Below are 57,449 nucleotides of genomic sequence, written 5' to 3' on the forward strand. Positions count from 1 at the left end.
GTCTTTTCGATTGTATTCAAGTATCTCACTTAGACTAAAAATGTGGTTTTCTCCTCCATATAATGGATGATCAAAGAGACTACAACCATTACATAATTTAAATAAGGCTAAATAGTCAATGGGAAGCGGACCTATTTTTTCGATAAGTTCATTCCATTCTTCGTCTACCGCAGGCAATTTAAACGAACAACCATATTTATCCAATTGACCGTTTTCTAGTTGAATCTCAATGAATCCTCCATTGTTTGTTAATCTTTGTTTTAATGCTGAAACACTTTTGAAGATCAATGAATTGTCTTCCATATAAAATCCCTTCCAAACTATTTTTTAAGTAAATTATAGCGCAGAAGGAAACAAAAATCCTACTGCGCTATATGAATCATATTAATAACCGGAAAACCAAGGAGTAACTATGGTTTGATGGAAGCTTTTAGGCAGTGAAATGAGGTTACTAAAGTCATTTGTTCCTCCTAAATTCCTGGGTCTTATATGATGAATCTCAGTTACAGTAGTAATCGTTATTTCCGCGCTACAGTTTGAGGCGGGAGAAATGAGAATATTTTCGAATTATTATACCCAAGAAATTTTTTATTTAAATCTTCTACCTTTCTTATTGCACTAATCAATATTCCCATTTTATTCCGTATCGATAATCGAAAGTTGGTGGTTGACATAACTTGATTTCCAATAAAAATCTTAAGCAGTGAAACTTCGGGTGATCTTCGTATTAACGGCACCAGTTTTTAAATCCTATCTTGCATATACGATATATTCTTATGTCTGTATTAATTCCGAACGGATAGCCAATTTGACTTGAGGTATTTACAATCAATTCATTTTCCCCAACTGATATTGGAAAATCCTGCGAGAAATATCAGAACTATCGCGATCATTACAAATTATTTTTTTTCATGCCAAGACCTCACGTAAATAGAAATAGCAGTCAATGGATCTCCTTGACGGCTGTTTCTACAACTGAAAATCTCTTAAACGGAAGGGTTTTAAACTAATTCAAAACAGTACACACCCAGTAGAGCGAAGAGCCTAATTTAATGAATCTAATCGATCAACTCATTAACCGTTAATTCTGCTTTACCGTCTGCTGTAGAGATAAATGAAAATAACTGTCCGTTACTATACCCGATAAATTTGTTGTATAAATCCTCTGTTGTTATTGCTATTTCATTTATCACCTTTCCGTTTTTATCTAACAAGGTTTGCGTGTTACGTTCCGTATCTATGATCGAAAGTTGATTATTCACATAATCGGTTCTCCAATTAAAATCAGAGGCTGTAAAACTTCGGGTGATCTTCATATTAGCGGCGCCGGTTTTTAAATCGTATTTTGTATATACACCATATTCCACTTTTGGATTGATTCCAAATGGAAGGCCCACTTTACTTGAGGTAAAAATGACTATTTCATTCCCTTCAAGAGTAAAGTTGGAATTTATGTTCCATTCAACTGGTATCGTCATCATTTTCTTGTTCGACAAGTCAACAATTCTATAAAAATCCTGAGATTGAGGGGAATTGTCGCCATTAAGTTTTATAACAAAATAAGGCCATTGTAATTTCGTTTGTTTAATAGTTACAACTTCGTATTTTATCTCTTTAGGCAAGATGTCTTGAACTGTAGAACTTGGTTTTTTCCACGGATACTGATATAAAGAAATGTTGTTATTCCCCACAACAACTATTTTCTCTTTCTCTATAGTTGTAGGTGGAGACCAACTAAACTTCTGATTATCTTCAATTTTTATATAAGAAAATAGTTGTTGTGACAGTATATTTCCATCTGCAGATAGAGTTATCTTCTTAAGGTTGTTCTTTTCTGAAGTTAATACTACAATTTTTAATGGATTTTCTAAAATAACACATTCAAACAGAGCTGTAAATTTCTTATTCCAAATCGGCTGCTGTGTGCTGATATCTAAAACTTGAAGCTGGTTGTTGATTTTGTCTACAATTAGCGTGCTAGTGTTGGTCAACGCGTACACATCGGTGCTTTTATCAAGGAAACTTTCAGGATAAACAGCTTCTTTAGCGTTGGCAACTGATGTAATAGATAAAACAATTAGCATAATGAATACAAACCTTATTTTTTTCATGATAATACGACCTCCTATTAATTAAAGGGCAGGATGACAATCATCCAGCCCTAATTTAAGAATTATTAATAGATTTTGATGGATTCGGTATTTCCGGACTTTATATAATCTAAGGTACCTCCATGATTCCATGTTTCTGTCTTTAAACCGTTTACTTCGCTAGGGTATTTTGTTTGAGTACCATTGTTATATAAAAACCTCATATTGTTCCATACTGCATATGTTTCAAAAGGAACTCGAAATTTTTTATCTTTATCAGTAACATTATTCATAGCGATTGTTGTAAGTCTCTTAATGGATAATTTTTGGGGTGAGGTAGTAGTAAAATTAACCTGATAAATTAGCGATGTTCCAAGTAAATACCTTACACTCAAATAAGATTCATCATACTTGTAATATACTTTAAAGGAATTGATAACAGCACCACCATCATATCGACGTTTAGAATCGTAGTAATAATTTTTTTTACCATTCTGGCCGTTATCATCGCCATTTTCTATTTTATGTGATGGTTTAGCATTTATGAAAGGATACCACCCTGCAGCCATATTAAGTCCATTCTGTCTCGTAGTTGTCATGCCGACCTCAGCAATGCTTGGATCAATTCCTGTATATAAATATGCCGCTTCAGTAGGTGAAGTATCCAATGCTTTAGCAACGTCGTACTTTGGCAATGTTATGGAATCAGCAACTACACCTGTATACGAATTTGTTAACGAAGTGCTTGCTGGAGTCTGGATCCGATGGAATGCGCCACTCTCTGCACCATGTGGAGGTGTACTTGGATTTGGGATTACGGCTTGAGTACCAATAAACCCTTCATTAGGAATACGAGTATCATCATTGAACTCTATGGTTTCTAAAACAAAACGATCCGAAACATCACCAACCTCGGAGCTTTCCGCAGAGAGAAGTAACCCATCCTCTCCAAAATTGAGTTCAACAATTTCCGCTTTTTCCAATTGTTTAATTCGATCATATAGGTTAACTTGAGATTCTGTAGAAACATTCAGATTATTATTAGCATACTCGATTTCGTCCTGAATAATATTATTTCTGTACTTTTGAAATTTGTCAATATTAGGGCTGGATGCATGAATAGGTGTTAACGTTGCTGCTGAAAGAACAGTTATTAAAGCAGCTAAAACTACCGGCATCTTTAGTTTAAATCTCAAATTTTTCACCCTCTATTTATTTTATGGGAAATCGGCCGAATCTCCACCTCCATCATACCCCATTTTCCCATCCCCGTGTCCACAAACCTCTATGTGGAACTCCACATATTTTCTGATGTGGAACCACGCAAAAAATTGCGGTAAACCGCAACCAATCTTGCGGCACCGCAATTCACGTGTGCACCATCCGCCTCCCCTCAACTCACCGTTCGCGGGCGTTCGAGCCGGTCGACGCCGGGCCAGTGGATCGTTGCCCATTCGGGGCGATGCTTCTCGATCTTTGCGACGACGACCGTCATATCGTCGCGGATTTCGCCCTGTGAGGAGCGCACGACGGTCTCCAGGAGACAATCCGCGATCTCCTGCGGATCGTCGGACGCCATCTCTTGGATGATGCGCTTCATGTACAAGTCCTTGTTGACCGCGTATCCCGGCGCGTCGAAGATGCCGTCCGTCATCATAATGAGCGTATCGCCCGGCTGCAATTGAACGCTCACCAAGTCGACCTCGATCTCCTGCAGGATGCCGATCGGCAAGTTGCTTGCCGTAATCGGAATGACCTCCCGTCCCCGCTTAATATAGCTCGGCGTCGAGCCGATTTTCATAAACGTCGTCTTCGCCGTATGCATATCGATCAACGCCATGTCGACGGTGGCGAACACCTCGTCGGCCGATCGCAGCATGAGCACCGAATTGACCGATTTGATCGCCAGACGCTCGTCCATGCCGGATTGCAGCAGCTGCTCCAATATGGTCAAGGCCGTGCTGCTCTCGAGCTGCGCCCGTTCGCCGTTGCCCATGCCGTCGCTGATCGCCACGGCGAACTTGCCGTTGCCGAGCTCCACCGTGCTGAAGCTGTCGCCCGACAGCAGGTCGCCTCCTTTGGCGGCAAAGGCGACGCCGGTCTCGATCTCGTACGTCTTGGCCGACCGGAACGTCACCGCGGCGGTCCCCTCCCGTCCGCCGGGCGCGTATTGCTCGCCGGATACGACGATATGCTCCCCGATAATATCGGATAGAAGCGGCGCGATAATTTTGCGGCATTCGTCGAACCCTTTCGTGTATGTATGCATCACCTCGATTTCTACATGCCCGGGATCCAAACTGACTACATCGATGCTTTGAATCGACAGGCCAAGCTGATCCAGCGTTCGCCGAATGCGCTCCTCCTGCTGCGTTAGCTCCTGACCCTCCCTCTGAATTTCTTTGGCCAAATCCTCCATCACTTGCGATACGCCGGATAATTGCTCCGCGACGAGATGACGGCTGTCCTGAATCTGTTTTTTCCACTGTTGGTCATGCTTGTACAGCTCATATTGCTGTTTCATTACACCAAGGACTTGTTCGGGCTTCGCGCAAAGCTTGTTCCATTCTTTCGGAAAATGCTTCTTGCCGAAGTCGGGCCGCTCTTCGATCTGCGTCATCATATCGGTCATAAATTGATAAGTTTGATAAAACCTCCCGTCCCAACATAAATTGCGGCGGTAACATGTCGCGCAAGAACGCTCCGCAACCGCATTCATAAAGTGATCGAATTCCTCCTCCCGTTTGACGATTTCCCCGCTGCTGGCGATTTGCCGGAAGCTGCGCGCCAATTGGCGGAACACTTCGGAGAATTGGTTGACCCGCTCCGCCGTGACGTCGCGGATGCGCCGGGCGTAGTCATGCTGCGTCTTGGCATGCTCCTGCGTGCCGGGCACATACCTGGCAATCGATTGAACCAGCGCCTTGGGCGTAAGCAGGAACAACGCGATGGCGACGACCGATTCCAATGTGGAGACGACAACCTCCGATTGCGATCCTAAATATATCGATAAGATAGAAGAGCCGAGCAGCATCCCGAAGCCGACCGCCCATTTGCGTCCTTCCCGCAGCATGCCTGCCAGCATCCCGGAAAAAGCCAGCAAGCTCATTTGGAAGATGGCGCGCATATCCGCCAAGCTTAAGATCAGTCCCGTGACAACGCCGACCGAAGCTCCGAGCGGCGCGCCTCCCGCCAGGGCAAACAATAGAATCAAATACCGGGATACGATATGAGTGATCGACAGCGACTGAATTGTCCAGCCGGCCATGCCCGTCATGACGGAGGCGAGCAGAATGATCAGACATACGATCTCCTCGTTTTTGAGCGTATAATTTTTTTTGAGGAAGAGAAAGACCGGAACCGCTTGCGTAAAAATGAGGGTAAGCACAAAGCCGAATACGGCGTCCACGCCGGACATCATCAACCCGTACCAGGAGAAGTCCTGTCCGATCAACGCCCGGAACATATTGACGCTAAAGGAAGAGATCATCACGATAAGCGGGGCGTGGGAAATTTCCGACCGTTCGAACGCTTGAAGCCCTCGCTGTACCAATACGAATACTAGCAATTGCCCCACGATCACCCATGTCATCGCATGCGGCGTAAAGATGCTGCCCGTTATAAGCGCGGTTGCCACCCATCCTGCATATTCGCGCCTCATGAAATAAATGACCGCAAAATAGGCTGCGGCAAACGGCGTGAGCTCGTCCAAAATCATCGCCCGTCCCAGCAGAAAGCCCATGCCGGCAATGAGCAAGCCCGCTTTCCTTGTCGCATACGCCTGCTCCGCTCTCCTGATCCAATTTGGAAACTTCATCGAAAGCACCACCTTATCTCGTGTATCTCGTTTTTATCGGGTGCTCCCCATTATAGAGGCAATCTATTATGAAGTGTGTCAGAATGCGTTGGTTGCGAGAAAAAAAATTTCCGACAAAAACAAACCTCCCTGCCGAACGCGCAAACCGTTGCCTCGCAACCGTTGCAACAGTAGGGCGCATATTCCCCTCGAGAACGATGTCTGATTTTTGAGGTAGATTCGCGCTTTCTTGCGCTCGGATGAGGGTGTTTTCAACCGGACTTTCAAGGAATGGCGTAAGAACATGTCGGTAAATTTTTTTCGTCACGCCGCGCCCCACCCTTTTTGTCAAAAACGCAATCGCCAAGAATGGAACAAAATTCTCTCTTCCGCGTCGAACGTCACCGATTCGATGGAACAGCCACCAATGCCCGCTTTTCCGCCTTACGCAGAAATAAATTGTTGCAAACAAGCGCGAATACGACCATGGCTGTGCCGTATAATTCATACATGCTAATGTGATAGCCCTGAAAGGCCATGATCAATAATGTCGTAATCGGGACGAAATTAATGAATAAAATGCCGTTCACCGGCGACAAAATTTGAATGCCTGCATTCCAACTCAGCAGCGCCGCCAATCCCGGCAGGAGGATCATGAACGCCATCTCGTACCGGACGGTGAAGACGGTATGCCAATCGGGCGCCGGTACAAGCCCCATTGCGGTGGCTAGCCCTACGACGATGCAAGATACGAGCGTGCCCAATATGCATGTCAAGGTAGAATAGCGCAAAATCGACCACCCGGCGAATTTCTCGCCGCCTCCCGTATAAATGACCCATCCCAGCACCGCGATCAATAGAAGGAACAACGGGAAGATCTGTTGCCCAAGCTGCATAAAAAAGCTCCACTCGCCGTTCGTTACGACCAATATAGCCCCCGCTAATGAAATCATCGTGCTGGCGATGGTGTATGTAGGCGGCTTGCGCGATTGCGTCGCCCATACGAACATGACGGATATCATCGGCATGAGCGCCTCCGTCAGCGATGCGATGATCGTGCCCGACGCCCCCAATTGCTTCTGGCCCCAGAACATGCATATATTGTATACGGTGAAGGCCATAATCCCATAGAATAGCAAATGCTTTCCTTTTCCCTCGAGGCGAAAAGACGCTTTGCCCTCCTTCGCAAACAATAGAATCGCTAATAGTACGGATACGGAAGCATATCGGATACAAGTAAAATAAAAGGGATCAATCCGTTTCAAAGCGCTCTCGGCCACGGGAAACATCGCCCCCCAAGACATACTGGCGAGCAGGCACAGCGCCGCCCCGATCCAAACCCGATTTTTCATCGATACATACCTCTTTCTGTTAATCTTCGTTGACGAACACATATCGTATTGTAAAACAGCGAAATAATAGTGTAAAATGAATGAAAATTGAGTTTACTATCATTTATAGTGATACCTGAAGAAGGGGGTCCCATGGAACTGAACGATTTGCGCATTTTTCAGCGTGTTGCCCTGCACGGCAGTATCAGCAAGGCCGCCGCGGAGCTTAACTATGTCCAATCCAATGTCACGGCAAGAATCAAGCAAATTGAGAAGGAATTGCAAACGCCGTTATTTTATCGGCATCAACGGGGCATGATCCTGACCGCCGAAGGGAGGAAGTTCCGGGAATATGCCGACAAAGTGCTTCTTCATTTCGACGATATGATGAAGGCGTTCCAGGACTCGGCTTCCGCACCGGGTTCCCTGGAAATCGGCATGGTCGAAACGATCATCTCGCTCCCGGCAATACTGTCTTCTTTCTATCGGAAATACCCGCAGGTGGATTTGTCTTTAAAAGCCGGGGTTACCGAACAACTGGTGCAGGACGTGCTTCAATTCAAGGTGGACGGAGCCTTCGTTACGGGGCCGATCAACCATCCTCTAATTGAACAGTATGAGGTGTTTCAGGAAGAGTTGGTATTGGTCTCCGCCGAGCAAACGTTCGGGCTCGAAGCGTTGCTGGAGAAACCGCTGCTTGTGTTTAACCACGGCTGCGGCTATCGGCAGCGATTGGAGAATTGGCTTCGGGACGAAGGGATCGTTCATCGAAAAATGATGGAGTTCGGTACGTTCGAGACGATTATCGGAAGCGTGGCGGCCGGACTCGGGGTTACGGTGGTCCCCAGATCGGCCGTCGCCGGCGCGCAAGCGAAAGGGATGGTTCGTTGTTATGAAATCCCTGAGGAACATCGGGTGATCAAGACGGTGTTCATCCGCCGCAAAGACGCTTACATGACGAATACGCTGAACAATTTTATTCGCGGGATGCTGCCCGTGCCGCTGCGTCCGGAAGAGCATGCATGAGCGTACAATGGCTCGCGTTTGTCCTTTCCTGCCATTTCCTTATATTTGCAGGGCATTCTTCATGCGAGGTTCGTTCTCTTCTCTTAACCTCGCAGTATCTCCTCATTCCGCCTTTTGCCGAAATCCCGCTCACTCAGGACAGAGATCCCCGTCGTTCGAACCTAGCGTCTGCCAAATCAACGAGTGATTGCTATAGATCTCCGTTCATACATGAACTCCTCCTTCGATATGAAGATAATCCGGACGACTTCCGATGTCCCCCATATCGATATCTGCAGGCTCCCGTCAAGAAAAACTTCCTCTCAGAAAACGAAAACCGGCTTATCGATTGAAGGTGCGACGCTTCTGAACGAGAGGGATATCGACAAAGGAGGCAGAGAGCAATCATACGAGGAGTCATATATGGGGGAAGATAGCTTCGAAAACCCGCAATTGGAGTCTGCTTCACCATTCGCCACCGTTGATGGTACTGGCTTTATTGCGCATATAGAAGGGGATGCCTCCCTCCATTTCGAAGGCGATCGCGCGGACCTGCGCTCCTTGTTTGGCGCTAACGAAACTGGCAATTCTTATTAGGCTCAAAATGAAGACGTCCCCATTCTAGCGAAAGTACGCATCGTTATTAATTGGAAATCGGCGGTTTTACCGTCTTTTCCCCCTCATTAGCGTGTTTGAGTTTCGTTAGACATTGCAACATGGTGATTTACAGGTTATTAGCGTGTATAAGTTTCGTTAGCCCGCTCGGGCGAATCGTCAGCCGCCAGCGGTATGATGAATTATCCAGTTATTTCCTGACGAATGGTCGAAAAATCGGCAAAGTAGGCACGAATAAGTGGATTTTTTCAGTTACTACGCTCAAAAAATTGATTTTTCCACCGAATTAATGGATTTTTGCAGTTGCTGCCGTTGCGAGCGGAAATTAAAAAAACCGCAATCAGCATAAGCTGTTGCGGTTTGCCTATATCGGATCTATCACATACGTTTGGCGCCGCGTCCTCCGCGTTTGCCTTCCGTGTTTTTCTTCAATGATGAAATGCGTTCTTCGCTGTCCTTGAGAAAGCGGGACATTTTATCCTCAAATGAAGTTTTGTTGGTTTGCGGTCTAAACGAACGCCCTCCTCGCTCACGTTGAAATCCTCCCGGACGGTCCCCGTCTCCGTAACTTGGACGGTCCGATCGTGGCGCTCTCGGCGGCCGGCTGCTTTCCACCGGTTTGTCGATCGCCTGCTTGATGGAGAGACCGATTTTGCCGTCTTTGTCAACATTGATAACTTTGACCGTTACGACATCATCAATCTTCAGATGATCATTGACGTCTTTCACATAGTTGTCGGCGATTTCCGAGATGTGAACGAGACCCGTGACACCTCCTGACAGATCTACAAACGCTCCGAAATGTGTAATACCTGTCACCTTGCCCTCTAACTTGGTGCCCACTTCAATTGACATAGAATAAAATGATCCTCCCTTAAAAATATGCAAAGCCTTCGTAGCAAAAAGCTTTAGCTACGCTGATTATAACCGAATCGAGAGGCTTTGGTCAACTGACAGATGTCCCAAGAAACGCCCTATTCTCCCAATTTAGGGCTCATTGACTTTAATAGGGGTTTCGCCTGGCAAATAAAGGCCCTGTTTCTTGCGGGCGACTTGCCCGATATATTCCGGATCGTTCAGCCGAACGATCTCTTGTTTCAATTCGTCCCGGGCTTGCGTCGTCTCGTTAAGCGACTTCGCCACACCGACCAGCTGCTCCCGGTTGGAATTCAGCTGCACGCTCTGCGTGAAAAAAGTGTAGACGCACCAACCGAAGAAAACGACCATGAACATCATCCAAAGCCGTAGACGCCTGCGCGCTCCCACATATTTAGCTGACGGTTTCCCTGCTGAAGATGATGCCATAATCTACCCTCCTATAAGTTTTGCGAAGCAAAACTAACTTCGTAAGCATTCGCTTGGTTTGTGAGGTCTACTTCATTGCAAAAGCTTCGTATAAACTATCTTCGTAAGCATCCGCTTATACTCTATCAGTCAAACAGCCGTTTCCATAGCTTTGCGATCCAATCCCCGATGCGTCTAAGCCATTCCGGCATCCGCAATCTCCGTACGAGAGGCTTGGCCATCCATGCGAGCAGCTTCCAAAACGGAAGCAAGATATGCAGCAGCATTTTGCCGATAAAGATGGAAATCGCAAGCAAAAAACCGGCGAGAATTCGCAATAATCGATATAGTAAAATAATGGGCCGTACCACAGTTACATCAAAGAAACGCACAAGGAACCAAATGAACTGCTTGACCGCCTTAATTAAGATTACCACAATTTTTACCGTTATTGAACTAATGAACAAAAAATAGAACCAAACTCCTAGAAAAAGGCCGAGGAAAACATAAAACCGCACTTCTCCCTGATTATTGACATATAACACGCGGAATACGAATCCTGTCGCGAGCAGCCAATACACGATATCGAGAACCGGCTTCGTCCATTTGGGGAAATAGAGCTGGCCCGAAACGACGCGGTAGCTGTCGAACACGATGCCCATGCATACCCCGCTAGCCAGCATCGCGAGCACGGTCATCAATTGAATATGCAAGCTCACTTAAACAACTTCCCTAACAGGCCTTTTGATTTGCCTTGCGAGTTTGGATCCAAGTAGGTTAGGGAGTTGACCAATCCTTCGATCGCGACAAGACCTTGCTCCAGGCTTAAATTTTTAATGTGCAAATTTTGCCCGCGAATGGCGATAAATCCGCATTCCGTATCCAAGAGAAACTCCTCGTTATCGAAACTTTCCACATTGCTCACCCCGGAAATTTCGAGAAGCTTGCGATTGAGCATTTTTACCTCTTGCCGCTTCGTTTTTCCTTGATCGACCATGGCATGTACCCCTCCTTCTAAGACTAGCTTATGGAGGAGGCATTCGCTTTAGAACTGAAAAAAGAGACAACGTCTCATGACATTGTCTCTTGTGACTATACTTTTGAAGTTACCACTGGAAGTCGTTGTTTTTCGCAATCGGTTCTTCCTTGATCAAGGTATATAAGTGCGCCGCTTCCTCTTTCCGGGTCGTTTCCGCCGTACGTTCCACTCGGACGGTGACGAGCTTCTGACCGAATTGAATCGTAATTTCGTCGCCGACTTTCACGGAGCTGCTCGGTTTCGCGTCTTTGCCGTTAATCCATACCCGGCCTTGATCCGACACGTCCTTGGCAACGGTGCGCCGCTTAATCAGCCTCGATACTTTCAGGAATTTATCGACACGCATTATTATTTTACAGCTTCTTTAAGTTTGTTGCCCGCTTTAAACGCAGGGACGTTCGATTCCGGAATTTGGATCGTTTTGCCCGTTTGCGGGTTGCGGCCCGTGCGGCCGGAGCGTTTGCGGGTTTCGAACGTGCCGAAACCGATCAATTGCACTTTGTCGCCGCTAGCAAGCGCATCCGTTACTTCGCCCAAAAAGCTGTTCAAAACGGACTCAACGTCCTTTTTTGTCAAACCGCTTTTTGTTGCAATGTTGTTTACCAAATCAGTTTTGTTCATTATTATAAGCCTCCCAAAATAAAGATTAATCGATTATGTATTCTTGGTTTGTTAGGAAATTCCTTCTTTTAGAAACTTCTTTTTTCGAAATTTGAGCAATTTAATAGAATTTTGGCGAAAACGGTTCGATCCGCGCGTTAATCTAGCGTTTTGGCCTCCTGCCACCATTGCTCCATCTCTAGTAAATCAGTTTGGTCAAAAGATTTGCCTCTTATACGCAGTTGCTCTTCAATATGGCGAAATCTTCGAATAAATTTTCGATTGGTCATCGCAAGCGCCTCTTCCGGATCCGCCTTGACGAACCGCGCCGCGTTCACAACCGCAAACAACAAGTCGCCAAGCTCGGACATTTGGCGTTCATGCGGCTCTTCGCCGGCAACCGCTTGTTTCAATTCGGCCAGCTCTTCCTCCACTTTGGCAAGCACGTCTTCGAGCTTGTCCCAATCGAAGCCGACTTTCGCCGCCTTCTTCTGAAGCTTGTACGCTTTCATCAGCGCCGGCAAATCGCGCGGAACGCCGTCCAGCGCCGACCGCTCATCCGGGTTGATCCCCTTGCGCCGTTTCTCTTCCGCCTTCATCTGGTCCCAGTTGCGGAGCGCTTCGTCCGCATTCCCGGCAGCCTGATCGCCGAATACGTGCGGATGGCGGAACAGCAGCTTTTCGTTCAATCCGTTAATAACGTCGTAAACGGTAAATGTTCCCGTTTCCTCTTCCATCTGCGAGTGAAGCATAATTTGCAGCAGCAAATCTCCCAGCTCCTCCTGCATCGCCAACGGATCGTCGTCGTCAATCGTCTCAAGCACTTCATACGTTTCTTCAATCAAATTTTTGCGGATCGATTGATGCGTTTGCTCGCGATCCCACGGGCAGCCTTCCGGACTGCGCAAAATGCCGACGATTTCATGCAAGCGGGCAAACGTCCGATTGCGGACGCTGTCGGCTTCCGTTTGCGGCAACCATATGAGCGACAGATTGCCGTATCCCTCCAACCGGTCCAATTCATACAGCGGCACCCGAACGATCCGCTCCTCGCCCGAAACGCCGAGCGCATGGCCTACGACAACCTCGTAATCGTCGGGATAAACCTCCATCAGGCTCAGCTTGACGTCCGAAGCGGTAAACGTATCGTATACTTGGCCGATGACCGTATGCAGCTTCGGCTGCAGCAGCGAAGACGGCAAATCGTGGGCGTCCAGCAGTTGGAAGCCTTCGATCGGATCGAAGCCGAACCGCAGAAACGTCTGATCCAGGAAGCTCTCGCCCCCCATGATCGCAAGCTCGACACCCGCGTCCGGGCAACGTTCCCGCAGCAGGCGAACCGTCGCTTCCGCCACCATCGGGTGACCCGGCACGGCATAGACGATGTCGCCCGCTTCCGCGGCCCATGCCACCAATTTCGTTGCAATCGCATCGTATACGTCCGGGAACGATTCATGCGACTCGTAGACGGAGTCGAACGACGTATAAGCGATGCCGTGATCCCGAAGCATCGCCATCATCGGATGGCGCTCCGTCCGCACGAACAGGCGCTTTGCGGATTGAAGCGTCTTCCAAACGCCAAGGGTAAGCTGATCGGCGTCGCCGGTTCCAAGCCCGACGACGGTAATGGCTGCACACATATGATATCCCTCCTATAAGTTAGCGGAAATCCACGGAACGTTTCGCCCGGGGAACCAGCTTCCGCAGCAGCGGAACGGCTAGCAGTTCGCGCTCGGTCATCATTCGCGTTGCGATAACGACAAAACCGACGGCAGCGACGCCGACGGCGACGCCGGTCAGCGCGACGGCCGCTGCGGCCGTCCTCGTCCCCGCAACGCCGATGGCGGCAAGCAGCGACGCCGTCCCCAGCTTCGCGGCCCAGACCGCGACGGCCATAACGGCGAGCGCAAGCGCCGGTTTGCCGAGATCGGCCGCGAAGTCGGGGCGGATGCCCGCCGCCCGCAGCAGCGCGCCCGTATTGAGCAGCGCCGCGAAGACATAGGCGACGACGCCGGCCAGCGCGGCCCCGTTAATTCCCCACAACGGGACGAGCCATACGTTCAGGCCGATCTTGACCGCCGTCCCCAGCAGCAGATGAACGACCGGCGTCTTCGCGCGGCCGATCGCTTGCAGCAGCGCCGACGAGACGATCGTAAGCGCGCTGGCGGCGGCCGTGAACGAGACGATCGTCATGGCGTCCGTGCCTGCGTCGTTCGTATACAACATGACGTTAATCGGCTCCGAGAGCAGTGCGAGGCCGATCGAGGCGGCGCACCCCGTCAAACCGAACCAGCGCAGCGTCCGGTGAATTTGCGCCGTGTAGGCGGCTTGTACGCCCCGCTGCGCCGCTTGCGCCATCGCCGGGACGAAAGTGACCGACAACGAGCTGACGACCATCCCGACAAGTTGGACGAGCGGCAAGCCGCGGTTGTAGACGCCGTATTCGGCCAGCGCTTGCAGTCCGGCCATTCCGCTATGCTGCAGCAGGCGCGGAACGGTGAACGTATCGACGATCCCGATAACCGGAACGGCGATGGCGCCCAAGCAAACGGGGATCGCGTACCGGACAAGCCGGCGCACGGTCGTCCAGAGCGGCTCCTTCCGTGCCGCTTCGGCGGCGGCGTTGGCTCCGGCGATGCTTATCCCGCCGCGGGCGTCCCTGATCCGGTACCAGATCATGACCGCAAGTCCGCCCGCCGCACCGGCCGCCGATCCGAAGGTCGCCCCGGCCGCGATCCAATCGGCGGAAGCGCCGATGTTCGTGAAATGGATCAATAAGGCCACCATCGTCGCCACTCGTACCGTTTGCTCGGCCAATTGCGAGACCGCGGTCGGCAGCATATTCTGCTTCCCTTGGAAATATCCGCGCAGCGCCGCCATGACCGGAGCGAGCAGCAGGGCGAAGGATGCGCTTTGTATCGCTCTCGCCGTCTGGCGCTGTCCGATCCAGGACGCGACATGCTCCGCTCCCAAGTATAAGGCGGCGAAGAAGACGATTCCTAACGCCGCAAGCAGCGCCGCCGATATGCGCAATATTGTGCGCGCCCCCGCTTCATCGCCGACAGCCGTCCGTTCGGCCACGAACTTGGACACGGCCACCGGAAAGCCTGCCGTCGCGAGAAAGAGCAGCAGCACGTAAAACGGATATACGGCGTTATAAATACCGAACACTGCATCCCCGGCTATATTTTGAAGCGGTATTTTCTGCAACGTGCCAATCAGCTTCGATACGGCAGCCGCCATACCGAGCATGAGCGCGCCTTGCCACAGCTTGCCCGCGGCCGCGCTTCCCTTCTCTCCCATAAGCGCCCCTCGACTCGATTGTTGTACTTCATATGCAAAAAACTTCTATAACCCACCCGTGACGGTCGTTATAGAAGTTTGCGAACGGAAATGGCCCATTAATGCCTCTACTGCTCCATCTGCTTCCCTAAGAAGGCGGCGGCGGTTTCCGCCATTTTGGTTTCCAATTGCGACATCTTCACGCCTTCGTCTTTATTCAACAAGACGACCGTTCCGATCGGATCGCCTCCGGCAATGATCGGCGCCGCAACGAACGAGCTGTACGTATCCTGATTGTCCCTGCTAATTTCGTAAGTACCCGGAGTCGCCTCCAGAAGCGTCTTGCGGTTGTCCATGCAATGTTCGAGCAAAGACCCGATTTGCTTATCCATATATTCTTTCTTGGAGCCTCCCGCAACCGCAATAATCGTGTCGCGATCGGTTATGAGGGTAATATGCCCCGTGCTTTCATACAACGATTCCGCATATTCTTTCGCGAAGTCGCCCAATTCCCCGATCGGCGAATATTTTTTCAAAATCACTTCTCCGTCGCGATCCACGAAAATTTCCAAAGGGTCCCCCTCGCGAATTCTTAGCGTGCGGCGAATTTCTTTAGGAATAACGACACGACCTAAATCATCAATACGACGAACAATACCAGTAGCTTTCATCTTTCTTGTTGCCTCGCTTTCTTCAATGGTTTGCAACTACTGTTTTTTATTGGGAAGAGGGGAGATGTAGATTTTTGGTGAAATCATGACCATAGTATTCATCTGCTCCCAGATTCTTATACATGATGGTTGTACGCGCATTATTCCTAAATAGTTTCGCAAAAAAGCAAAAAATAGCAATTTTTCGACAGCTATTTTTCGCTTGTTCAACAATTTTTCAATTAATTTGCTGATCGACCCAATGGAGGTATTATTTGCCTTCCTTGTTTTGACCCTGATTCGATTCTTCCTTTTTCGGTTCTTCTTTCTTCGGCTCTTCCTTCTTCGGCAAGTTCGACTTAATATTCAGCTTCGGCAATTCCTTCTGCATGAACTCGTTGATTTGCTCGCCGGCCGCCATGCTTTTGACGTTTTTCTTCTGATCGTCGGTTAATTCATCGAACGTCTTCTCCGTTCGGGACTCGACTCTCAACACATGATAACCGTAGCTGGTTTCGATCGGCTCGCTGATTTGGTTGAGCGGAAGCTCAATCGCGGCCTTTTTGAATTCAGGCACCCATAAGCTTACTTCCTTGTTCTCGTACAAACCCCCGTTGTCCTTCGATCCCGGGTCGTCGGAGTATTCTTTCGCCAGTTTGGCGAAATCTTCGCCCGCTTTTAATTTGGCTTCGATATCCTTGGCGATTTTCAGCGCTTCTTCTTTCGTCCGTTCCTTATTGTCGGACGTCGTTAGTCCGATGAGAATATGGCGTACGGAAGCGACGGTGAAGTCGTCTTCGATTTTATCAAACTGCGCTTTGGTTTGCTCGTCCGACACTTTGCTGCGGAAATCGGCGTCGATCGAGAACATTTTGGCCATATAGTTTTTAACGTCTTGCTCGGTCAGCTTATGCTTGTCCAGATCGGCTTTGAACTCATCGCCGGCTTGATCGTGCATCGCCTTGATTTGTTCTTCGGCCATCTTCTCCCCTTCCGCCTTCGCATCGCTGCCGGCCCGTTCGCTTAACACTTTATACGCGACTTGCTGCTCCAGCAAGAACTCCTTAAATTCGTCCATCGCGACGATTTGCTCATATTGCGGATACAGGAATACCATCAAATCCAATTCTTTATTGAATTCGCTCTCTGTAATCTGGCCCCCGTTATAAGTCGCAACGACTTTTTCTTTCGCCGCGCCGCCCGTTTTATTTTTCTGGCCGCAGCCTGCGCCGACGGACAGGACAAGGATTGCCGCTAAGGCTAGAATCGCCGTTGTCCATGCGCGCTTCGATTTATTTGACAGCATCTTGCAGTTCTCCTTTCGATTTAAAAGCTTCTCCGGCATTGCGCAAAAACGATTCCACCAGCGCCATCGATTGTTGTTCATTCAGCCCTTTGCAGCGCAAATAAATGTTCGTGTTGGAACCCGGTTCAAAACCGACGCGTTTGTCGAATTGCGAACTGATCTCCGCCAGCTTGGTGCGCTTGACGGTATCCGCTTTTCCGGCATTGATTTTGATAACAATATCATCCCCTTTTTGCGAGATCGAGTCAAGAGCGTACAGTCTCCCGTACACTTTCAGTCTCGCAACCGCAAGCAAGTTCACGACAGCCGGCGGCAAATCGCCGAACCGGTCCTCCAGTTCCTCGTGCAAATCTTGCGTCTCCTCCAACGAACGAACTGCAGCGACTTTTTTGTATATCTCAATCTTTTGAATACTATCATAAATGTAGTCTGAGGGTAAATAGGCGTCGATATTCAGGTCGATCACCGTCGACCATTCTTTGGCCGTCTCCTCGGTCTCTCCGTACATTTCGGCTTTCCGCTTGGCGATCTCATCGCCTAACATTTGGGAATAGAGATCGAAGCCGACCGAAGCGATAAATCCGTGCTGCTCCGCGCCGAGCAAATTGCCCGCGCCGCGAATCGCCAAATCCCTCATCGCAATTTTGAAGCCGGAACCGAGCTCGGTAAATTCTTTGATCGACTGCAGCCTTTTCTCGGCGACCTCTGTCAAAACCTTGTCCTTCTGATATGTGAAATAGGCGTAAGCAATCCGGTTGGAGCGCCCGACACGGCCGCGCAGCTGATACAATTGCGACAATCCCATCTTGTCCGCATCGTGGACGATCAGCGTATTGACGTTAGGAATGTCGACCCCTGTCTCGATAATGCTCGTGCTAACCAGCACATCGAACTCGCCGTCGAGAAAATCGAGGATTGTCCGCTCCAGCTCTTGCTCCGACATTTGCCCATGTCCGACCGCGACGCGCGCGTTCGGGACGAGCATGGAAATATGCTCGGCCATTTGATGTATGCCTTGAACGCGGTTGAACAAATAGTATACTTGCCCTCCGCGCGCAATCTCGCGTTCGATCGCTTCGCGGACGAGCGTATTGCTATGTTCGACGACGTACGTTTGCACCGGAAAACGATTTTCCGGCGGCGTTTCGATGACGGACAAGTCGCGTACGCCGAGCATGGACATATGAAGCGTCCGCGGAATCGGCGTCGCGGTGAGCGTAAGCACGTCCACATTCGTCTTCAGCTTTTTCAGCTTTTCTTTATGAGACACGCCAAAACGCTGCTCCTCGTCGACGATCAGCAGTCCCAATTCTTTAAAGACGACATCTTGCGAAAGCAAACGATGAGTCCCGATCACAATATCGACCGTCCCCCGTTTAATGCCCTTCATCGTTTCCGATTGTTCCTTCTTCGAGCGGAAACGGCTCAGTACTTGAATATTCATCGGATAAGCGGCGAACCGCTCGCGGAACGTCTCGTAATGCTGCTGCGCCAATATCGTCGTCGGCACCAGCACGGCCACCTGCTTGCCTTCGATCGCCGCTTTGAACGCCGCCCGCACGGCTACTTCCGTTTTGCCGTAACCGACGTCGCCGCAGAGCAAGCGATCCATCGGGCGGGGTTGCTCCATATCCCTCTTAATCTCTTCGATCGCCCGCAATTGATCCCGCGTTTCCTCGTATGGAAACATCGCTTCGAACTCGTGCTGATCCGGCGTATCTTTGTCGAAAGCGAATCCGGGAGCCGCTTGGCGCGCGGCGTACAGCTTGATCAAATCGTCGGCGATATCGCGAACGGAAGAGCGTACCTTGCTTTTCACCCTCGCCCACTCGGTGCCGCCTAATTTATAAACCTTCGGTTCCTTGTCCTCGGAGCCGACATATTTCTGAATCATATCGATTTGCTCGATCGGAACCGACAGCTTATCGCCGCCGGCATAAAGAATATGCAAGTAATCTTTATGGATGCCGTTGATTTCGAGCGTGCCGATGCCTAAATATTTGCCGATCCCATGGTTTTGGTGAACGACGTAGTCTCCTACTTTCAGTTCGGTATAGCTTTTGATCCGTTCGGCGTTATCGATTTTTTTATCGAATTTGGAACGAACTTTCCGCTGCTTCTGCGAGAACATCTCCCCTTCGGTAATGACCACCAGATGAATCGAGGGAAGCTCGAAGCCGGTTTGGAGGTTGCCCTGCAATAGAATAGGTTCCTCGATTTGATAGTCTTGCAGCACGCGCCGCATCCGGTCCATCCGCTCTTGGCCGCTCGCCAGCATCATGACTTTGGCGCCGAGCTTCCTCCACCGTTCCATCTCCGCCTTCAGCACGTTCATCTGGCCGTGGAAATCTTGCATCGCGCGGCACATGAAGTTAATGATGTTCTGCGGCTGCGTATGGGGAACTTGTCTAAGAAATAGGGACAAGAACAGCGTTTGAAACGGCCGGCGGTACATGATTTGATCCGACGGATGCCCCAGGACGAATCCGGGCAGAGACTTGCCGTTCTGCAGCAAATGCAAGTTCCATTCCGCTTCGTCGCGCTCCAGCTGCTTCGCCGTATCGAGCAGACGCGAAGGCTCGTCGACAATCAAGATCGTATCCTCCGGCATATAGTCGAACAAAGTTTCCCGTTCCGGATACAGCAGCGCTATATATTTATAGATTTCCGAGAAATACGTTTGCTCCCGCAATTGCTCGATTTCATGCCCAATTTCTTCGCGCAGTTTCTCCTTCGCCTGGCGGTCGCTCATTTTCTCGAGCTGCTTCTCCAACAGATCGTAAGCGAATTCGGCCGCGCGCGCGAATCGCTGCTCATCGGCGATCATTTCTTTGCACGTCGGAATGGCGACGGACGTCATCTTGTCGATCGACCGCTGATCGCCCGGGTCGAACGTGCGGATCGAGTCGATTTCATCGCCGAACCATTCGATCCGACAGGCAACCGGCGCCGTCAGCGGATAGAAATCGACGATACCGCCGCGTACGCTCATCTCTCCCTTCGACTCTACCTGTTCCACCCGTTCGTATCCGAGCTCCACCATCCGGCGGATGAACGCCTCCGGCGATAGCGTTTGTCCGACCTGCACGTCCAAATGCGCTTCGGCCATCACCTGCCGGCTCGTCAGAAATCGGCGCACGCCGGAATAGGGCGCGACAACGATGCCCCTGAATCCGCGGGAGCATTTCATCATTACATCGATTCGCTGTGCAAGCGTTTCCGGGCTTGAAATCGCCGCTTCCGCCGCGACAAGTTCATTGGCGGGGTAAAGCAATACTTTCTCAGGCGACAAACATTCTTGCAAATCTTCCGCTATTTTCTGAGCGGCAAACATATTATGCGTCACGATCAATATCGGGCGCTTCAATTCCTCAGCCAGCGAGGCGATCATAATCTGGCGGGAAGATCCGGTCAGTCCCGAAATGAGCTGCTCCTTCATTCCCGAACGAATGCCCGACGAGATCGATTGGAAATCCCGATCTTCTGAAAATGCTTCTATAAGTGCCTGTAACAACAAAACCGCACCTCTCTTTAGAGAAAACTGATCTATGAACTAAAAAGAAGCCTCGGCGAACTTGCCAAGGCCGTATAAACGTTGAATGCGCATGAATCATTTGCTTATATTCACGTCATTGCCATTACTACAATATGCCAATCTGCTACAAATTGACAAATAGTCGTCACTGCGATAATGCCAATTTGCAATTCAGATTGCAAATTTTCATCCTTCAACAAATGAAACATTTGCCGTTTATTGACAAATTGGCATGGATCACAATATGCCAATTTGCAATTCAGATTGCAAATTTTCAGCTTTCAACAACTGAAACATTTGCAATTCATTGCAACGGATTCGGCGCCAACACCAGCTCGGGGTGATTGTCCAGCGCTTCCTTGCAATAATCGCAAGTCATCTTGACCGTTACGTCTCCATTCGGACTATACGATATTATATCGCTGCGCTCCTCGGGGGTCAAGAAATGGAACCCGAGCTGCGCCTCGCTCACGTTCGCGTCGTCGATGCGGCCGATGGGCGTATGGCAATGCCTGCAAATATAGTTTATTGACATCTATATGCCTCCCGAACATTGGATATACATTGAGGTTTGTTTTGCGAACGGCGCTTAACGCCCTTCGAACAAATCTTGTCAATATGTCACTTAGTATACCCAATATGGGGCAAAATTAGCCCGAACCCGATTAACCGTTGAATTTGGCCATCGTTTGTTCAAACGGATGCTTCATCGCGAATTCCAATGCGTCGCAAGTCGATTCGATCATTTGCCGCAGCTTGTCGCCTTCCGCTTTTGCGAATTTGGACAACACGTAATCGGCGATATCGTAGCCCGGTTCGGGACGGGATATTCCCATGCGAACGCGATGGAAGCTTTGGGTCCCCGTATGCTGGATGATCGATTTGATGCCGTTATGTCCGCCGGCGCTGCCTTGATATCGCAGCCGGATTTTGCCAAACTCGGTATCCAAATCGTCATACACGACAATCATGTCCTGCAGGTCCGCTTTATAGTAATCCATAAACGCCCGCACCGATTCGCCGGAAAGATTCATATATGTCATCGGCTTGATCAGCACCGCCTTCGTCCCGTCAATGATCCCTTCGCCGATTAACGCTTTGCATTTGCTCTGATTGACGGTAATTCCCCATCGTTTCGCAAGCTCGTCAACAGCCATGAACCCTACGTTATGACGGGTTGCCTGATAGGAGGAACCCGGGTTGCCCAAACCGACGATCCATTTCAAAGCCATGTTAACCCTCACTTTTTTATGTTAAAATATGTTTTACCGATAATGATACACGAAATCATTCACAATACGAGAAACCAATTCGAATCGGGCGGTGAGTTTATTGTATGTCTTATGCCAACGGGCAGAAGCTCACGAAAGACAAGCACTTTCAAGATCATATCGACGCGCAGGTCCCCATTCAAGTCTACGATAAACAAATTCACCAAGATATCGGGAAGGTCGAATCGTTCTGCAAACAATTCGTGCAAGTCAACCAGGTTCTATACAACCGCCGCCGCTTCCAATTCATATCCCGACCCGGTTATTAACGGGACCGAGCCGTTTGTAGGCGGTATCATTGGAAAATGTACAATCAAAATTGCAAAATTGTTGATCCGAAACGGTCTCTATTGGAAAACTTACAATGGATTTGCGCCTTGGGTCGCCGTTTAGCCATGTTTTTGGAACATTCCGTTGGATGAATTCCAATGAAAGACCCTATTTCCGGGTCGGAATGGGTAAAACATTGCATAAAATCCAATGGATCGCATGAGAGCAACGAACCATAAGCGTGATTCGGATCGACAGTTTCCCAAGCGCCATCGCAGGCGGTATCATATGCGACACAATAAGAGTTACTTCCCCCGCAGCGTGGGAAAGTAACCCTCTTCTTCTTGCTAGTTCTCAAACAACGTGCTGATGGATACTTCCTCATGCACTCGAATAATCGCCTCGCCCAATAAAGGGGCTACCGACAAACGTCTAATCTTGTCCGACGGATTCGGGTGCGTTATCGGTATGGTATCCGTTACGACCACTTCTTTGATCGGAGACTGGCTGAGCCGCTCCATCGCCGGACCGGACAGCACCGGATGCGTACAACAAGCGTACACTTCCTTCACGCCTGCGTCTTTGAGCGCGTTCGCGCCGAGCACGATCGTGCCGGCCGTATCGATAATATCGTCGATAATAATCGCCGTCTTCCCTTCGACCTTCCCGATGATGTTCATCACTTCGCTCACATTCGGTTCCGGCCGCCTCTTATCGATAATGGCTAGCGGAGCTTTCAAATAATCGGCTAATCTGCGGGCGCGTACGACACCGCCGTGGTCAGGCGATACGACGACGACGTCCTCGATTTTTTTCTCGAGAAAATAATGGCCTAGAATCGGAACGCCAACGAGATGATCGACGGGAATGTCGAAGAACCCCTGAATTTGCGTCGCGTGCAAATCCAATGCAATTACGCGATGCGCCCCGGCTTTCTCGATCAGATTGGCGACGAGCTTCGCCGTGATCGGATCGCGGGCCCGCGCCTTGCGGTCTTGTCTCGCATAACCGTAATAAGGGATGACGACATTAATCGTTTTGGCCGAAGCCCGCTTCAATGCGTCAACCATGACGAGCAATTGCATCAAATTGTCGTTTACCGGAGCACAGGTGGATTGCACGACATAAACATCGCAACCGCGTACGCTTTCGGATAATTTGATATGAATTTCCCCGTCGCTGAAGCTTAACGTCTCCGAATTGCCGAGCGGCACGCCGACATGGTCGGCAATCAGCTGCGCCAGCATCGGATTGGAGTTGCAGGTAAAGATTTTCAGTTTCGAATCGCAATAAGCCATAAACCCATTACCCTCCGTGGCGGTTCGTTGTTTGAATAACGCTGGTGGTTCCAATTCTATAATATTCATCTTATGAGTGCTCCGCATTACGTTTTTTTATTTGTGCCCGAGCCCGTATTTTCTCGGCATACCCAGGCTTGTTTACTTGTCTTTCCCGCGCGATCGCCAGGTCGTTGTCATCCACATTGTGGGTGATCGTAGAACCGGCAACGACATAGGCGCCTTTTCCGACTTTGACCGGCGCTATTAAATTGACATTGCTTCCGACGAAGGCATCGTCTTCGATTTCCGTAACGGATTTATTATACCCGTCATAGTTGACCGTTATCGCACCGCAGCCAATATTGACGTTTTTGCCTACTCTAGCATCGCCGACATAGCTTAAATGCGATACTTTCGACCCGTCGCCGAGCGAAGCGTTTTTAATTTCGACGAAGTCGCCGACTTTCACGTCTTCGCCTAACCGCGCTCCAGGTCGCAAATAGGCGAAGGGCCCTACGCTGCTGTGACGGCCTACGGCCGCGCCCGTCAGGACGGAATGCTTCACCGTTACGCCTTCCCCGAGCTGCGACTCATGGATCTCGCTATTCGGTCCGATGACGCAGTCTTCCCCGACCGTCGTCCGTCCGCCCAGCACCGTTCCCGGGTAAATGACGGTATCGGCTCCGATCGTTACATCCGGCCCAATATACGTCGACGCCGGATCGATGATCGTCACGCCGTTCAGCATATGGAGGCGATTGATGCGTTCGCGCATCAACTGTTCCGCCGCCGCCAATTGCAGCCGGTCGTTCACGCCGACCGCTTCCGCCTGGTCCTTCGTGCAATAGGCCTGTACCGTTTCGCCCTGTTCGCGCAAAATCGATATCACGTCGGTCAAATAATACTCTTGCTGCGAATTTTCGTTGCGAACTTGCTCCAATGCGGCAAACAGCTTCAAATTGTCAAAACAATACGTTCCCGTATTGATTTCGCGTTGTTTATGTTCCTCGGCCGTACAGTCCTTCTGCTCGACGATTTTGCGCACCGAACCGTCTTCGCCGCGAATGACCCGTCCGTATCCTTGCGGATCGTCCAATTCGGCGGTTAGGATCGTTGCAGCCGCTTTCGCTTCCTCGTGGAGCGCCATCAGCTTCTGAAGCGAAGCTTCCGTAATGAGCGGCGTGTCTCCGCACACGACCAGCGTCATGCCCGGCTCCGCTTCGAGCAGCGGTTTCGCCTGCTTGACGGCATGGCCCGTGCCGAGCTGCTCTTCCTGCAGCACATATTCGGCGCGTTCGCCCAAATACGATTTGACGGCATCGGCGCCGTGGCCGACGACGACGACTGTACGTTCGCATTGTACATTTTCCATCACGGTAAGCACATGGTCGACGAGCGGCTTCCCGCAAACCGGATGCAGTACTTTGTAAAGCTTGGATTTCATACGTTTCCCTTGCCCTGCGGCAAGCACGATTGCCATCCTCTTCAAGGACTACCCCTCCCCCATGATGTTGTAACCAATCCTATTTATCTATTGTAATAGAATATAAAATCATTCTCCATGGTGCAATTTACATAAAAATCGGTTTATTGGAAATGGGCTTTGTTCGCTCATATTGATGATATCTTATTCTTCGCAAAAAGAAAAGAGAGCCTGTTCAGACTCTCCTTCTTCAAACCTTTCGAACCCCAATTAATTAAAACTTGATTAAGCTCCCTCTTCAATCACTTCTTCTTCCGTAGCGGCGCGCTCGTATTCAGCCAATACTGCGGCTTGAATCTTCTCGCGAGTCGTCGAAGAGATCGGATGAGCGATATCGCGGAATTCTCCGTCCGGAGTCCGCTTGCTCGGCATTGCAACGAACATGCCGTTGTTTCCGTCGATGACGCGAATGTCATGCACGACGAACTCGTTGTCAATGGTAATGGAAGCGATTGCTTTCATTCGCCCCTCGGAATTGACGCGGCGAAGTCTTACATCCGTAATTTGCATTGTGTGTTCACCACCTTTTTCCATCAAAAGACTTGGTGTATAATTCCACACATGAGAGCAAAATCCTTCTTTTTTTAAGGAAACGTTTTAATTTTTTTTGAACAAAGCCAAGCGGGGATTAGGTTTTCGACAAAACCTGTGTTATATCGACGCGATCAATTCGATTTCGACAAGAACATCCTTCGGCAGACGAGCGACTTCGACCGTGGATCGAGCCGGCTTATGATCGCCGAAATAAGAGGCGTAAATTTGATTGACGGCTGCGAATTGGTCCATATTTTTAATGAAAACCGTCGCCTTCAACACTTGGCTGAAAGACGATCCCGCTTCCGTCAAAACTGCCTGCAAATTGCGGAACACTTGATGCGTCTGCTCCTCGATCCCGCCTTCCACGACATTTCCGTCCAATCCTAGAGGAATTTGCCCGGACGTAAAAACGACATTGCCAAGTTTGACCGCTTGCGAATAAGGTCCGATTGCCGCAGGCGCCTGATTCGTATTTACCGTTTCAATGTTCATTTCTCATTCCCTCTCTTCAAAATAATTCCCCGGAACGACCGAGATTTGTTTTGTTTTGTAATCTACTTTGGACAGCTTGGCGAGCGATATGTAGTCGTGAAGCAGCCGCTCCTCGGAGCCGATATCGCCCGATTCGACGAACACGCCTACGCCGGCTACGGTGGCATCGAATTCTTTCAACAGATCGATCATTCCTTGCACCGTTCCCCCGGCTTTCATAAAATCGTCCACGATCAATACGCGGGATTGTTCTTTCAGCGCTCTGCGCGCCAAAATCATCGTATGCAGGCTTTTGTTGGAGCCGGACACGTAATTGATGCTTACGGCCGATCCTTCCGTCGCCTTCTGGTCGCGGCGGACGAGCACGACCGGCAAATTCAATTGCGCCCCGGTAGCGTATGCCAGCGGGATGCCTTTCGTTTCCACGGTCATGACGACATCGATCTGGCGATCGGCGAAAGCGGTGGCGAACATTTTGCCGATTTCGTTCATGAAAGCAGGCTGGCCGATCAAATCCGTCATATACAAGTAACCGCCGGGCAGAATCCGCTCCGGCTGCTCCAAGCTTACGCACACGTCGCGTATGACGGCAAGTGCGGTCTCCTTGGGCATCTTCGGGATGAACTTGACGCCGCCTGCCGCGCCCGCCAACGTGAGCAGCTCGCCCATTCCCTCTTCTTCGAACACTTCTTTAATGATGACCAAGTCTTCGCTAATGGACGACTTGGCAGCGCTGTACCGTTCCGCAAATTTCGTTAAAGGAACTAAGGTGTGCGGACGTGCCAGCAAAAACTGCGTCATGTCCACCAGACGCGCGCTTCTTTTTAATTTTTTCACGAGAACTCCTCTCCCCGTTGCATCCGTATAATATATATATTACACCTTACGTCAACATCCGAACGGCGTAAACTTCTTTGCAAAATCCGCGCAATCCGTTGTATATCCGCGCGACCTTCGACTCCTTGGATACGAGGCCGAATACGGTCGGCCCGCTCCCTGACATGAGCGCCCCGTCGGCCCCCAATCTAAGCATCGTCTCCTTCAATTGCAGCACCTGAGGATAAGCGGCCAACGTAACGTCTTCCAGCACATTGCCCAACTGGGCGCAAATGCGATGAAACTGCTGCGACGCGATCGCCTCGGTCATTTGGCGCAGCGAAGGGTGCTTCCTAATCTTGTCGGCCCGCAGTCGGCCGTATACATCGGCGGTCGATACGTTGATCGGCGGCTTGGCGAGAATGACCCAACATTGCGGCGGATTCGCAATGCGTTCCAATCGTTCTCCCCGCCCCCTGGCGATCGCCGTGCCTCCCGCAACGCAGAACGGAACGTCCGAGCCCAGTTCCGCTCCTAAACGCTGCAGTTCCTCTTCCGGTATGCCCAGCTTCCACAGCCGGTTCAACCCCCGCAACGCCGCCGCGGCATCGCTGCTGCCTCCGGCCAATCCCGCCGCGACCGGTATCTTCTTGTCGAGGTGAATATAAACTCCTTGCTTCACTTCATATCGTTCCTTGATGAGCTTGGCCGCCTTGAAGGCTAAATTTTTCTCGTCGAGAGGAATATAGCCCGCCTGGCTTGAAATGATGATCGTATCCCGCCCCAAAGGCTCCATTTCCAGACGATCGGCCAAATCGACCATCGTCATCACCATCTCCACTTCATGAAATCCGTCTTCCCGTTTATGTAACACATCCAGCATTAAATTGATTTTCGCCGGCGCCTTTTCATATACTTTCATTACGTTCACCCACTTCTAAAGCTCATCGCTATGGCTCTAAGGTGTCTAACTTAGGACAACTTACCATATTATATCAGAATCCCGTTAGAAACGCATTTCGATCGCTCCGGCAAGGCGCCTGCAATAATAACTGCAAAGAAGAAAAGCGAAGTTCCCGGGCCAACCCCGGATACAACCTCGCCCGTTGCCAAATTACGACTTTTTCGCTGCGGCTTGTTCCGCCAATTGAATCGCCCGTTTCACCATATTCCCCGCGTCTTTCGCCCGAATATTCCCCCAACCTTCGCGCTGTACCGTGTCATAAAAACCTAAATCCTTCGCAAGCTCGTATTTCAACTCCTCGGACATGACGCTGCGTCTTCTGCCCATCGAAATTCCTCCTTTGCGCAATCGGAACATTATTGCCTGCGTTCCGTACTGACAGTGTTAGTATGGCTCGGGCATTTGCAGTTCATGCAATCCGGGCGATTGCGACTTTTTCGCTGGAGAAGAAACGAAACCCAGTGCCGCCTCGCGTCACTGGGTTTGTTAATTATAAAATAATTGCGCCCTCTACAGGGCTTATTGTTGGATATAGGTGATGCGGACTTGCCCGTCGTCGTCACATACGGTAACTTCGACCGATTCCGTCAGTATATCCGCGTAACTATAAGAAACTCGCTTAAAAGCATGCTGCTCTTGATCGAGCTTAACGATAAAAACAGAAGGGTAGATTTCTTCCAGGACTCCGGTCCTTTCAATGGTCTTTCGGCGACCACCGTTTGCCCGTAACATAATTTTACGCCCGACGTGGGCTTCCAAGCTACGTTTAATTTCCAACAGCGCATTTTTAGCCATTGTCAACTACCACCTCTTTCCTTGTCCATTATACCCAATTCAAGAGGTAATGTCAAATGAAACAAATTATTATATCAGCCATCAATTCGTGTTGTCAACGGCATTTTAAGTGATTTTTTAAATTTTTCGGTTTTACCATCTTAATAAAGTTCACAAAATGTTCACAAATCAAAAGAAGGAAGCGTTAGTCCCATTTGAAACCGGACGTTTATGTCGCCGAAGGAGTAACATTCAGGGTCGATAAATCCTTGATTCTCGGGATTCCGATACGGTAGCTCCCCCTTGTTTCGATCCCGCCCAAGCCGTCCGTTCCGCTAATCGTATGCTGGATGACATCCACCACGTCGATCGTATCCTTGATCGGGGTAAACGAAGACTTCACCGCGATATAAACCGGATCCAGCGCGTGGATCAAGATGCGTCCCGGAGAACTCGCAAAATTGGCTCCCGCTTGCAGCAGCGCTTCAAAATGGGATTGGCAAGCGCCGGCGATAATATTCAACGCATCAAAATTCCGCTCGTATTGGCGCGCGATTCTGACGGCTTTCACAAAATTTTCCGAGTTTTTGTAACTGTTCAAGCTATATAAATCGCGATTTTTGAGATGCTTGAGCACGCCGTCGTGGCCGGTGATGACGACGATGTCCGGTCGAACGCGCGGCAGCAAATGGTACAGCATATCCCCCATGTTCGCTTCGTTTACGTAATGCCCTTCTGCCGGTACTCGGAGCTGTCCGTACAGTTCCATGCTTTTTTTTAAATAATTGACGTCTCCGTCCAGATGAAGCACTTTTCCCGGCACCTCGAAAAAAGGCTGATGGTTCATCAACTTTCGGTTCAATTCGGCTTGGCTTCTTTCCGTTTGCCCTTTGCGGTACTGTTCCATTAAACGCGTCGATTCCATCGATTTAATGCGAGCCTGTTTCTCTTTGCTGTGGATCGATATCGTATTGGTCACCTTGACGAGATCTTGGAGCGGAGAATCGGCTAGCAAACGAAAATCCGTTCCTTTAATAATCGCTTGATCCGCGCGCATCGCTGCAATGCGGAACATGACATCTCCGCCGTAAGACTTCCGTACGACCAGGTCTCCTAGCTTCATATGCAAAATCACCTCTTCGTCTATCGTATGGGCATGAAGAGGGATTGGTGTCTATTTTTGCGATGAGAACCCGGTCATCTCGCGCCATAAACGTACAATTCGTCGCTTAGGCGGGCGAATTCCTCGAGACTTAGCGTTTCGCCGCGGCGCGCCGGATCGATGCCCGCACGCTGCAGGATCGGCATAAGTTCCTCCCGATTCTCTTTATCGAAAAAACGCGCTTTCAAGTTGTTGGCGATCGTTTTCCTGCGCTGTGCGAACGATGCCTGCACGACCTCGAAGAAGAGCGGTTCGCTCTTCGTTTGGACCGGCGGCTCTTCCCGCACCTTCAGGCGAATGACCGCCGATTCCACATTAGGCTGCGGAATAAATACGGTATGAGGCACCGTACAAACAAGCTCAGGCTCGCAATAATACTGTACGGCGACGCTAAGGCTGCCGTATTCCTTACCGCCCGGCTCCGCCGCCATCCGCTCGGCGACTTCCTTCTGAATCATGACGACGATATGCTCGAGCGGCAGGCGCTCTTCCAGCAGCTTCATAATAATCGGCGTCGTCACGTAGTAAGGCAGGTTGGCGACGACGCTCACTTTACCGATACCGGCGAAGCGTTCCGCGAACAATGCGCGCAAATCGACCTTCAGCACATCGCCGTGCACCACTTCCGTATTCGGATACGGCGCCAGCACTTCCCGCAAGATGGGGATCAGGCGGGAATCGATCTCCACGGCCGTCACCTTGCCCGCCGTTTGCGCCAGTTTCTCCGTCAAGGCGCCGATGCCGGGACCGATCTCCAATGCGCCCTTCGTTTGATCCAGGCAAGCAGCCTGCACAATTTTATCCAAAATGTTGCGGTCGACCAGAAAATTTTGCCCTAAGCTTTTCTTGAACGAGAAGCCATGCCGCTGAATAATGTCTTTCGTTCGATTCGGCGTGGCGATGTCCATATTCGTTTCTCTGTTTCTACTATCGTGATCGGCGCGTCCCGCCGCATTCGGTCGATTCATCCTCGTTACAGCCCTTCATTCTCGATTTGCCGCAGCGCCGCCGCAAACTCCTCGCGGCTAATTTGAAACGCGGCGCAGCGCTTGTAAAATTGCTTGCCGTTGCAATAACCGATGCCCAGCAGTTCCCCCATCGCTTTCCTGCGCTTTGCGGACTGCGGATGGATGATGAGGCCCGCTTCCATTAAGTCTTCCCAATCGATCTGACTTCCAGCCGCCTCAACCTCGCTGCGCACGCTGTCCAGCGCCGCGCGAATCGCCTCAGGCGAAGCGTTCTCGACGCCGATATCCCCTTCCCGGGTCGCATCGGACAGCTTCAAGAAGGCGTGCTTGCAGCCCGGTATGCGGGCGGATATGATTTTGCGGATCCGTTCTCCGGCGTGATCCGGATCGGTAAATACGATCACGCCCCGGCGCTCTTGCGCGAGCGCGATCCGCCGCAAAACGGCTTCATCAATCGCCGATCCGCCCGTCTCGATCGTATCTGCGTCCACCGCCCGCTTAATCGCGGCCGTATCGTCTTTGCCTTCGACGACAATGATTTCTTTTATCATAAACCAGGGTAACATCCTTTCGTGCATTAAAAAAGAAGAGGTGAATCCCTCTTCTTAGCATTACAACATATTTATCGAATAAATGCCAGTGCTCCGCGCGATTAGCTCGCTTCCGGCTTATTGGGCCCGATGACGTATACGGTATGGCCTTTCTTGCGGCCGAAACGCTTCGCTTCTTTCAAGCTATCGATATACACGTCGATCTTATTGCCTTTGATGGCGCCTCCCTTGTCTTCCGCCCGGCGGAAGCCGATGCCTTCGATGTATACCCACCATCCCATCGGAATGACTTTCGTATCGACCGCGATCGTACGCCCTTCGGTTACGCGAGTCCCCGACGCCGTCTTGGTGCCGATGCCGTCTTCTTCCGCGGAATAGGCCGTTAAGCTAACGTTTTTCAAAACCTTCTTGTAGGAGAACGTAACATCGTTTTTGGTTGTTGTCGCCATATCAGGCGATTTCGCCGACAACACGGTTACTTGCGGCGTTTCTTTCTTCGTGCCGACCGCTACGATTTTGTCCTTCGTTTCGTTCTGAACCGTTTTGTCGACCATGACGGAAGAAACCAGCTTTCCATCTTGAAATATATTTTCAATTTTTTGAATCACGACGCCTTCCTGGCCTTTCTGCACCAGCTTTTCTTTACCGGCCGCCAAGGTAGGGTCTTCTTTTGTGACAATTTGGAACGGAACGGTCAACTGCCGTTCTTCCAGTTTTTTCTCCACCCGCACGATTTTAATATCCATGTCGCCGTTGATCGCGGTGTCCGGAGAAGGGAAAACTTTGTCATGCTCGGATATAGTAATTTGATTTGCCTTGATTACGTCCTGAACGGTAGATGCGGTCGTATACACCGTCTTCGTCTGCCCATCGGCGGTCACATGCACGGGTACCGCATGATCGATTCGAATCATGTCGCCGTCCTTTATCTCCGATAAAGGGGACGCCGAGATGTAATCGTGCGCGCCGACCAAGATAGCTTGTTCATCCAGCAGGTGCTGCAAAGTTCTGTGTGTTGTTTCGACCTGTCGGTGTTGTCCATTCACGACTAAAGCGATTTCTTTCTTAGCCGTTACGTTCAAGAGCACCATCAACATGAAAGATAAAGCAAGAGAAACGATAGCGAGTAGTATGACCAATTGCAAGTTTTCATGCATCCATCGCCACGCGAAAGACATGCTGGATGATCGTCTTCCATGGGTCTCCTCTAGTTGGAAATTGCCCACTTCTTCGGTCCTCCTTCATAGTCCCGCCGCCTAAGTGTTTCGCATGATTCATTGAGACGCGACTATAACAGATTTTTCACAGGATCCGCATTGAAAACATCGCTTGCCATGAACTCTAGGTGCTGCGTTTCCTGTGTCCTCACCAGTGTGCCAGGTAAGTCCTCACCTCCCGTTTTCTATGCCTATGACGTCTTGGACGTCTTTATTCGAAAACGAAAAAGAAAGCCAACGTAAGAGGGACCTCTTTCGTGGCTTCCGGTATCGACATGTAAATTAGGCATTGGACGCACGAGGTTACCTCTCTCTGCACGCTTACGAGGTTAGCTGTCGGATTCGGACGTGAGAGTCGCCCTATTCGAGCCTATTCCGCTCATGGCGAAATGGCGCAAAATTCACCCCTAGACCCTTGGAAGAAATCAATGATGCGATCGCAATCGTTCGCGTCATTCGGTTCCCCCGTTCTCCGTTCGGAGACTCAGCGAGACTGGTTTGAAGAAATATGATATCAAACTCTGATTTGAATCATACTCTGTAACCGCGATGATTGTAAAGCCGACTTTTACCACGTATTTCTGAAAAATAGATTAAAAAATTGTAATAAACGGCCCTTTTCTTTAACAAATCCTTTAATTTTGCTTTATAAATCGCTTTTTCATGCCTTTTTCACCGTTTTTCAGTCAAATCGAAAACAATTTAACGCATTTTGGAACGTAATTTTGGATAATTCTTCTAATTCCAACCCCTTTAACGCAGCTGCCGCCTCCGCCACCAGACGTACATAACCGGTCTCATTTCGTATTCCACGAAATGGATGAGGTGTAAGATAAGGGGAGTCTGTTTCGATCAATAATCGGTCGAGCGGAACTTGCGAAAGCACCTCTTTTGGCTGCTTGGCATTTTTGTAAGTAATTGGTCCGCCAAACGAAATATAGAAACCGAGATCGAGACATTGTTTAGCAATTTCCCAGCTTCCGGAAAAACAATGCATGACGCCGCCGACTTCTTCGGCATGTTCTTCCCGCAAAATGCGAACCACATCCGCATGGGCGTCTCGATTATGGATCACGATCGGCATCTGTAAATTGCGAGCGAGGCCGATCTGTTGTCGAAACACGCTCTGCTGAACGTCTTGCGGAGACGTATCCCAGTAATAATCCAGGCCGATTTCGCCGATCGCCACCACTTTGTCGTGGCGGCACAGCTCCGCGATCCAGTCCAAATCTTCCGGCCGCATCGTAACGGCGTCTTGCGGATGCCAGCCTACGGCCGCATAAATAAAATCGTATTTCTCCGCAAGCTCCATCGTCGTCGGAATCGTTTCCCGGTTAAATCCGATATTAATCATCCGGCTAACGCCTTGCTCCAAAGCGCGCGCGATCACTTCTTCGCGATCTTCGTCAAATTGCGCCGCATCCAAATGAGTATGTGTGTCGAATAGCATCTCTTTGTCCTCCTGTACATTTGTCGAATTCGATACTCGTTGTCGTTTCTCTTCCTATATATCATATCATTCGTTCAACTCAAACAGCTTGGCGATGTCGGGACGAAAACGATGCATCGCCGCTTTCAGTTTATGGTCCGGATAATACAGGCGGTATTTTCCTTTATGTATGCCTCCGATCGAACGAATAATATCGGACACTTCGGCAATATCCTTGACGTGGCCGTGCCGGTCAAGCAGCCATATACGGGCCGTCATCGCCTCGTCCGTCGGATAATCGACCTCCAAATCGTAATCGGGATGCAAACCCGCCTGCCGGAACTGGTCGCGAAGCTCCTCCTCCAGCATCCGGTCTAACGCCGGAATCACGCTATATTTGTACAATTTGCGCTCTATGAAGCGGCGGCATAAATCCGACAAAATTTCGTCTTCGTCTTGGATCCATTGCATAAATACGGTTTGAACCAACGCCTCATCCAATTGTACATATTGTTTCATCGATATTTCGCCTTTAAACAAAGCCGGCAGCGGTTCGATCATGAACCGAAACCGGTGTCCGCTGTCGAACAGTTCCTTCGCTCTGCGAAAAATTTGTCTAAGAATGATCTCGGAGCTTCTCGTCACCGGGTGAAAATAGACCTGCCAATACATTTGGTATCTCGACATAAAATAATCCTCCACCGCATGCATGCCGCTTTCTTTCACCACGATTCGTCCCTGATGCGGGCGAAGCAGACGCAAAATGCGATCCATGTCGAACGTTCCGTAGTTTACGCCCGTAAAATGGGCGTCGCGCAGCAAATAATCCATCCGGTCGGCATCGAGCGGGCTGGATACGAGATTCACGACGATCGGCTTCTCGTACGTCTTGCGAATGACGGCGGCGACCCGCTCGGGAAAGTCGGGCGCAATGCGGCTGAGCACGGCGTTGATTTCAGAATCTTCCATTATAATGCGGCATGTCCAATCTTCGTGATGCATGCGGAACGCTTCTTCGATCGAATGGGAAAAGGGCCCATGACCGAGGTCATGCAGCAAGGCGGCGCATAGCGCAAGCATCCTCTCCTCTTGCGGCCAATCGGCGTCGTCCCTGCGTTCGAATTGGGAGATGATGCGGCGCGTAATTTCGTACACCCCGAGCGAATGGGAGAACCTGCTATGCTCGGCTCCATGAAATGTCAAATAAGACGTTCCAAGCTGGCGAATGCGGCGCAAACGTTGAAATTCGCGCGTATTGATCAAATCCCAAATCGTCTGGTCTTGCACGTGAATATATTGATGAACCGGGTCCTTGAATACTTTTTCCTCTGCAAGCGCCTGATGCATAATAACCACCTCTCATTTCTTATTTTTCGTTTTCATGTCTATGTCGAAACGTTCATGTCGAATCTACAAACTAAAAAACAAAGATCTTTGTCGAATTATATCATCGCTAGTTTTCCAATTTACAAGCGGTTTTTCCTGCTTGGAAATTTTAAAATTCTATGAATTATCATATAGAAACCATAAATTAGTACGCTTGCCGCTAATTTTACAGGTTGACTTATTTGGGAAAGCTTGGTACTATTATTATCATAAAAAAAGCTAGAAAGATGTCGAAATATGTCGAAGCATCACATTTTTGAGAGGAGAAAGGATTTACTATGATGAAATCCACAGGAATCGTAAGAAAAGTCGACGAATTAGGTCGGGTCGTTATTCCGATCGAACTTCGCCGCACGCTTGGCATTGGCGAGAAGGACGCCTTGGAAATATACGTAGACGGCGAGCGCATAATGCTCAAGAAATACGAGCCTGCTTGCATCTTTTGCGGCAACGCGGAAAACGTTACATACTTTAAAGGAAAAATTGTTTGTCACGAATGTATTTCTGAAATACCAACACCTGTGACAAACTAAGTAAAATAGTATATAATAGATTTATACACATGTTAATTCTAACCTTTTTATATCTCCTTGGTACCTTTCTCGGCTTTGAACCCGGCCGCGAGGGGTATTTTTTTTCCTAACCTGTGGATAAACCATCCGTGGATCCCATCCCGCCCGACTCTTTACTACCTTACTCCTGACGGAGCAAAGCGTTATACACATCCCGCTTCGAGACATTCCGGTCGGACGCCGCCTGTTTCATCGCTTCTTTCCGGTTGCCTCCGTTTCGCGCCTCGTAATGCCCGACATGCTCTTCGATCGAGAGCGCTTGCCACCATATGGCATCCCGCTCCTCTTCCTCCGACGTCCCCGCCTCCACGACAAGGCAGTACTCGCCTTGCGGAGGATGCTCCTCCAACCACGCCAGACATTGCTCGATCGTTCCCCGCGCCCATTCCTCGAATTTCTTCGTTAATTCGCGCGCGAGCACGATTCGGCGGTTGCCCAAAATGTCCAGCATATGCTTCAACGTTTTGGCCGTACGATGAGGGGATTCGTAGAAAATGAGCGTTCCCTCGGCCGAGCGCAGCGAACGCAGCGCATTCTCGATGCCCTTGTTGTCGCGCGGCAAAAACCCGATAAACGTAAACCGGTCGGTGGCAAGCCCCGAGGCGATTAGCGCCGACAGCGCCGCGTTCGCGCCGGGTACCGGGACGACGGGAATGCGTTCGGCGAGGGCCAGTTGCACCAGGTCGGCGCCGGGGTCGGAAATCGCCGGCAGACCGGCGTCGCTGACGAGCGCAATATTTTTTCCTTCTATTATATAGCGAATGATTTCAGGACCGCTCGCATGCTTGTTATGCTCATGATAGCTGAACAATTTGGCGGAAATTTGGAAGTGAGCGAGCAGCTTCCGCGTTTGGCGCGTATCCTCGGCGGCGATAATGTCGGCTTCCCGCAGCGTGCGTACGGCGCGATAAGTCATATCCTCCAAATTGCCGATCGGCGTCGCGACCAGATATAGCGTCCCGGTCTGCCGGTCTCCCGACTGAGACTGAAAACTTCGTTGAATATCAACCGTCATCGTTCATCTATCCCTCTCTGGCTCCGTAATAGACTTGCATCAGTTCTTCGCAATATTCGTTTCTTTCATTATATACAATGAGCGGAGGCAATAACCGAATATCGGGCTTGCCGTCGCGGAGCGCTTCAATCAGCACCATATTCGCCTCCATATCGATACGGGGATGCACGAACCGGATCCGCTTCGGCTCAAGCCGGTGCCGGCGCATGAGACTAACGATTTCGCCGAGCCTGGACGGGCGATGAACCATCGCCACTTTACCGCCGGTGCGAATTAACCGTTTGCAGGCGAGAATTACATCTTCAAGCGTACATGCGATTTCATGACGCGCCAACGCTTGATACTCATTCACTTTCAAATCTCCCGTCCGAAGCGGCATGTACGGCGGATTGACCGTAATGGCATCATAGCTCTCATATCCGGCCATTTGGTGATATTCGCGCAAATCGCCGCGTATGATACGAATCTGCTCTTCCAACCCGTTCAGCTTGACGCTGCGCCGCGCCATATCGTGCACTCGTTCCTGAATTTCGACGCCGTCGATCGCCGCTTTCGTCCTTGTGGATAACAACAGCGGGATCACGCCGTTGCCTGTGCATAAATCCAGCACTTTGCCATGCTTCGGCACGGAGGAGAAGCGCGCGAGCAGCACCGCGTCGAGCGAGAAGCTGAACACTTCGTCGCTCTGGATAATTTTCAAATCATGGGTTAACAAATCGTCCAAGCGCTCTGTTTCCCGCAATAGATCCGTATTCATTGCCTTCGTCCTTTACCTGGAATAGATTGAAAAAACCGTAGGCGTTAAGCCTACGGCAAGTTATTTATTCAAAAATGACAGACAGAACAAGCAGTCGCCTTCCGTACGCAGATGGCCATAATATACGTTGCAAATATGAAACCCTTCATGGTAAAGGCGCGCCAAATTGTCATAGCCTTCGCCGACGACGGCATTCGTCTTGGATAGTTTGGCCTCCGTTTGTTCGGCGCTCTCGGCTAATCGTTCCGATTCCGGCATCGATTCGCGTTTTAATATTTTCCGTAATTGTTGATTTTCTATGCTTAAACGCTGGTTTTCCTCCAACAGCTGTTTGACGATCAGTTTTAAGGCCCCTAGATCTTGATGGAGAACGCCCATTTGCGATTCAATATCATTGATTTGCGTGAAAATATCTTTTTTCTCCAAGTTCCCACCCCAGAGCGTAAAAAATAAACGCTTATTTTACAACAACATCATCAAAAGGAAGTTCTTTCGCTTTGCCTGTTTCGAATAATTGCACGTGAACCGTATGGTTCTGAAGATTGATGCCGACGACTTTGCCGTCGCCGTATGATGTCACAACCATTTTGCCTACGGAAGGCAATTCTTCCTTGGCGCTTTCGTAATTGTCATGCTCGTATTTCAAGCAGCACATCAACCGGCCGCATAGACCGGATATTTTCGTCGGGTTAAGCGATAAATTCTGATCTTTGGCCATCTTGATCGACACCGGTTCGAAATCGCCGAGCCATGAAGAGCAGCATAGGATGCGCCCGCATGGACCGATGCCCCCCAGCATCTTGGCTTCATCCCGCACGCCGATCTGTCTCAGCTCGATGCGAGTGCGGAAGATACTGGCCAAATCCTTGACCAATTCGCGAAAGTCGACTCGTCCTTCCGCCGTAAAATAAAAAATAATTTTGTTCCGATCGAACGTATATTCCACATCGACCAGTTTCATCTTCAATTGATGGTCCCTAATTTTATCGACACATGTCGCAAACGCATTCCGCGCCGCGAACTTATTCTCCTCCACCACACGAGCGTCTTGATCGTCCGCCATCCGAATCACTTTCTTCAATGGCAGGACGACATCCGATTCGGCTACCGTCTTCGGGCCGATGACCACTTTACCGTATTCGATCCCGCGCGCCGTTTCTACGATAACGTTCCGGTCTTTTTCAATCGGCAGGTCGAGTGGATCGAAGTAATAGATTTTCCCCGCTTTCTTAAAGCGGACACCCACCACATTATACAAATACTAACCCCCTTGCATTTCAACTAGAAATTGTTCGAAAGCAAGCTGCGGATTGGCATTGGCGCGCAACCGTTTCTTCACGTCCGCCGCCTGCTCCATACAACGCACCCATGCATCCGTCGTGCGGGTGAATGCGATTTTTCCGATCGAATCTAACTGATCTATGAAAACGATACTCTCCGTCCGGTCCACTTGATAGTGAATCATATCTTTAAACCACAGCAGGAATAAGCTCATCATCATGTCGAGGTGTTCCGCCAGCGGCGTCTTGAACAATTTCTGCTGGGCCGTAACCATAACGGAATTTCCCTGGACGTGACATTCCTTCCCTAATTGTAACACTACGTTTCGGATTTCTGCAAACCAATTCTGTTGGATAATTTCTCTACATGCGGCAATGCCGGAGGCCATATGAACGGCGGGGCGGGCAAGCGTCTGCGGGAACCCTTCGCCTGCGAGCACTTGCAGCATTTCGCCCGGATTCATCGGGGTAAACGGCACCCATTGCGCGCGCGACTGAATGGTCGGCAGCATCGCATGCCCGTTCTCGGTGATGAGAACGGCCACTACATTCGATTGCGGTTCTTCCAAAAATTTAAGCAAACTGTTGGCCGCTTGTACGGTCATCTTATCGGCTTGCTCCATGATATAGATTTTTGGTCCGCCTCCGCTCCGATAGGCGAATTCGCGCTGCAACGCGCGAATCTGTTCGATCTTGATCGACGCCCCGTCGGGCGCGACGATATGAACGTCGGGATGGTTGCCATGCTCCACCTTCCGGCATTCCAGGCAGCGCCCGCAGCTGTCGTCCGTCATTTCGGTGCATAATAACGCTTGGGCCAGTGCGAGCGCGGTCTCCTTGCGCCCGGTTCCGTTCGGTCCGGCGAACAGGTAAGCATGCGATACTTTGCCGCTGCGCAGGCCGTTCTGGAGCATTTGCTTGGCTCGTTGTTGTCCGATAATCTCTTGAAATGACATGGTTACCCTCTCATCTTATAGTAACAACCTCAAAAGAGATCACCATTTAAGAGGTTGTTCAAAAAGCAACTTTTGATCACGCACTTTAAGGTGAAGTTTACCACACCCGTAGGAAAAATCAAACGAATTTTCGGTTATCGCATGAAGAGCACTAGCGTTGCATCGGGAAATTGGTATCCGGACCGCAGGGCCGTTATTTCGCGTCAAAACTGCTTATTCGCTGTTTAGGCGACATGAAGAGCGAAAGAGCCCGGCTCACCGCAATCGCTGCGATGAGCCGAGCTCTCGATAACCGTTCCAAGCCTTTATACTTCTCGTTCCCGCTCGCATACCAGGGCGAGTGCCGCCGGGGATTTGCCTGTGAGTGCCATGCTTCTGCGATCCGGCTGGGACGTGCCTACGTAAACGGTATAATTTCCTTGATAGAGCATTCTCCGTCCCGCTTCGTTGAACAGGCCGAAAGCCTCAACCGGCAGCCGCAGCGTTACTTCCCGTTCTTCTTGCGGCTGCAAATGCACTTTGCGAAACGCTTTGAGCTGCGGATTGGGAGCGCCTTCGCGCTCCGCCTTCACATATACCTGCAGCACTTCTCCGGCTGCCATGCTGCCGACATTCCGAATCGTTGCACATACTTGAACGCCCGCATCGGTGACCCGGTCATGATCGATCTTCACACGCTCGACGGAGAAGACCGAATACGACAAACCGTAACCGAAAGGATAAAGCGCTTCTTGCTTCATATAACGGTAAGTCCGATTGTACATCGCGTAATCGGTGAAATCCGGCAATTCTTCGATCGAATGATAGAACGTAATCGGCAGCTTGCCTTCCGGCGAGAACTCGCCGAAGATCGCTTCGGCGACGACCCGTCCGCCTTGCGCGCCCGGATACCAGCCCTGGATGATGGCGGAAACATGTTCATGCGCCCAACCGAGCCCAAGCGCGCTTCCCGACAGAACGACCAGAATCACCGGTTTTCCGCTTTCGTACGCCGTCTTGAGCACCTCCTCCTGAATGCCCGGAAATGTCAGGTCGCGCTTGTCGCCGCTGCCGTACTGATTCCCGGTATCGCCCTCCTCTCCTTCAAGGCCGGCGTCCAAACCGAGGCAAACGACGACGACATCGCTCTCCTTGCAAACGCCCTTCACTTCGGCGATCCTGTCGTTGCGCGCGCCCAAGGCGCTGACTCTATCCTGAAACAAGTGGCAGCCTTCGGTATAGAAGACGCGGACGTCATCGCCGACGTAATCCTGGATGCCCTCTTTCACGGTAATATAACGGGAAGCCGTGCCTTCATAGTTGCCCACCAGCGCCCGCCGGTTGTCCGCGTTCGGGCCGATCACCCCGATCGTTCTTATCTTCGTTTTGTCTAGCGGCAGCAGACCGTCATTCTTCAACAGCACGAGGCTTTCCTTGGCCGCTCTGCGGTTAAGGGCCTGCATCTTGGACGAATCGACCTCGCGGTAGCCGATCGAATGGAACGGAACCTTCTCGGGATCGTCGAACAGGCCTAGCTTCATTCGCGTCGTGAACAGTCTGGCGACGGCCTGGTCAATCGCCTGTTCCGTAACAAGGCCTTCCTTCACCGCATCGAGCAGGAACAGGAACAGGCTTCCGCAATTCAGATCGCATCCCTGATTGACGGCCAGAGCAACAGACTCGACGGCGGTGGCGGTAACTTTATGATGCTCGTGGAAATCCCGAATCGCCCAGCAGTCCGACACGACATGCCCGTCGAATCCCCAATCTCCCCGCAGTATCTTCTTCAGCAGCAGTTCGCTGCCGCAGCATGGTTCGCCGTTTGTTCTGTTGTACGCCCCCATGACCGCTTCCACCTTCGCTTCCTGGACGCACGCTTGAAACGCCGGCAAATACGTCTCGTACAAATCCTGGACGGAGACGACGGCATTGAAGCTATGCCGCAGATCCTCCGGCCCCGAATGAACCGCATAATGCTTCGCGCATGCCGCGCTCTTCAAATAGTTCTCGTCATGGCCCTGCAAACCTTGGATAAATCGCACGCCAAGCCTTGAGGTCAGGTAAGGATCTTCTCCGTAAGTCTCATGTCCTCTGCCCCACCGGGGATCTCGGAAAATGTTCACGTTCGGCGCCCAGAACGTCAGTCCCTTGTAAATATCCGTATCGCCGAACTCCTGCTGCATGTTAAATTTGGCTCTGCCTTCCGTAGCGATTGCGTCCGCAATCTCTTCCAGCAAATCCTCGTTGAACGTCGCCCCGAGGCCGATCGCCTGCGGGAAGACCGTAGCCACGCCTGCCCTGGCCACCCCATGCAGCGCTTCGTTCCACCAGTTGTAGGCTTTCACGCCCAAGCGTTCAATGGCCGGAGCCGCATGCACCATTTGACGCACTTTTTCCTCCAGCGTCATTTGTTCTACCAATTGTTTTGCGCGCGTTTTATACTCTTCGATTTTCGTTTTATTTTCCGCTAATGCTGCCATCGTCTTATTCACCGGCCCTCGCTTTTTTTATAAATTTTCGCAATATTTGATATGCACTTCTTAGAAAAGAAAGCACGTCCTTATTTTTTTAGGTTTTTATGCATAAATTTCCGCTTCATGATATTGTGAATGCGCTTTCTATGATATTATTATAATGAAAAAACCATCCGCAATCTTCGTAATTATTGCTTTATGCTCCTCAAATATTGCGATTTAGGGCAGTGTTAAAAATGTAGAAAGGATGGATGGAGAGTGATTGAAATATTGAATGGCGCCAGGGAAACCGTCTCCTACCGCGAGCATTTCGGCATCCGGTTGTATCTGAACCGAGAAGCGGAGAACTATCCCGTGCATTGGCACACGGCCGCGGAAATCATTATGCCGTTGGAAAATCGTTATACCGTTATTGTGAACGATACGACCTACGTACTCGAACCCGGCGATATTCTCATTCTTCCTCCGGGAGAACTGCATGAGATCGTGGCTCCGGAAGACGGGAAACGGATCATTCTGCAATTCGACTTCTCGCTCCTGTACCATCTTAAGGGGTTCGATTCCGCCTTTCATCTGCTGCGGCCCAGTTGCCTGATTGCGGGGAAGCGACATCAAGAGCTAAGCCGGTCGCTGCAACAGCTGCTTCTGGATTTGAAGGACGAATACTTCGGAAACTCTTTGTTAAAGGAACCGGCCGCCTATGCTTTGCTTATTCAATTTTTTGTCCTGATCGGAAGGAATGTCATAAACGGAGAGGCTCGTTCCCACAAAACCAAAGGGCCGAAATATCATAAAAATATCGATAAATTTTTGAAGGTATGCAACTACATGAACGAACATTGCACAGAGGATATTCAAGTCGAGGAGTTGGCCGAGCTTGCCGGGTTCAGCAAGTTTCACTTCACCCGCTTGTTCAAGGAATTTATCGGCATGTCATATTACGATTACCTGAATCAGCATCGAATTATGCATGCGGAGAGGCTGCTGATCGATCCGAACATATCGGTGACGGAAGTCGCAATGCGATCGGGTTTCGGCAGTCTCGCCACCTTCAATCGCGTTTTCAAGGCGTACAAAAAATGCACGCCCACACAATACAAACCATTGTATAACAGCCGGCCGCATCGCAACGCTTCGACTCATGAGCTTGAGCAATAGGCCATTCGCAATTCGGCACGAGGCTCGTTTTTTGTCCGTAAAAAAAGCCCTCACGGTTTGGGCCGCAGGCTTTTCTTCAATGCTTGCCTTTCGTTTCGGTTAAAAACAAAGATTAATGAGCATGCCGCGAATCTCACCCATCCGTTGCAGCAGCTCGATTTTCCCTTGCTCGCTTTCCAGCAATTCGTCGGCCATCGATAACAAGGCGGAGTCGATTTCCTCCAGCAGCTTGTAACGCTTGCCCCGCCCTCTGCGGTCCCATCCGCGCGTATCCTTGATGCCGACGCCGCGCCGGACGGTATCCTCCAGGAAGCGCTTGACCAACTGTCGGTATACGCGCAGCTCGCGCACCGTCATCGATTTGGCCAAACGCTCCCCTTGCATTTGAATTTCCTTCAGCTTCTGATGAAGCTGCTCCTGCGAAGCGTCTTGATCCTGCTGCTGCATCATGTCGGCAAAGCTTTTATGCTGAACCGGCTTCGCGGAGGCGTCCGTCTTCACGATTCCTTGCCCTAACGGTCTCCATCCCGGATTGATTTTCATAGGCGGATCATTACCTCGTTTTCTTCTAAAACTTCTTAATCATGTGAGTTCAAAAAGCCGGCTTTTCAGCACCGGGAAGGTTCTTAATAATGTTCGAATCGGTCTACCGGCAGGACGAATACCGTCGCTCCGCCCACTTGCACTTCTACCGGAAGCGGCAAATACGATTCCGTCGTACCGCTCATCGGCGTCACCGGCGTAACGAGTTGATCGCGCACTTTACAGTTCGTGCGAATCACTTCAAACACATCGTCGATCTGGTCGTCGTCGACGCCGATCATAAACGTCGTATTGCCTGCGCGCAAAAACCCGCCGGTACTGGCTAATTTCGTGGCGCGGAAGTTGCTTTTTACCAATGCGTTCGATAAGCGGTTGCTGTCTTTGTCCTGCACAATTGCGATGACAAGTTTCATGAGCTAACCCTCCTTATAAGATCGTTGCCCGAAAACTGCCGGGCGCCGGGCATCAACGCGATTCCGCGTTAACTGGGCCTCAAGCCGCTTCGGCAACGTCCACATGAACTACTATACTATTTTGACATAAAACCCTTAAAATCCTTTTGTTTCGCGGCAAAGATGTCCATAATTTGTTCAAAAACCCGATCCGGGTCCCGTCCCGCATCAATGATGTGTATGCGCTGGGGGAATTTGGCAGCCACCTGCCTATAGCCTTCTCTAACTTTATGGTGGAAATCGAGCCGTTCGAGATCGAGGCGGTTCACTTCGCGCTGCTTGTTCGCCTGGATGCGGGACAAGCCGATTTGCGGGTCCACATCGAGGTACAGGGTGATATCCGGCAACAAGCCGCCGGTCGCAAATTGATTCACGGACCATATCTCATCCATTCCGAGTCCGCGCGCATAGCCTTGATAAGCCAGGCTGCTGTCGATAAAACGGTCGCAGATGACGATCTCTCCCCGCTCCAAAGCGGGAACCACCTTCTCGATCAGATGCTGTCTGCGGGCAGCCGCGTACAATAACGCTTCCGTCCGCGCATCCATCGCAACGTTAGCCGGATCGAGAATGACGGCGCGAATTTGCTCGGCGATATCGATCCCTCCCGGCTCGCGGGTGATGACGACCGAAAGACCGCGTCCCTCGAATTCCTGGCGCAAACGCTCGATCATGGTCGTCTTTCCCGATCCTTCACCTCCTTCGAGCGAAATAAACATGCCCTGATGTTCTTGTTGCGAATGCCTATATTTATTTGTATGTAAATCGACCGTCATAGGATACTGACCTACTTTCCAAAAGGTTGTACGCCGCCGCGGAATGCGCGGCAGCCCAAGCGCTATAATTTGAACACGCGAATCGTCCGCAGCGTCGGATCCTGCACCCCTTGACACTTTGCCCCCCGCTCCATCACCATTGCCAACGCCGCCTGCGTCTGCTCCGCGATGAGTTCACCCGGATATACGAGCGGGATCCCCGGCGGATACGGAATCGCCATCTCCGCGGCGATCCGTCCCGCCGCGGCGGCCAGCGGCACCGCTTCGATCTCGTCTTCGCGATAAGGCCGCATGCCGAACGGAACGGGATCGGATACGCCGGTACCGGCAGCGGGCGGCTCCTCACGGCGAAGCTCGTCCGGCGCGGGGCCGTTCGTTATACGGCTGCCGGCTTCGCGGCCGATCGTTTCGGCTATATCCCGAAAAGCCGCGAACAGCCTGTCCGTATCTTCCGGCATGGAGCCCAACCCGAACGCGAGCACGACATGGCGCGCGTCGGACATCTCCGGCACGCAGCCGCGGTCTTCCAGCAGCGCTTGCAGTTCATAGCCGCTGTAGGCGCCCGTTCGGTCGCTCACGACCGCCTTGAACGGGTCCAGCGAAGCATATGCGTCCGACTGCGCCGGCCCCAGCAGCGCAAATTGCGGCAGACGCTCCATGCGGCGGCGGAACTCGAGCGCAGCCTCCAGCCCGCGCTCGAACGCCAGCGGTCCGCGGCTGTGCACGAAACGGCGGCTGACGTCAAGCGAAGCCATGAGCGGATACGACGGGCTGGAGCTTTGCAGCATCGTCAGCCGCTGCTTCAGCAGCGCCCGGTCCAGGCGCGGTCCTTGGACGTGCAGCATGGCGCCCATCGTGAGGGCGGACAGCATCTTGTGCGTCGATTGCACGACGCCGTCCGCCCCGCATTGCAGGGCCGAATCCGGCAGCGCCGGATGCAGCCCGTAATGGGCGCCGTGCGCCTCGTCCACGAGCAGCGGCTTGCCGTGCTCGTGCGCCAGCTGCGCCAGCGGGCGCAGGTCGATTCCCATGCCGTAATAGTTGGGGCTGCACAGCAGCACCCCCTTGGCGGCAGGGTATCGTTCCAGCGCGCGCCGTACGGCCTCCGGCGCGGGCGCGGTGGCAAGCCCGCTGCGCGGGTCGAGACGGGGCGCCACGAACACCGCGCGCGCGCCCGCCAGCATGAGCCCGTGCAGCACCGACTTGTGCACGTTGCGCTGCACGATCAGCAGATCGCCCGGCTCCGTGCAGCAGGTTAGAATAAGCGCCAAATTGCCGACCGTGCTGCCCCCCACGAGAAAATGCGTCTCTTCCGCCCCGAAGCAAGCAGCCGCCAGCTCTTGCGCCTCGCGAATAACGCCCTCCGGTTGGTGCAAATCGTCGGTGCCGCTAATTTCGGTGACGTCGATTTTCATGACCTCCCGCAGCAGGCCGATCTCCTCGTCGCACCGTTCGGACGCCGGGCCGGCATCGTACGCCTGTCCGTTTTTATGGCCGGGCACGTGAAAAGTCGCATTTTGCCGCAAATGGTACGATACTAACGCCTCGTACAAAGGCGCGCGTTGCGAATGAAGCATGGTCGAATTCGGTCCTTCCCGCTTGAAAATATCATTCCCTCTATCTGTGCCGCCATTGGCGCGGCCAACGTTGCCTATGTAACGTTATCTATCTATTTTAGCATGAGAAAAACGTCTATTGGAGTATTTCGAGAATGAATAAACAAAAAGGACCCCGCTTCCTAGGAATTTCGGGTCCCCTTATCGAATATATCGCGCCGCCCTTATCAAGCATTTTTCCCAAACCAAATCTGCTTCAACTGACGGATAAAAAAAGGATATTTCGCATCCTTCACATCGGTTCGAACCATTTCCAATTCGCACGCTTCACATATAAATTCGGATAAAATAAAAATGCCCTCCGCTTTTTGGCCGCCGCATATAATACAAGTGCTGTCTTTTTCCTGTTCCATCGACTCACGCCCTTGTTACGTTTTGCTATCAGTATGGCACACTTTCTATTATTTTAAACTTCATTTCAAACCGTTTTCAAATGTTTATATTTTTCTTTCAATTCTCCCCCGGCCGACCGATATATAAAGTAAAGACGATTCTGAACCGACTATTCGCAAGGAGGTATTTCCGACCGCCATGTCCCCAGAACACGATTCGAACGTAACGATTTACCGCTATAAATTAATTCATAAAATAAATTACAGCAAAACGCTTCTTCTTTTTTATATATTGTTACTGCCTATCCTATGCTCGCTGCCGGTCTTCTTGTTTGGGTGGCTCAGCCTATTTTACGTTGCGCTCGCCTTTGCCGTCGTCAGTTGGCTGCATTACGTTATCATTCGCTCCGTGCTGCTGATCGCTTCCGAACCGATCAAGAAACGATGGCGCCACCGCATCCGCTTCCCTTGGATCGGCTACTTGCCCGAGCAGTATATTAGCTATTCCGTTTTTGTTCGGATTCATAAGCATGTGCTCTGGATTGGACTGTGTTGCATCGTCGTCCTGCTGCCATGGTCGCCCCCGGCTTTCACAGCCGGTATGGCGATCTGGCATCTTTGGCTCGCCATTCCGCGGCTCGTTTGCTTCTACCGACTGAGACGGCAGCCGAAGTACGGCATGATCAAGCTGAACGATACCGACTTATCCTACTATAGGCAATAAGCCCGTCTTGGTCATTTACTGATGCCCCTTTTGCCGATATCCCTCTCAATCAGGGAAGCAGAAGGACGAATCATAAGTCTGTTGAACACCCAATTGGACAAAAGCAATATCTCTGCAAAACAAATCTACCGTTAAATGGAATTTTTAGTCAAAATCCGACGGGTTCTAAAGGGTTATTATTCGTTGAGAAATTCAAGCAGTTGTCGATAGTTTGACGGAAAAAACGGCTTTCTGAATGAGGGGGATTTCGACAAAAGGCCGCAGACGCTTATGCTCCATACAACGCTAATGCCAGTTCCCCCTTAACCTGCCGATCTTCCTTAATCCAAACAGTTCAATTTCTTGGCATGGCAGCAGTACAAGCTGTATGGAGTACAACATGTCGAGGGATCAACAAGCGGATTGGACAGCCATGTTGTATTCTGTACAACAAAAATGCCAATAAAATCGCAAAATAGCCCGCTCCGCCCCCAAAATGTTGTAAAAATTGCAACAATGACAGCATGATCGTACGGAGAGAATGCAAAATGTTGTATTTATTACAACATGGATCCCCGCCCCGTTTTCGCAGGCAGGCTATCATTTCCCCCATCTAGTGAACGAATGCTTGCGAGAGAACCTCCCAACGAGCAAAAGACGACCGCTCAAGCAGTCGTCCTCGCTAAGATCGCCGCGGTACGGCGCGCCCTGTTCCTAGGTTCCGCCAGGCCAAGCCGCGAGCCTCTTTATTTCCCGTGGCAATACGACGCAATGCGCCGCGCCACTTGATCGGCCGTAAAGCCGTACTCGGCCATGATCCGCTCTCCCGGCGCGGACGCGCCGAACCGGTCGATGCCGATCTTCAATCCGTCCCGGCCGACATATCGTTCCCAGCCGAGCGTATGCCCCATCTCGATCGATACCCGCTTCTCAATATACGGCGGAAACACTTCGTCCCGGTACGAACGGTCTTGCCGTTCGAACAGCTCCCAGCTCGGCATGCTGACCACGCGCACAGCCGTCCCTTCGGCCTCAAGCCGCTCCTGCGCTTCCAGCGCCAGCGAAACCTCGGAACCGGTCGCGACGAGAAGCAGTTCCGGCCGATCCGCAATACGCGTGTCGGACAATACGTAAGCGCCGCGCGACACATGCGTCTCCGCCAGTGCGGACGTTTGGGCCAGCGTCGGCAGCCCTTGCCGGGTCAGCACGATGGAGACGGGCCCTTCCCGATGTTCCATCGCGTACCGGTAGGCGGCCACCGTTTCGTTCGCATCGGCCGGCCGGAATACGGTCATGTTGGGAATGCTCCGCAGCGCGACCAACTGCTCGATCGGCTGGTGCGTCGGCCCGTCTTCCCCGACGGCGATGCTGTCGTGCGTCAGCACATACAGCACCGGCTGTCCCATTAAGGCAGACAATCGCATCGCCGGCTTCAAGTAATCGGAGAACACGAAGAACGTCCCGCCGTAAACGCGCAATCCTCCATGCAAGGACATGCCGTTCAGAATGGCGCCCATAGCGAATTCCCGTACGCCAAACCACAGATTTCTGCCTGCATAGTTTCCCGCCTGGAAGGCAGCCTCGCCTTTCAGCGCCGTTTTGTTGGAAGAAGCCAAATCCGCGGATCCGCCCAAGAAATAAGGCACCGCCCCGGCGATCGCATTCAATACTTGCCCGGATACGTCGCGTGTCGCTTTCTTGCCGTCGCTTTCGCCGTAGGCAGGCAAAGCCCGCTCCCAGTTGTCCGGCAATTCGCCCCGGATCGCCAGCTTGAGCCGCTCCGCGTCCGCGGGATAGGCAGCCGCGTACCGTTGCCGCAATTGCTCCCACTCGCGTTCGGAAGCTTCTCCCGCAGCTTTGCGCTCCGCGAAATGCCGGCGCACCTCTTCCGGCACCTCAAAGCCGGCGTAAGGCCAGTCGTACTCCCGCCTTACCATTTCCAGCTCCGCCGCGCCAAGCGGCGCTCCGTGCGCGTCGGATTTGCCGCCCTTGTTCGGACTGCCGTACCCGATCACCGTCTTCACCTCGATCAGCGTCGGCCGGGACTGTTCCCGAACGGCCGTGCGCAGCGCTTGGTCCAACGCTTCCAAATCGTTGCCGTCCTCTACCCGCAGCACTTGCCAGCCGTAAGCCTCAAACCGCCCTCCGACCTGCTCGGTGAAAGCCATACTCGTCTCGCCGTCGAGACAAATATCGTTCGAGTCGTACAGGACGATCAGCCGCCCCAAGCCTAAATGGCCGGCAAGCGACGCGGCTTCCGCCGATACGCCTTCCATCAGGTCGCCGTCCCCGCACAGGCAATAAGTATAATGGTCGATAATGTCCAGATCTTCCTTATTAAATACAGCCGCCATATGCCGTTCGGCCATGGCCATGCCAACCGCCATTGCGAACCCTTGGCCGAGCGGTCCCGTCGTCGCTTCGACGCCGGGGGTATGCCCGAATTCCGGATGGCCCGGCGTGCGGCTGCCCCATTGGCGGAACTGCTGCAGCTCCTCTAGCGGCAGGTCGTACCCGCTTAGATGCAGCAAGCTGTACAGCAGCATCGAGCCGTGTCCCGCCGACAGAATAAACCGGTCGCGGTTGAACCATTGCGGATTGGCCGGGTTATGTTTCATGATGCGGTTCCACAATACATACGCCATCGGCGCGGCCCCCATCGGCAGTCCGGGATGGCCGGAGTTCGCCCGTTCGATCCCTTCTACGGCCAGCATGCGTATCGCATTGACGGATAGCCGTTCGATGGAAGGGCGGACCTTATTCGCATGAGTCATACCTATCTCCTCCTTATCCTTTATGACGTGCTATTGCTGAGGGACCTTCTTCCAATCCTCGAGAAATTTCGCAATGCCGGCATCCGTCAACGGATGCTTCCATAAGGAAGGCAGGAGAGAGCCCGGAATCGTCGCGATATCCGCTCCGGCCGTTGCGGCTTGCTGCAAATGAATGATGTTGCGCACGCTCGCCACGATAATTTCCGTTTGCATGCCGTAATTGCGCATAACGGTCTGCAAATCGCGCACCAATTGGATTCCTTCGATCCCGGTATCGTCCAAGCGGCCGACAAAAGGGCTGATATAAGTCGCGCCCGCCTTCGCGGCCATTAATCCTTGCGCTACCGTAAAGACTAGCGTTACGTTCGTTTTGATGCCTTTCTGCGCCAAGTGATACGTCGCTTCAAGCCCTTGCTCGGTCAGCGGCAGCTTAATGACGACATTCGGCGCCCATTGCGCGATTTCCTCGGCTTCCCGGATCATTTCCTCCGTCGTCAACCCGATCACTTCGGCGCTGACGGGACCGTCAACCAGACGGCAAATGCTTTGAATCAGCTCTTGAAAAGGCTTGCCTTCCTTCGCGATTAGACTCGGATTGGTCGTTACTCCGTCTACCAAACCCAGCTTGTGAATTCTGCGAATTTCCTCAATATTGGCCGTGTCGATAAAAAATTTCATTCATCCTTGCTCCCTTCCCTAGAATTTAGCCGATATGCCGAGCGTAAACCGTTACGTGCCGCGAACATAAGCTTGCACGTCGTTCAATATGGCCCGGAAGCTTTCCATATTCCAAGCCGAACGCCCGATGAACAGGCCGGTGACGTCTTCATAGCGCAAATAGCTCATCGCATTATCCTGATTTACGCTTCCCCCGTATAGAACCGGAATGCGGTATCCGGCATCCCCGAACCGTTCCGCCAGAAATTCGCGAATGCGGCGATGAACCTGCGCCACAGCTTCCGGTTCCGCCGGAACGCCCGCCGCACCGATCGACCAAACCGGTTCGTACGCGATCAGCAAACGTTCCGCCGAAGCGGCGGATACGCCGTGCAGACCGATTTTCAATTGGCTGAAGATCGTCTCAAGCGTAACGCCCGCTTCTTTTTGCCGAATATTTTCTCCGATGCATACAAGCGGCCTCATCCGATATTTCAAAGCGGCATGCACCTTTTTGTTAATATCCCAGTCGTTCTCGTTATAATATTGCCGCCGTTCCGAATGGCCTAATTCCACAAGATCCAAACCGATCTCCGCCAACATCGCCGGGGAGATTTCCCCCGTATATGCGCCTTCGTCCGCCCAATGCATATTTTGGGCGCCCAGCATCACCCGTCCGCCGCGCAATACTTCCTTAATCGGCCATAACGACGTATAGGGGGGAATGATGAACAGTTCGACGATCGGATCGAGCCGGTTCTCTCTCGACCATTGGAGCAATTCCGCCGTATACCCTAACCCTTCGGCTAGCGATTTATGCATTTTCCAATTGGTTCCGATCCAGACCCGTTCTTTATTCATGAACGAGAGCTCCTTCCACCCATTCGCGCATCGTCTTCATCATAATCCAGACGGTCGTCGCGCCGGCATCCCGATAACCGATCGCCCGCTCTCCGAGCGATTTGGCCCGTCCGAACTTCGCCGGAATCGATTTCGTATTCTCCACGCCTTGCGCCGCGGCTTCCTCGGCCTCTTTGAGCCCTTCCGCCAACGATTTGGACGCTTGAACGGCCGCGCGCAGCGCTTCCACCGCAGGTTGGAGCGCATCGATCATCGTTTTGTCGCCGAGCTCCGCTTTTCCCCGCACTTTAATGGCGGTCAACGCCCGCCCCCAAATATAAGCGATGGTGGACAAATCCAACTCCTTCATCGGATCGAGCCCTTTGACGCCTCCCATGAACATCGTGCCGAAGATAACGCCGGAAGCGCCGCCCATCGACTTGATCATGGACATGCCTGTCGTTTGAAAGATTTCGTTGACGGAGGACCATTGCTTATTGCGAAGTTCCTCGCTTGCCGCCGTGAAGCCGATCGACATGCCGATGCCGTGATCGCCGTCGCCGATTTGGCTGTCGATTTCCGTCAACAGTTCCTTGCTGCCGATCACCGCTTCCGCTACCTTCAAGAACATATCCCGGGTCTGATCAATGCTTAACGTTTGTACCATCCATGCTAACCTCCCATCTTCGACTTGAAATCCCCTTCCTTATTTCGCAAAATTTTTCAAGCCTTCAAAAAAGGTAGATAAAATCATATATGCCGAGACGGCCCCCGGATCCATATGACCTATTGATCTTTCACCCAATCGACTGGAGCGCCCTTTCTTGGATAATAATTCCGCGGTTTGCTTCATCCCCGTTTCTCCCGCCTTGACTGCGGCTTCAAAACTGGAAATGACATCATTTCCTTCATTCCTGGCTTTAGTCAACGCTTCAACGGCAGGAATCCACGTATCTATCATTGTCTTGTCTCCGATTTCGGCTTTCCCGCGTTCCCGAATTCCTTCGACAGCCGCGACCCAAAATTGAACGATATCTTCTTCGTCAAGCTGCTTTTTCCCTTGCAACTGAGCCCCTCCCCTTAAAAAGGCAGTAGCATACAAAGGTCCGACAGATGAACCTACCGCGTTCAAAAAGGACATCGCCATATCCCTGCATAATTGTGCAAAGTCCGATTCCTGGGCTTGATCAAGCGTTTGAACAATGGCCTTCCAGCCGATCGACATCGTTACCCCGTGGTCTCCGTCTCCAAGAGCGCGATCCAATTCGGAGAGATAATCCTTTTCTTCTTCAATCCTTGCGGCAATCCGATAAAGCGTATACTTAAAGTCTTCGAATGAAAGATTCATACGCGCACCTCCTATTTTTGTACGTACATCGGAGTATCTACGGGATGATCGAGCATTTCGGCAAGTTCGTCATCCAACTTCATAAGAGAGACAGAGCATCCTCCCATCTCCAACGAAGTAACAAACTCGCCGACAAAAGAACGATGAATTTGAATTCCAAGTTCCCTTAATCGCTTTTCTACTCTGCGGAACAGTATGAACAGTTCCATATAAGTCGTCGAGCCCAATCCGTTGACTAAAACGGCGACCCGGCTGCCTTGTTCTAAAGGCATATCGCCGATAATCCGGTTTAATAAATCATCCGCGACTTCGTCGGCAGTCTTGATGATTCCGCGTTCGACTCCCGGTTCTCCGTGAATGCCAAGACCGATCTCCATTTCGTCTTCCCCCAGCATAAAGCTCGGTTTTCCTGTATGAGGGATATAACAAGGAGCCAAGGCCACTCCCATCGTGCGTACACTTTCATTCGCTTTTCTGGCAACGCGTACGACTTCATCCAAAGAGAAACCTTTATCTGCCGCAGCCCCCGCCGCCTTAAACACCAGGAAACCGCCGGCAATTCCTCTGCGTTTCTCAGGTTCTTCCGATGATGCGGATGCGACGTCGTCAGTAACGCGAACCGTCTCCACCTTAATTCCTTCAAATTCCGCAAGTTCTGCAGCCATATCGAAATTCATGCAATCCCCCGCATAATTTCCGTACATATAGATGACCCCGGCACCTTGGTGTACTGCTTTCGTCACTTCCAGGATCGGAGCTGGCGGCGGAGAAGCGAAAATGTTCCCTACCGGTACTCCGTCTACAAATCCTTCTCCAATAACCCCCATAAATGCAGGTTCGTGACCTGAACCCCCGCCGATTACAACACCGACTTTCCCTGATCGTCCTGACGCCGCTTTAACGACCGCTCTATTATTTTGCGGCAAGACTTTCACATATTGGGGATAAGCGGCGACATAACCTTCTATCATTTCGTCGACAACCGCTTCCGGAAGATTGATTAATTTTTTCATCCGCTTCACTCCTCAAGAAAGATATCTTATTTCAAAAATTGATCTAAATTCTCCGGCGTTACAAGCTGAAAGGGAATCCAGTACTCTTGCTCGATTTGTTTCCCTTTTAAATAGTCGACAGCTACTTCAATGGATTTTTCACCTTGACCCTTCGCATCTTGGAACACGGTTGCGTTCAATTTACCGTCTTTGACTGCTTTCAAAGCGTCGGAAATCGCATCTACGCCAATCACCGGGATTTCATCGCGATTTTTGAAACCTTTCCCCTCCAGAGCTTGTACGGCGCCCAGTGCCATTTCGTCATTCTGACTCACGACGGCGTTAATCTGACCTTGAAAAGCTTGCATCCAGTTTTCCATGAGACTCAGACCTTCCGACCGGGACCAGTTAGCGGTTTTTTCAGCTAGTACTTTAATATCCGGATATTTTTGCAAGACGTTATGAATGCCCTCTTTACGCTGCACTTGCGCAGAACTTCCGATCGGACCCTCCATAATAACAATGTTTCCTTTAGGCCCCATTTTCTCCACAATATAATTCATCTCTATTTCCCCGGCAGTAACGTCATTGGAACCGATATAAGATGTAAGCTTATCGCTGTTAACCCGCGTATTCACGCCAAATACCGGTATTCCCGCTTTTACGGCTTTATCGACTGCAACACCCATGGCATCAACATCAACCGGTGAAAAAATAATCGCGTCGTATTTTTGTGAAATCATATTTTCAAACTGAGCAATTTGCGTGTTAACATCGTAATTACCGTCAAACACTTCAATGTCTACGCCCAGTTCTTTCGCTTTTTCTTTTTGGGCATCACTGATCATCACCGTAAATTCGTTTTTTAAACCGTAATGGGTCACCCCAATTTTCAGCTTCCCGTCTTTTTGGCCCGTTCCTCCGTTATCCGGGTCTGTCGAGCCGCCCGATTCCTTGTTACCGGAAGCACATCCGGTTAAGACGAGGATCAAAGTCAAAATCATCATCAAAGTTGTCGTTGTAACGCTTCTCTTTTTCATGTTTCAAGTCCCCCCTATTAAATTAATGAATGGTGTAACCGCCGTCGACTAAATACGTAGATCCGGTTGTAAATGCGGAAGCATCCGAAGCAAGCAGAACGGCAACGCCTCCTAATTCTTCCGGCTCGCCAAGCCGTTTCATCGGAACATAGTCCAAAACATGAGCCAACTCGCCTCCCTCTTCAAATATAGGTTTCGTCATCGCCGTCTTCATATAACCAGGGGCGATAGCGTTTACGCGAATATTATATTTAACCCACTCGGAAGCAAGGCATTTCGTCATCATGATGACGGCGGCCTTTGAAGCGTTATAAGCGCACTGCGCCTCCGTATTTGCGATGTAGCCTGACATCGATGCGATATTAATGATAGAGCCGCCGCCGGTTTTCATCATTTGCAGCCCTACATATTTAGAAACCAGATATACTCCATTGACGTTCACATCCATCGTTCGCTGCCATTCCGCCAACGTTTGCTTTTCCATTTCAATTTTTTGACAAATTCCAGCATTATTCAGGAGCACGTCTATTTTCCCGAATTCGACCGTCGATTTATCGACCATGCGTTGTACTTCTTCTTCTTTCGTGACGTCAACTTGCATTGCAAGCGTGGCTACACCGTATTGTTTTGCAATCTCATCGGCCGTTTGTCGAGCTATTGCGAGATTGACGTCTGCGATCACTACATTGGAACCGAAGGATGCGAAGGCTTGGGCCATAGCTTTGCCAAGCCCAACCGCTCCGCCGGTTACGATCGAAGTTTTGCCCGTAAGATCGAATAATTTTTTGTAATCCATGTTGTAAAACTCCCTTCAAGTCTATTTGTTTGTAAATCTTTTTTATTTCCTAGCTATGCCCGGCTCGTTTTGTTGGATTTGCCGTCAAGCATAACTGCTACAGCGATAATCAAACCTTTGATGATCAATTGATAATACGAGGAAACATTCAATAAATCCAAACCGTTATTGATGACTCCAATGAGCAGCACGCCTACGAGCGTCCCCCACAATCTTCCCTTTCCTCCGTTCAGGCTTGTTCCGCCGATAACTACTGCTGCAATAGCGTCCAATTCATAGGAGGTTCCAGCTTGCGGAAGCCCGGAGGTAACCCGGGATGTCAGCACAATCCCTGCCAATCCGGCCAGAAAACCGCTGACCGTATACACGAATAATTTGACCCTTTTGATGTTCACGCCGGATATAATTGCCGCTTCCTCATTACCGCCAACAGCATAGATATATCTGCCTATTTTGGTTCGATATAAAATGATTGTACTGATGATAAAGACAGCCAGGAGCAATATGACAGGAAAGGGTATGCCCAAAATATCTCCTCCCCCGATGAATTGGAATCCCTCCGATAAATTCGGTATCGGCCGCCCGTCGCTATATACGAATGTCAATCCTCTCGCAGCGCTCATCATTCCTAAAGTGACGATAAACGGCGCAACATTCCATTTGGCTATAACGAACCCATTGATTAAACCAAGTGCCGCTCCGGCCAATAATCCGAAGAAGACGCAAACCATTACCGGATAAGCTCCGCCTTGCGCTAAACTTGCCGCAATTACTCCGGAGAAGGCCAGGATCGAACCGACCGACAAGTCGATTCCCTTTGTCAAAATAACAAAGGTTACTCCAATGGCCAACAAACCGTTAATTGAAATTTGACGCAGCACGTTCATTATGTTATCGAAAGTTAGAAATACAGGACTTATCACGGACAAAATTAGAAAAATAAGAATTAATGCGACAAGTATGCCGTACTCCGACATGAACAACTTTATATTTGAAGCGCTTTGTCTCATTGCAGTTTTAGAGTTATTCGCCGCACCGATGTTATCTGATAACGCCATCGTCTTTCCCCCTCGTATCATGATGATGACCAGTGGCCAGTTCCATTATTTTTTCCTGCGTTGCATCTTCTCCGGACAATTCCCCGGCGATTCCTCCTTCGTGAAACACAAGAATGCGATCGCTCATGCCCAAAATTTCCGGAAGTTCGGAAGAAATCATAATAATTGCGTATCCTTCCGCAGCAAATTGGGACATCA

Annotated in this window: 59 protein-coding genes, 1 pseudogene and 1 riboswitch (1 of these 61 running past the window's edge); of the genes and pseudogenes, 6 read left to right on the forward strand and 54 right to left on the reverse strand. The window is 50.8% G+C overall.

Features of this window, described 5'->3' with window-relative positions; translation table 11 throughout:
- The 6 genes and pseudogenes from KQI79_RS19020 to KQI79_RS19045 all read right to left on the reverse strand — a co-directional run.
- A pseudogene (locus KQI79_RS19020) lies at window positions 1-303 on the reverse strand (hypothetical protein); the annotation flags it as partial.
- Between the two features lie 81 nt (window positions 304-384).
- Complete coding sequence (locus KQI79_RS28330) at window positions 385-558, reverse strand: HNH endonuclease (RefSeq protein ID WP_216539952.1); 174 nt, start codon at window positions 556-558, stop codon at window positions 385-387.
- A 500-nt stretch (window positions 559-1,058) separates the two neighbouring features.
- The gene (locus KQI79_RS19030) at window positions 1,059-2,111 is read right to left on the reverse strand and encodes a hypothetical protein (protein ID WP_216539884.1); all 1,053 of its coding nucleotides are present in this window, start codon (window positions 2,109-2,111) and stop codon (window positions 1,059-1,061) included.
- A 65-nt stretch (window positions 2,112-2,176) separates the two neighbouring features.
- Window positions 2,177-3,286: a hypothetical protein gene (locus KQI79_RS19035; RefSeq protein ID WP_216539885.1), complete on the reverse strand. Its 1,110-nt coding sequence runs from the start codon at window positions 3,284-3,286 to the stop codon at window positions 2,177-2,179.
- 197 nt (window positions 3,287-3,483) lie between these two features.
- Window positions 3,484-5,907 (reverse strand): stage II sporulation protein E, encoded by a 2,424-nt coding sequence (gene spoIIE / locus KQI79_RS19040; protein WP_216539886.1) that lies wholly within the window; start codon window positions 5,905-5,907, stop codon window positions 3,484-3,486.
- 380 nt (window positions 5,908-6,287) lie between these two features.
- Window positions 6,288-7,238, reverse strand: a complete 951-nt coding sequence (locus tag KQI79_RS19045; protein ID WP_216539887.1) for a DMT family transporter — start codon at window positions 7,236-7,238, stop codon at window positions 6,288-6,290.
- 132 nt (window positions 7,239-7,370) lie between these two features.
- On the opposite strand from KQI79_RS19045, the gene KQI79_RS19050 reads away from it, so the two are divergent.
- Window positions 7,371-8,243: a LysR family transcriptional regulator gene (locus KQI79_RS19050; protein WP_216539888.1), complete on the forward strand. Its 873-nt coding sequence runs from the start codon at window positions 7,371-7,373 to the stop codon at window positions 8,241-8,243.
- A gap of 402 nt (window positions 8,244-8,645) precedes the next feature.
- Window positions 8,646-8,819: a hypothetical protein gene (locus KQI79_RS19055; RefSeq protein WP_216539889.1), complete on the forward strand. Its 174-nt coding sequence runs from the start codon at window positions 8,646-8,648 to the stop codon at window positions 8,817-8,819.
- Window positions 8,820-9,215: 396 nt separating this feature from the next.
- Here the strand turns inward: KQI79_RS19055 and KQI79_RS19060 are convergent, their stop codons facing one another.
- The 13 genes from KQI79_RS19060 to pth form a co-directional block, all read right to left on the reverse strand.
- Complete coding sequence (locus tag KQI79_RS19060) at window positions 9,216-9,692, reverse strand: S1 domain-containing RNA-binding protein (RefSeq protein ID WP_216539890.1); 477 nt, start codon at window positions 9,690-9,692, stop codon at window positions 9,216-9,218.
- 132 nt (window positions 9,693-9,824) lie between these two features.
- Window positions 9,825-10,142, reverse strand: a complete 318-nt coding sequence (locus KQI79_RS19065; RefSeq protein ID WP_216539891.1) for an FtsB family cell division protein — start codon at window positions 10,140-10,142, stop codon at window positions 9,825-9,827.
- Between the two features lie 125 nt (window positions 10,143-10,267).
- Entirely contained in the window at window positions 10,268-10,840 is a 573-nt protein-coding gene (yabQ, locus tag KQI79_RS19070) for a spore cortex biosynthesis protein YabQ (RefSeq protein WP_216539892.1), read from the reverse strand.
- Window positions 10,837-11,118, reverse strand: coding sequence for a sporulation protein YabP (yabP, locus tag KQI79_RS19075; RefSeq protein WP_216539893.1), 282 nt, complete (start codon window positions 11,116-11,118; stop codon window positions 10,837-10,839). Before yabP ends, yabQ begins: the two co-directional genes overlap by 4 nt.
- Before the next feature lie 109 nt (window positions 11,119-11,227).
- A complete protein-coding gene (locus KQI79_RS19080; RefSeq protein ID WP_216539894.1) occupies window positions 11,228-11,506 on the reverse strand; it encodes an RNA-binding S4 domain-containing protein in 279 nt (92 codons plus the stop codon).
- A 2-nt stretch (window positions 11,507-11,508) separates the two neighbouring features.
- Complete coding sequence (locus KQI79_RS19085) at window positions 11,509-11,781, reverse strand: HU family DNA-binding protein (RefSeq protein WP_216539895.1); 273 nt, start codon at window positions 11,779-11,781, stop codon at window positions 11,509-11,511.
- A 137-nt stretch (window positions 11,782-11,918) separates the two neighbouring features.
- Entirely contained in the window at window positions 11,919-13,400 is a 1,482-nt protein-coding gene (yabN, locus tag KQI79_RS19090) for a bifunctional methyltransferase/pyrophosphohydrolase YabN (RefSeq protein ID WP_216539896.1), read from the reverse strand.
- 19 nt (window positions 13,401-13,419) lie between these two features.
- Window positions 13,420-15,063, reverse strand: coding sequence for a putative polysaccharide biosynthesis protein (locus KQI79_RS19095; RefSeq protein ID WP_216539897.1), 1,644 nt, complete (start codon window positions 15,061-15,063; stop codon window positions 13,420-13,422).
- Window positions 15,064-15,170: 107 nt separating this feature from the next.
- Complete coding sequence (spoVT, locus tag KQI79_RS19100; protein ID WP_216539898.1) at window positions 15,171-15,713, reverse strand: stage V sporulation protein T; 543 nt, start codon at window positions 15,711-15,713, stop codon at window positions 15,171-15,173.
- Between the two features lie 250 nt (window positions 15,714-15,963).
- Window positions 15,964-16,998: a peptidylprolyl isomerase gene (locus KQI79_RS19105; RefSeq protein ID WP_216539899.1), complete on the reverse strand. Its 1,035-nt coding sequence runs from the start codon at window positions 16,996-16,998 to the stop codon at window positions 15,964-15,966.
- On the reverse strand, window positions 16,985-20,512 hold the full coding sequence (gene mfd, locus KQI79_RS19110; protein ID WP_216539953.1) for a transcription-repair coupling factor: 3,528 nt from the start codon (window positions 20,510-20,512) through the stop codon (window positions 16,985-16,987). Before mfd ends, KQI79_RS19105 begins: the two co-directional genes overlap by 14 nt.
- 325 nt (window positions 20,513-20,837) lie before the next feature.
- Complete coding sequence (gene fin, locus KQI79_RS19115; protein WP_216539900.1) at window positions 20,838-21,068, reverse strand: anti-sigma-F factor Fin; 231 nt, start codon at window positions 21,066-21,068, stop codon at window positions 20,838-20,840.
- A gap of 130 nt (window positions 21,069-21,198) precedes the next feature.
- Entirely contained in the window at window positions 21,199-21,759 is a 561-nt protein-coding gene (gene pth / locus KQI79_RS19120) for an aminoacyl-tRNA hydrolase (RefSeq protein WP_216539954.1), read from the reverse strand.
- Window positions 21,760-21,869: 110 nt separating this feature from the next.
- Between pth and KQI79_RS19125 the strand changes: the two genes are divergently transcribed.
- Entirely contained in the window at window positions 21,870-22,073 is a 204-nt protein-coding gene (locus tag KQI79_RS19125) for a hypothetical protein (RefSeq protein WP_216539901.1), read from the forward strand.
- Window positions 22,074-22,421: 348 nt separating this feature from the next.
- Here KQI79_RS19125 and KQI79_RS19130 read toward each other — a convergent pair whose 3' ends face one another.
- The 14 genes from KQI79_RS19130 to KQI79_RS19195 form a co-directional block, all read right to left on the reverse strand.
- A complete protein-coding gene (locus tag KQI79_RS19130) occupies window positions 22,422-23,372 on the reverse strand; it encodes a ribose-phosphate diphosphokinase (protein WP_216539902.1) in 951 nt (316 codons plus the stop codon).
- Between the two features lie 70 nt (window positions 23,373-23,442).
- On the reverse strand, window positions 23,443-24,843 hold the full coding sequence (glmU, locus tag KQI79_RS19135; RefSeq protein ID WP_301287942.1) for a bifunctional UDP-N-acetylglucosamine diphosphorylase/glucosamine-1-phosphate N-acetyltransferase GlmU: 1,401 nt from the start codon (window positions 24,841-24,843) through the stop codon (window positions 23,443-23,445).
- Between the two features lie 219 nt (window positions 24,844-25,062).
- A complete protein-coding gene (spoVG, locus tag KQI79_RS19140; RefSeq protein WP_018759486.1) occupies window positions 25,063-25,347 on the reverse strand; it encodes a septation regulator SpoVG in 285 nt (94 codons plus the stop codon).
- A 141-nt stretch (window positions 25,348-25,488) separates the two neighbouring features.
- Window positions 25,489-25,866 carry a RidA family protein gene (locus tag KQI79_RS19145; RefSeq protein WP_216539903.1) on the reverse strand — a complete coding sequence of 126 codons (378 nt, stop codon included), beginning with the start codon at window positions 25,864-25,866 and terminating at the stop codon, window positions 25,489-25,491.
- A 3-nt stretch (window positions 25,867-25,869) separates the two neighbouring features.
- Entirely contained in the window at window positions 25,870-26,703 is an 834-nt protein-coding gene (purR, locus tag KQI79_RS19150; protein ID WP_216539904.1) for a pur operon repressor, read from the reverse strand.
- Window positions 26,704-26,749: 46 nt separating this feature from the next.
- Window positions 26,750-27,604: a 4-(cytidine 5'-diphospho)-2-C-methyl-D-erythritol kinase gene (gene ispE, locus KQI79_RS19155; protein ID WP_216539905.1), complete on the reverse strand. Its 855-nt coding sequence runs from the start codon at window positions 27,602-27,604 to the stop codon at window positions 26,750-26,752.
- 192 nt (window positions 27,605-27,796) lie between these two features.
- Window positions 27,797-27,973: a small, acid-soluble spore protein, alpha/beta type gene (locus KQI79_RS19160; protein WP_216539906.1), complete on the reverse strand. Its 177-nt coding sequence runs from the start codon at window positions 27,971-27,973 to the stop codon at window positions 27,797-27,799.
- 192 nt (window positions 27,974-28,165) lie between these two features.
- Window positions 28,166-28,441: a biofilm formation stimulator Veg gene (gene veg / locus KQI79_RS19165; RefSeq protein WP_216539907.1), complete on the reverse strand. Its 276-nt coding sequence runs from the start codon at window positions 28,439-28,441 to the stop codon at window positions 28,166-28,168.
- A gap of 208 nt (window positions 28,442-28,649) precedes the next feature.
- Window positions 28,650-29,543 carry a sporulation peptidase YabG gene (gene yabG / locus KQI79_RS19170; RefSeq protein WP_216539908.1) on the reverse strand — a complete coding sequence of 298 codons (894 nt, stop codon included), beginning with the start codon at window positions 29,541-29,543 and terminating at the stop codon, window positions 28,650-28,652.
- Between the two features lie 74 nt (window positions 29,544-29,617).
- Complete coding sequence (rsmA, locus tag KQI79_RS19175) at window positions 29,618-30,490, reverse strand: 16S rRNA (adenine(1518)-N(6)/adenine(1519)-N(6))-dimethyltransferase RsmA (RefSeq protein ID WP_216539956.1); 873 nt, start codon at window positions 30,488-30,490, stop codon at window positions 29,618-29,620.
- Between the two features lie 65 nt (window positions 30,491-30,555).
- Window positions 30,556-31,101, reverse strand: coding sequence for a ribonuclease M5 (rnmV, locus tag KQI79_RS19180; RefSeq protein ID WP_216539909.1), 546 nt, complete (start codon window positions 31,099-31,101; stop codon window positions 30,556-30,558).
- Between the two features lie 101 nt (window positions 31,102-31,202).
- Window positions 31,203-32,327, reverse strand: coding sequence for a resuscitation-promoting factor (locus KQI79_RS19185; protein WP_216539910.1), 1,125 nt, complete (start codon window positions 32,325-32,327; stop codon window positions 31,203-31,205).
- A 293-nt stretch (window positions 32,328-32,620) separates the two neighbouring features.
- Window positions 32,621-32,818: riboswitch (cyclic di-AMP (ydaO/yuaA leader) on the reverse strand.
- A 182-nt stretch (window positions 32,819-33,000) separates the two neighbouring features.
- On the reverse strand, window positions 33,001-33,768 hold the full coding sequence (locus KQI79_RS19190) for a TatD family hydrolase (protein ID WP_216539911.1): 768 nt from the start codon (window positions 33,766-33,768) through the stop codon (window positions 33,001-33,003).
- Between the two features lie 66 nt (window positions 33,769-33,834).
- Window positions 33,835-35,094 carry an HD domain-containing protein gene (locus KQI79_RS19195; protein ID WP_216539912.1) on the reverse strand — a complete coding sequence of 420 codons (1,260 nt, stop codon included), beginning with the start codon at window positions 35,092-35,094 and terminating at the stop codon, window positions 33,835-33,837.
- A 317-nt stretch (window positions 35,095-35,411) separates the two neighbouring features.
- Here KQI79_RS19195 and KQI79_RS19200 point away from each other — a divergent pair, with 317 nt between their 5' ends.
- Window positions 35,412-35,666, forward strand: coding sequence for an AbrB/MazE/SpoVT family DNA-binding domain-containing protein (locus KQI79_RS19200; protein WP_006207408.1), 255 nt, complete (start codon window positions 35,412-35,414; stop codon window positions 35,664-35,666).
- Between the two features lie 160 nt (window positions 35,667-35,826).
- Here KQI79_RS19200 and rsmI read toward each other — a convergent pair whose 3' ends face one another.
- The 6 genes from rsmI to KQI79_RS19230 form a co-directional block, all read right to left on the reverse strand.
- Window positions 35,827-36,720: a 16S rRNA (cytidine(1402)-2'-O)-methyltransferase gene (gene rsmI / locus KQI79_RS19205; protein ID WP_216539913.1), complete on the reverse strand. Its 894-nt coding sequence runs from the start codon at window positions 36,718-36,720 to the stop codon at window positions 35,827-35,829.
- A 7-nt stretch (window positions 36,721-36,727) separates the two neighbouring features.
- Window positions 36,728-37,477, reverse strand: coding sequence for a tRNA1(Val) (adenine(37)-N6)-methyltransferase (locus KQI79_RS19210; protein WP_216539914.1), 750 nt, complete (start codon window positions 37,475-37,477; stop codon window positions 36,728-36,730).
- A gap of 60 nt (window positions 37,478-37,537) precedes the next feature.
- On the reverse strand, window positions 37,538-37,903 hold the full coding sequence (gene yabA, locus KQI79_RS19215; protein ID WP_216539915.1) for a DNA replication initiation control protein YabA: 366 nt from the start codon (window positions 37,901-37,903) through the stop codon (window positions 37,538-37,540).
- A gap of 31 nt (window positions 37,904-37,934) precedes the next feature.
- Window positions 37,935-38,735: a PSP1 domain-containing protein gene (locus tag KQI79_RS19220; protein ID WP_216539916.1), complete on the reverse strand. Its 801-nt coding sequence runs from the start codon at window positions 38,733-38,735 to the stop codon at window positions 37,935-37,937.
- Between the two features lie 3 nt (window positions 38,736-38,738).
- A complete protein-coding gene (holB, locus tag KQI79_RS19225) occupies window positions 38,739-39,713 on the reverse strand; it encodes a DNA polymerase III subunit delta' (RefSeq protein WP_216539917.1) in 975 nt (324 codons plus the stop codon).
- A gap of 305 nt (window positions 39,714-40,018) precedes the next feature.
- Complete coding sequence (locus KQI79_RS19230; protein WP_216539918.1) at window positions 40,019-42,172, reverse strand: glycoside hydrolase family 3 C-terminal domain-containing protein; 2,154 nt, start codon at window positions 42,170-42,172, stop codon at window positions 40,019-40,021.
- A 252-nt stretch (window positions 42,173-42,424) separates the two neighbouring features.
- On the opposite strand from KQI79_RS19230, the gene KQI79_RS19235 reads away from it, so the two are divergent.
- Window positions 42,425-43,324, forward strand: coding sequence for an AraC family transcriptional regulator (locus KQI79_RS19235; RefSeq protein ID WP_216539919.1), 900 nt, complete (start codon window positions 42,425-42,427; stop codon window positions 43,322-43,324).
- A gap of 99 nt (window positions 43,325-43,423) precedes the next feature.
- On the opposite strand, the gene KQI79_RS19240 is transcribed toward KQI79_RS19235, so the two are convergent.
- The 5 genes from KQI79_RS19240 to KQI79_RS19260 all read right to left on the reverse strand — a co-directional run bounded on the left by KQI79_RS19240 (window position 43,424) and on the right by KQI79_RS19260 (window position 47,064).
- The gene (locus KQI79_RS19240) at window positions 43,424-43,867 is read right to left on the reverse strand and encodes a YaaR family protein (protein WP_216539920.1); all 444 of its coding nucleotides are present in this window, start codon (window positions 43,865-43,867) and stop codon (window positions 43,424-43,426) included.
- 83 nt (window positions 43,868-43,950) lie between these two features.
- The gene (locus tag KQI79_RS19245; protein ID WP_216539921.1) at window positions 43,951-44,280 is read right to left on the reverse strand and encodes a cyclic-di-AMP receptor; all 330 of its coding nucleotides are present in this window, start codon (window positions 44,278-44,280) and stop codon (window positions 43,951-43,953) included.
- 116 nt (window positions 44,281-44,396) lie between these two features.
- Window positions 44,397-45,095: a dTMP kinase gene (tmk, locus tag KQI79_RS19250; protein ID WP_216539922.1), complete on the reverse strand. Its 699-nt coding sequence runs from the start codon at window positions 45,093-45,095 to the stop codon at window positions 44,397-44,399.
- 62 nt (window positions 45,096-45,157) lie between these two features.
- A complete protein-coding gene (locus tag KQI79_RS19255) occupies window positions 45,158-46,672 on the reverse strand; it encodes an aminotransferase class I/II-fold pyridoxal phosphate-dependent enzyme (protein ID WP_216539923.1) in 1,515 nt (504 codons plus the stop codon).
- Between the two features lie 206 nt (window positions 46,673-46,878).
- Window positions 46,879-47,064, reverse strand: coding sequence for a sigma factor G inhibitor Gin (locus KQI79_RS19260; RefSeq protein WP_216539924.1), 186 nt, complete (start codon window positions 47,062-47,064; stop codon window positions 46,879-46,881).
- Between the two features lie 178 nt (window positions 47,065-47,242).
- Between KQI79_RS19260 and KQI79_RS19265 the strand changes: the two genes are divergently transcribed.
- Window positions 47,243-47,767 (forward strand): hypothetical protein, encoded by a 525-nt coding sequence (locus KQI79_RS19265; RefSeq protein ID WP_216539925.1) that lies wholly within the window; start codon window positions 47,243-47,245, stop codon window positions 47,765-47,767.
- A gap of 725 nt (window positions 47,768-48,492) precedes the next feature.
- Here the strand turns inward: KQI79_RS19265 and tkt are convergent.
- The 10 genes in view from tkt to KQI79_RS19315 are tightly spaced (at most 53 nt apart) and all read right to left on the reverse strand, a layout consistent with a single transcriptional unit that may run on beyond the window.
- A complete protein-coding gene (gene tkt / locus KQI79_RS19270) occupies window positions 48,493-50,520 on the reverse strand; it encodes a transketolase (RefSeq protein WP_216539926.1) in 2,028 nt (675 codons plus the stop codon).
- 30 nt (window positions 50,521-50,550) lie between these two features.
- Window positions 50,551-51,198: a fructose-6-phosphate aldolase gene (fsa, locus tag KQI79_RS19275; RefSeq protein WP_216539927.1), complete on the reverse strand. Its 648-nt coding sequence runs from the start codon at window positions 51,196-51,198 to the stop codon at window positions 50,551-50,553.
- Between the two features lie 51 nt (window positions 51,199-51,249).
- Complete coding sequence (locus KQI79_RS19280; RefSeq protein WP_216539928.1) at window positions 51,250-52,038, reverse strand: triose-phosphate isomerase; 789 nt, start codon at window positions 52,036-52,038, stop codon at window positions 51,250-51,252.
- Window positions 52,031-52,684, reverse strand: a complete 654-nt coding sequence (gene dhaL / locus KQI79_RS19285) for a dihydroxyacetone kinase subunit DhaL (protein WP_216539929.1) — start codon at window positions 52,682-52,684, stop codon at window positions 52,031-52,033. The genes KQI79_RS19280 and dhaL (KQI79_RS19285) overlap by 8 nt, the downstream gene beginning before the upstream one ends.
- A gap of 39 nt (window positions 52,685-52,723) precedes the next feature.
- On the reverse strand, window positions 52,724-53,365 hold the full coding sequence (gene dhaL / locus KQI79_RS19290; RefSeq protein WP_216539930.1) for a dihydroxyacetone kinase subunit DhaL: 642 nt from the start codon (window positions 53,363-53,365) through the stop codon (window positions 52,724-52,726).
- An 11-nt stretch (window positions 53,366-53,376) separates the two neighbouring features.
- The gene (locus KQI79_RS19295) at window positions 53,377-54,378 is read right to left on the reverse strand and encodes a dihydroxyacetone kinase subunit DhaK (protein WP_216539931.1); all 1,002 of its coding nucleotides are present in this window, start codon (window positions 54,376-54,378) and stop codon (window positions 53,377-53,379) included.
- Window positions 54,379-54,404: 26 nt separating this feature from the next.
- The gene (locus KQI79_RS19300; RefSeq protein ID WP_216539932.1) at window positions 54,405-55,397 is read right to left on the reverse strand and encodes a substrate-binding domain-containing protein; all 993 of its coding nucleotides are present in this window, start codon (window positions 55,395-55,397) and stop codon (window positions 54,405-54,407) included.
- A gap of 22 nt (window positions 55,398-55,419) precedes the next feature.
- Window positions 55,420-56,193: an SDR family NAD(P)-dependent oxidoreductase gene (locus KQI79_RS19305; RefSeq protein WP_216539933.1), complete on the reverse strand. Its 774-nt coding sequence runs from the start codon at window positions 56,191-56,193 to the stop codon at window positions 55,420-55,422.
- A gap of 53 nt (window positions 56,194-56,246) precedes the next feature.
- Window positions 56,247-57,203 (reverse strand): ABC transporter permease, encoded by a 957-nt coding sequence (locus tag KQI79_RS19310; protein WP_216539957.1) that lies wholly within the window; start codon window positions 57,201-57,203, stop codon window positions 56,247-56,249.
- Window positions 57,204-57,234: 31 nt separating this feature from the next.
- A protein-coding gene (locus KQI79_RS19315; RefSeq protein WP_216539934.1) for a sugar ABC transporter ATP-binding protein crosses the window boundary here: on the reverse strand, window positions 57,235-57,449 show its 3' end. 1,315 nt of this gene lie beyond the right edge of the window; 215 of the gene's 1,530 nt are visible here — the last part of the coding sequence; the start codon falls outside the window, past its right edge; the stop codon is at window positions 57,235-57,237.

This window comes from Paenibacillus sp. MSJ-34, from assembly GCF_018918005.1.
Lineage (GTDB): Bacteria > Bacillota > Bacilli > Paenibacillales > Paenibacillaceae > MSJ-34.

Excerpts from the sequence above, each read along its gene's own strand:
- tmk (WP_216539922.1), bottom strand. The coding sequence starts at position 45,095 with ATGACGGTCGATTTACATACAAATAAATATAGGCATTCGCAACAAGAA.
- KQI79_RS19310 (WP_216539957.1), bottom strand. The coding sequence starts at position 57,203 with ATGAGACAAAGCGCTTCAAATATAAAGTTGTTCATGTCGGAGTACGGC.
- KQI79_RS19145 (WP_216539903.1), bottom strand. The coding sequence starts at position 25,866 with ATGAACATTGAAACGGTAAATACGAATCAGGCGCCTGCGGCAATCGGA.
- yabP (WP_216539893.1), bottom strand. The coding sequence starts at position 11,118 with ATGGTCGATCAAGGAAAAACGAAGCGGCAAGAGGTAAAAATGCTCAAT.
- dhaL (WP_216539929.1), bottom strand. The coding sequence starts at position 52,684 with ATGGTACAAACGTTAAGCATTGATCAGACCCGGGATATGTTCTTGAAG.
- spoVT (WP_216539898.1), bottom strand. The coding sequence starts at position 15,713 with ATGAAAGCTACTGGTATTGTTCGTCGTATTGATGATTTAGGTCGTGTC.
- KQI79_RS19200 (WP_006207408.1), top strand. The coding sequence starts at position 35,412 with ATGATGAAATCCACAGGAATCGTAAGAAAAGTCGACGAATTAGGTCGG.
- KQI79_RS19190 (WP_216539911.1), bottom strand. The coding sequence starts at position 33,768 with ATGCTATTCGACACACATACTCATTTGGATGCGGCGCAATTTGACGAA.
- KQI79_RS19210 (WP_216539914.1), bottom strand. The coding sequence starts at position 37,477 with ATGAATACGGATCTATTGCGGGAAACAGAGCGCTTGGACGATTTGTTA.
- KQI79_RS19300 (WP_216539932.1), bottom strand. The coding sequence starts at position 55,397 with ATGAAAAAGAGAAGCGTTACAACGACAACTTTGATGATGATTTTGACT.
- rsmA (WP_216539956.1), bottom strand. The coding sequence starts at position 30,490 with ATGGACATCGCCACGCCGAATCGAACGAAAGACATTATTCAGCGGCAT.
- KQI79_RS19055 (WP_216539889.1), top strand. The coding sequence starts at position 8,646 with ATGGGGGAAGATAGCTTCGAAAACCCGCAATTGGAGTCTGCTTCACCA.
- KQI79_RS19265 (WP_216539925.1), top strand. The coding sequence starts at position 47,243 with ATGTCCCCAGAACACGATTCGAACGTAACGATTTACCGCTATAAATTA.
- yabN (WP_216539896.1), bottom strand. The coding sequence starts at position 13,400 with ATGTGTGCAGCCATTACCGTCGTCGGGCTTGGAACCGGCGACGCCGAT.
- KQI79_RS19030 (WP_216539884.1), bottom strand. The coding sequence starts at position 2,111 with ATGAAAAAAATAAGGTTTGTATTCATTATGCTAATTGTTTTATCTATT.
- ispE (WP_216539905.1), bottom strand. The coding sequence starts at position 27,604 with ATGAAAGTATATGAAAAGGCGCCGGCGAAAATCAATTTAATGCTGGAT.
- KQI79_RS19085 (WP_216539895.1), bottom strand. The coding sequence starts at position 11,781 with ATGAACAAAACTGATTTGGTAAACAACATTGCAACAAAAAGCGGTTTG.
- KQI79_RS19240 (WP_216539920.1), bottom strand. The coding sequence starts at position 43,867 with ATGAAAATCAATCCGGGATGGAGACCGTTAGGGCAAGGAATCGTGAAG.
- KQI79_RS19130 (WP_216539902.1), bottom strand. The coding sequence starts at position 23,372 with ATGGCTTATTGCGATTCGAAACTGAAAATCTTTACCTGCAACTCCAAT.
- KQI79_RS19295 (WP_216539931.1), bottom strand. The coding sequence starts at position 54,378 with ATGAAAAAATTAATCAATCTTCCGGAAGCGGTTGTCGACGAAATGATA.
- KQI79_RS19305 (WP_216539933.1), bottom strand. The coding sequence starts at position 56,193 with ATGGATTACAAAAAATTATTCGATCTTACGGGCAAAACTTCGATCGTA.
- KQI79_RS19045 (WP_216539887.1), bottom strand. The coding sequence starts at position 7,238 with ATGAAAAATCGGGTTTGGATCGGGGCGGCGCTGTGCCTGCTCGCCAGT.
- KQI79_RS19260 (WP_216539924.1), bottom strand. The coding sequence starts at position 47,064 with ATGGAACAGGAAAAAGACAGCACTTGTATTATATGCGGCGGCCAAAAA.
- veg (WP_216539907.1), bottom strand. The coding sequence starts at position 28,441 with ATGGCTAAAAATGCGCTGTTGGAAATTAAACGTAGCTTGGAAGCCCAC.
- KQI79_RS19125 (WP_216539901.1), top strand. The coding sequence starts at position 21,870 with ATGTCTTATGCCAACGGGCAGAAGCTCACGAAAGACAAGCACTTTCAA.
- holB (WP_216539917.1), bottom strand. The coding sequence starts at position 39,713 with ATGTCATTTCAAGAGATTATCGGACAACAACGAGCCAAGCAAATGCTC.
- KQI79_RS19255 (WP_216539923.1), bottom strand. The coding sequence starts at position 46,672 with ATGCTTCATTCGCAACGCGCGCCTTTGTACGAGGCGTTAGTATCGTAC.
- dhaL (WP_216539930.1), bottom strand. The coding sequence starts at position 53,365 with ATGAATCTTTCATTCGAAGACTTTAAGTATACGCTTTATCGGATTGCC.
- KQI79_RS19095 (WP_216539897.1), bottom strand. The coding sequence starts at position 15,063 with ATGGGAGAGAAGGGAAGCGCGGCCGCGGGCAAGCTGTGGCAAGGCGCG.
- yabG (WP_216539908.1), bottom strand. The coding sequence starts at position 29,543 with ATGAAGCTAGGAGACCTGGTCGTACGGAAGTCTTACGGCGGAGATGTC.
- KQI79_RS19105 (WP_216539899.1), bottom strand. The coding sequence starts at position 16,998 with ATGCTGTCAAATAAATCGAAGCGCGCATGGACAACGGCGATTCTAGCC.
- tkt (WP_216539926.1), bottom strand. The coding sequence starts at position 50,520 with ATGACTCATGCGAATAAGGTCCGCCCTTCCATCGAACGGCTATCCGTC.
- KQI79_RS19050 (WP_216539888.1), top strand. The coding sequence starts at position 7,371 with ATGGAACTGAACGATTTGCGCATTTTTCAGCGTGTTGCCCTGCACGGC.
- KQI79_RS19160 (WP_216539906.1), bottom strand. The coding sequence starts at position 27,973 with ATGGGCAGAAGACGCAGCGTCATGTCCGAGGAGTTGAAATACGAGCTT.
- KQI79_RS19080 (WP_216539894.1), bottom strand. The coding sequence starts at position 11,506 with ATGCGTGTCGATAAATTCCTGAAAGTATCGAGGCTGATTAAGCGGCGC.
- KQI79_RS19060 (WP_216539890.1), bottom strand. The coding sequence starts at position 9,692 with ATGTCAATTGAAGTGGGCACCAAGTTAGAGGGCAAGGTGACAGGTATT.
- KQI79_RS19245 (WP_216539921.1), bottom strand. The coding sequence starts at position 44,280 with ATGAAACTTGTCATCGCAATTGTGCAGGACAAAGACAGCAACCGCTTA.
- spoIIE (WP_216539886.1), bottom strand. The coding sequence starts at position 5,907 with ATGAAGTTTCCAAATTGGATCAGGAGAGCGGAGCAGGCGTATGCGACA.
- KQI79_RS19280 (WP_216539928.1), bottom strand. The coding sequence starts at position 52,038 with ATGAATAAAGAACGGGTCTGGATCGGAACCAATTGGAAAATGCATAAA.
- KQI79_RS19065 (WP_216539891.1), bottom strand. The coding sequence starts at position 10,142 with ATGGCATCATCTTCAGCAGGGAAACCGTCAGCTAAATATGTGGGAGCG.
- spoVG (WP_018759486.1), bottom strand. The coding sequence starts at position 25,347 with ATGCAAATTACGGATGTAAGACTTCGCCGCGTCAATTCCGAGGGGCGA.
- fsa (WP_216539927.1), bottom strand. The coding sequence starts at position 51,198 with ATGAAATTTTTTATCGACACGGCCAATATTGAGGAAATTCGCAGAATT.
- KQI79_RS19195 (WP_216539912.1), bottom strand. The coding sequence starts at position 35,094 with ATGCATCAGGCGCTTGCAGAGGAAAAAGTATTCAAGGACCCGGTTCAT.
- rnmV (WP_216539909.1), bottom strand. The coding sequence starts at position 31,101 with ATGATAAAAGAAATCATTGTCGTCGAAGGCAAAGACGATACGGCCGCG.
- rsmI (WP_216539913.1), bottom strand. The coding sequence starts at position 36,720 with ATGACGGTTGATATTCAACGAAGTTTTCAGTCTCAGTCGGGAGACCGG.
- KQI79_RS19230 (WP_216539918.1), bottom strand. The coding sequence starts at position 42,172 with ATGGCAGCATTAGCGGAAAATAAAACGAAAATCGAAGAGTATAAAACG.
- fin (WP_216539900.1), bottom strand. The coding sequence starts at position 21,068 with ATGTCAATAAACTATATTTGCAGGCATTGCCATACGCCCATCGGCCGC.